This is a genomic window from Rhizobium sp. GR12 (genome assembly GCF_036596185.1).
Taxonomy (GTDB): domain Bacteria; phylum Pseudomonadota; class Alphaproteobacteria; order Rhizobiales; family Rhizobiaceae; genus Agrobacterium; species Agrobacterium nepotum.
In genome coordinates this window covers 452091-507526 of record NZ_JASXTH010000001.1, presented here as the reverse complement: position 1 = coordinate 507526, position 55436 = coordinate 452091, and the positions used below count along the sequence as shown (strand labels likewise).

At 59.4% G+C, this 55436-nt stretch carries 57 protein-coding genes (2 of these 57 cut by a window edge); 25 read left to right on the top strand and 32 right to left on the bottom strand.

Features of this window, described 5'->3' with window-relative positions:
- Together fabB and fabA are read right to left on the bottom strand one after the other, a co-directional pair.
- Positions 1-1143, bottom strand: the 5' portion of a protein-coding gene (gene fabB, locus QSK43_RS02505; protein ID WP_332302177.1) for a beta-ketoacyl-ACP synthase I. It extends 81 nt beyond the left edge of the window; only the first 1143 of its 1224 coding nucleotides appear in the window; it begins with the start codon at positions 1141-1143; its stop codon lies off the left edge, out of view.
- 75 nt (positions 1144-1218) lie between these two features.
- Positions 1219-1734: a 3-hydroxyacyl-[acyl-carrier-protein] dehydratase FabA gene (gene fabA / locus QSK43_RS02500; protein ID WP_003514441.1), complete on the bottom strand. Its 516-nt coding sequence runs from the start codon at positions 1732-1734 to the stop codon at positions 1219-1221.
- A gap of 316 nt (positions 1735-2050) precedes the next feature.
- On the opposite strand from fabA, the gene irrA reads away from it, so the two are divergent.
- Complete coding sequence (gene irrA / locus QSK43_RS02495; RefSeq protein ID WP_045018042.1) at positions 2051-2470, top strand: iron response transcriptional regulator IrrA; 420 nt, start codon at positions 2051-2053, stop codon at positions 2468-2470.
- Between the two features lie 72 nt (positions 2471-2542).
- On the opposite strand, the gene QSK43_RS02490 is transcribed toward irrA, so the two are convergent.
- Positions 2543-3181 carry a trimeric intracellular cation channel family protein gene (locus QSK43_RS02490; RefSeq protein WP_045018044.1) on the bottom strand — a complete coding sequence of 213 codons (639 nt, stop codon included), beginning with the start codon at positions 3179-3181 and terminating at the stop codon, positions 2543-2545.
- A 77-nt stretch (positions 3182-3258) separates the two neighbouring features.
- On the opposite strand from QSK43_RS02490, the gene QSK43_RS02485 reads away from it, so the two are divergent.
- Positions 3259-3777, top strand: a complete 519-nt coding sequence (locus tag QSK43_RS02485) for a hypothetical protein (RefSeq protein ID WP_332302176.1) — start codon at positions 3259-3261, stop codon at positions 3775-3777.
- A 27-nt stretch (positions 3778-3804) separates the two neighbouring features.
- Here QSK43_RS02485 and QSK43_RS02480 read toward each other — a convergent pair whose 3' ends face one another.
- Positions 3805-4512, bottom strand: a complete 708-nt coding sequence (locus tag QSK43_RS02480) for a YoaK family protein (RefSeq protein ID WP_045018048.1) — start codon at positions 4510-4512, stop codon at positions 3805-3807.
- Between the two features lie 207 nt (positions 4513-4719).
- Here QSK43_RS02480 and QSK43_RS02475 point away from each other — a divergent pair, with 207 nt between their 5' ends.
- The 8 genes from QSK43_RS02475 (at position 4720) to QSK43_RS02440 (ending at position 11985) form a co-directional block, all read left to right on the top strand.
- Positions 4720-5661 (top strand): ABC transporter substrate-binding protein, encoded by a 942-nt coding sequence (locus tag QSK43_RS02475; protein WP_045018051.1) that lies wholly within the window; start codon positions 4720-4722, stop codon positions 5659-5661.
- 141 nt (positions 5662-5802) lie between these two features.
- On the top strand, positions 5803-6576 hold the full coding sequence (locus tag QSK43_RS02470) for an ABC transporter permease (protein ID WP_332302241.1): 774 nt from the start codon (positions 5803-5805) through the stop codon (positions 6574-6576).
- The gene (locus QSK43_RS02465) at positions 6576-7361 is read left to right on the top strand and encodes an ABC transporter ATP-binding protein (RefSeq protein ID WP_045018053.1); all 786 of its coding nucleotides are present in this window, start codon (positions 6576-6578) and stop codon (positions 7359-7361) included. The genes QSK43_RS02470 and QSK43_RS02465 overlap by 1 nt, the downstream gene beginning before the upstream one ends.
- A gap of 32 nt (positions 7362-7393) precedes the next feature.
- Positions 7394-8131: a histidine utilization repressor gene (gene hutC / locus QSK43_RS02460; RefSeq protein ID WP_332302175.1), complete on the top strand. Its 738-nt coding sequence runs from the start codon at positions 7394-7396 to the stop codon at positions 8129-8131.
- A gap of 193 nt (positions 8132-8324) precedes the next feature.
- A complete protein-coding gene (gene exbB / locus QSK43_RS02455) occupies positions 8325-9413 on the top strand; it encodes a tonB-system energizer ExbB (protein WP_332302174.1) in 1089 nt (362 codons plus the stop codon).
- Between the two features lie 6 nt (positions 9414-9419).
- The gene (gene exbD, locus QSK43_RS02450) at positions 9420-9935 is read left to right on the top strand and encodes a TonB system transport protein ExbD (protein WP_332302173.1); all 516 of its coding nucleotides are present in this window, start codon (positions 9420-9422) and stop codon (positions 9933-9935) included.
- Complete coding sequence (locus QSK43_RS02445; protein WP_332302172.1) at positions 9932-10858, top strand: TonB family protein; 927 nt, start codon at positions 9932-9934, stop codon at positions 10856-10858. The genes exbD and QSK43_RS02445 overlap by 4 nt, the downstream gene beginning before the upstream one ends.
- 137 nt (positions 10859-10995) lie before the next feature.
- Entirely contained in the window at positions 10996-11985 is a 990-nt protein-coding gene (locus QSK43_RS02440; protein WP_332302171.1) for an Ldh family oxidoreductase, read from the top strand.
- 224 nt (positions 11986-12209) lie between these two features.
- Here the strand turns inward: QSK43_RS02440 and QSK43_RS02435 are convergent, their stop codons facing one another.
- From QSK43_RS02435 to phnG, 16 genes are all read right to left on the bottom strand, one after another.
- Positions 12210-12455, bottom strand: a complete 246-nt coding sequence (locus QSK43_RS02435; RefSeq protein WP_332302170.1) for a LuxR C-terminal-related transcriptional regulator — start codon at positions 12453-12455, stop codon at positions 12210-12212.
- Between the two features lie 277 nt (positions 12456-12732).
- Positions 12733-13773 carry a helix-turn-helix domain-containing protein gene (locus QSK43_RS02430; RefSeq protein WP_332302169.1) on the bottom strand — a complete coding sequence of 347 codons (1041 nt, stop codon included), beginning with the start codon at positions 13771-13773 and terminating at the stop codon, positions 12733-12735.
- Positions 13774-13860: 87 nt separating this feature from the next.
- Positions 13861-14475, bottom strand: coding sequence for a phosphonate metabolism protein/1,5-bisphosphokinase (PRPP-forming) PhnN (gene phnN / locus QSK43_RS02425; RefSeq protein ID WP_332302168.1), 615 nt, complete (start codon positions 14473-14475; stop codon positions 13861-13863).
- Positions 14472-15608, bottom strand: coding sequence for an alpha-D-ribose 1-methylphosphonate 5-triphosphate diphosphatase (locus QSK43_RS02420; protein ID WP_332302167.1), 1137 nt, complete (start codon positions 15606-15608; stop codon positions 14472-14474). Before QSK43_RS02420 ends, phnN begins: the two co-directional genes overlap by 4 nt.
- Positions 15605-16303 (bottom strand): DUF1045 domain-containing protein, encoded by a 699-nt coding sequence (locus QSK43_RS02415; protein WP_332302166.1) that lies wholly within the window; start codon positions 16301-16303, stop codon positions 15605-15607. Before QSK43_RS02415 ends, QSK43_RS02420 begins: the two co-directional genes overlap by 4 nt.
- Positions 16304-16590: 287 nt before the next feature.
- A complete protein-coding gene (gene phnE, locus QSK43_RS02410) occupies positions 16591-17940 on the bottom strand; it encodes a phosphonate ABC transporter, permease protein PhnE (RefSeq protein ID WP_332302165.1) in 1350 nt (449 codons plus the stop codon).
- A complete protein-coding gene (phnE, locus tag QSK43_RS02405) occupies positions 17940-18926 on the bottom strand; it encodes a phosphonate ABC transporter, permease protein PhnE (RefSeq protein WP_045018076.1) in 987 nt (328 codons plus the stop codon). Before phnE (QSK43_RS02405) ends, phnE (QSK43_RS02410) begins: the two co-directional genes overlap by 1 nt.
- Positions 18927-18997: 71 nt before the next feature.
- Complete coding sequence (phnD, locus tag QSK43_RS02400; RefSeq protein WP_332302164.1) at positions 18998-19903, bottom strand: phosphonate ABC transporter substrate-binding protein; 906 nt, start codon at positions 19901-19903, stop codon at positions 18998-19000.
- Between the two features lie 85 nt (positions 19904-19988).
- Positions 19989-20849 (bottom strand): phosphonate ABC transporter ATP-binding protein, encoded by an 861-nt coding sequence (phnC, locus tag QSK43_RS02395; RefSeq protein ID WP_332302163.1) that lies wholly within the window; start codon positions 20847-20849, stop codon positions 19989-19991.
- A gap of 238 nt (positions 20850-21087) precedes the next feature.
- The gene (locus QSK43_RS02390) at positions 21088-21705 is read right to left on the bottom strand and encodes a transferase hexapeptide repeat family protein (protein ID WP_332302162.1); all 618 of its coding nucleotides are present in this window, start codon (positions 21703-21705) and stop codon (positions 21088-21090) included.
- On the bottom strand, positions 21702-22409 hold the full coding sequence (phnL, locus tag QSK43_RS02385) for a phosphonate C-P lyase system protein PhnL (RefSeq protein ID WP_332302161.1): 708 nt from the start codon (positions 22407-22409) through the stop codon (positions 21702-21704). Before phnL ends, QSK43_RS02390 begins: the two co-directional genes overlap by 4 nt.
- 4 nt (positions 22410-22413) lie before the next feature.
- Positions 22414-23190 (bottom strand): phosphonate C-P lyase system protein PhnK, encoded by a 777-nt coding sequence (phnK, locus tag QSK43_RS02380; protein WP_045018085.1) that lies wholly within the window; start codon positions 23188-23190, stop codon positions 22414-22416.
- Complete coding sequence (locus QSK43_RS02375) at positions 23187-24089, bottom strand: alpha-D-ribose 1-methylphosphonate 5-phosphate C-P-lyase PhnJ (protein WP_045018087.1); 903 nt, start codon at positions 24087-24089, stop codon at positions 23187-23189. The genes phnK and QSK43_RS02375 overlap by 4 nt, the downstream gene beginning before the upstream one ends.
- A gap of 133 nt (positions 24090-24222) precedes the next feature.
- On the bottom strand, positions 24223-25332 hold the full coding sequence (locus QSK43_RS02370) for a carbon-phosphorus lyase complex subunit PhnI (protein ID WP_332302160.1): 1110 nt from the start codon (positions 25330-25332) through the stop codon (positions 24223-24225).
- Between the two features lies 1 nt (position 25333).
- Entirely contained in the window at positions 25334-25942 is a 609-nt protein-coding gene (phnH, locus tag QSK43_RS02365; RefSeq protein ID WP_332302159.1) for a phosphonate C-P lyase system protein PhnH, read from the bottom strand.
- Positions 25942-26403 carry a phosphonate C-P lyase system protein PhnG gene (gene phnG, locus QSK43_RS02360; protein ID WP_332302158.1) on the bottom strand — a complete coding sequence of 154 codons (462 nt, stop codon included), beginning with the start codon at positions 26401-26403 and terminating at the stop codon, positions 25942-25944. Before phnG ends, phnH begins: the two co-directional genes overlap by 1 nt.
- An 82-nt stretch (positions 26404-26485) precedes the next feature.
- On the opposite strand from phnG, the gene phnF reads away from it, so the two are divergent.
- Positions 26486-27223 carry a phosphonate metabolism transcriptional regulator PhnF gene (phnF, locus tag QSK43_RS02355; RefSeq protein WP_332302157.1) on the top strand — a complete coding sequence of 246 codons (738 nt, stop codon included), beginning with the start codon at positions 26486-26488 and terminating at the stop codon, positions 27221-27223.
- A gap of 16 nt (positions 27224-27239) precedes the next feature.
- On the opposite strand, the gene dapB is transcribed toward phnF, so the two are convergent.
- The 4 genes from dapB to mepA form a co-directional block, all read right to left on the bottom strand.
- A complete protein-coding gene (gene dapB, locus QSK43_RS02350) occupies positions 27240-28067 on the bottom strand; it encodes a 4-hydroxy-tetrahydrodipicolinate reductase (RefSeq protein ID WP_332302156.1) in 828 nt (275 codons plus the stop codon).
- A gap of 121 nt (positions 28068-28188) precedes the next feature.
- Positions 28189-29211: a glucokinase gene (locus QSK43_RS02345; protein ID WP_332302155.1), complete on the bottom strand. Its 1023-nt coding sequence runs from the start codon at positions 29209-29211 to the stop codon at positions 28189-28191.
- Positions 29212-29299: 88 nt separating this feature from the next.
- A complete protein-coding gene (locus tag QSK43_RS02340; protein WP_045018100.1) occupies positions 29300-29683 on the bottom strand; it encodes a methylglyoxal synthase in 384 nt (127 codons plus the stop codon).
- Positions 29684-29784: 101 nt separating this feature from the next.
- Positions 29785-30837 (bottom strand): penicillin-insensitive murein endopeptidase, encoded by a 1053-nt coding sequence (gene mepA, locus QSK43_RS02335; protein ID WP_332302154.1) that lies wholly within the window; start codon positions 30835-30837, stop codon positions 29785-29787.
- A gap of 206 nt (positions 30838-31043) precedes the next feature.
- On the opposite strand from mepA, the gene QSK43_RS02330 reads away from it, so the two are divergent.
- From QSK43_RS02330 to QSK43_RS02300, 7 genes are all read left to right on the top strand, one after another.
- Complete coding sequence (locus QSK43_RS02330) at positions 31044-32888, top strand: extracellular solute-binding protein (protein WP_332302153.1); 1845 nt, start codon at positions 31044-31046, stop codon at positions 32886-32888.
- Between the two features lie 141 nt (positions 32889-33029).
- Positions 33030-34124 carry a microcin C ABC transporter permease YejB gene (locus QSK43_RS02325; protein ID WP_332302152.1) on the top strand — a complete coding sequence of 365 codons (1095 nt, stop codon included), beginning with the start codon at positions 33030-33032 and terminating at the stop codon, positions 34122-34124.
- Complete coding sequence (locus tag QSK43_RS02320; RefSeq protein ID WP_003514514.1) at positions 34124-35269, top strand: ABC transporter permease; 1146 nt, start codon at positions 34124-34126, stop codon at positions 35267-35269. Before QSK43_RS02325 ends, QSK43_RS02320 begins: the two co-directional genes overlap by 1 nt.
- A gap of 5 nt (positions 35270-35274) precedes the next feature.
- Positions 35275-36915, top strand: a complete 1641-nt coding sequence (locus tag QSK43_RS02315) for an ABC transporter ATP-binding protein (protein WP_332302151.1) — start codon at positions 35275-35277, stop codon at positions 36913-36915.
- A gap of 103 nt (positions 36916-37018) precedes the next feature.
- Complete coding sequence (locus tag QSK43_RS02310; protein ID WP_332302150.1) at positions 37019-38266, top strand: NAD(P)/FAD-dependent oxidoreductase; 1248 nt, start codon at positions 37019-37021, stop codon at positions 38264-38266.
- A gap of 266 nt (positions 38267-38532) precedes the next feature.
- Positions 38533-39894 carry a glutamine synthetase family protein gene (locus QSK43_RS02305; protein WP_045018113.1) on the top strand — a complete coding sequence of 454 codons (1362 nt, stop codon included), beginning with the start codon at positions 38533-38535 and terminating at the stop codon, positions 39892-39894.
- Position 39895: 1 nt separating this feature from the next.
- Complete coding sequence (locus tag QSK43_RS02300; protein WP_332302149.1) at positions 39896-41197, top strand: NAD(P)/FAD-dependent oxidoreductase; 1302 nt, start codon at positions 39896-39898, stop codon at positions 41195-41197.
- Here the strand turns inward: QSK43_RS02300 and QSK43_RS02295 are convergent.
- The 7 genes from QSK43_RS02295 to rirA all read right to left on the bottom strand — a co-directional run bounded on the left by QSK43_RS02295 (position 41194) and on the right by rirA (position 47454).
- On the bottom strand, positions 41194-41682 hold the full coding sequence (locus QSK43_RS02295; protein ID WP_332302240.1) for a gluconokinase: 489 nt from the start codon (positions 41680-41682) through the stop codon (positions 41194-41196). The two genes, QSK43_RS02300 and QSK43_RS02295, sit on opposite strands and share 4 nt — an antisense overlap.
- 108 nt (positions 41683-41790) lie before the next feature.
- The gene (locus tag QSK43_RS02290) at positions 41791-42531 is read right to left on the bottom strand and encodes an ABC transporter permease (RefSeq protein WP_332302148.1); all 741 of its coding nucleotides are present in this window, start codon (positions 42529-42531) and stop codon (positions 41791-41793) included.
- The gene (locus QSK43_RS02285; protein ID WP_332302147.1) at positions 42528-43466 is read right to left on the bottom strand and encodes an ABC transporter ATP-binding protein; all 939 of its coding nucleotides are present in this window, start codon (positions 43464-43466) and stop codon (positions 42528-42530) included. Before QSK43_RS02285 ends, QSK43_RS02290 begins: the two co-directional genes overlap by 4 nt.
- Positions 43463-44629 (bottom strand): ABC transporter permease, encoded by a 1167-nt coding sequence (locus QSK43_RS02280; protein WP_332302146.1) that lies wholly within the window; start codon positions 44627-44629, stop codon positions 43463-43465. The genes QSK43_RS02285 and QSK43_RS02280 overlap by 4 nt, the downstream gene beginning before the upstream one ends.
- Positions 44630-44709: 80 nt before the next feature.
- Positions 44710-45621 carry a glycine betaine ABC transporter substrate-binding protein OsmF gene (osmF, locus tag QSK43_RS02275; protein ID WP_332302145.1) on the bottom strand — a complete coding sequence of 304 codons (912 nt, stop codon included), beginning with the start codon at positions 45619-45621 and terminating at the stop codon, positions 44710-44712.
- Between the two features lie 145 nt (positions 45622-45766).
- Complete coding sequence (locus tag QSK43_RS02270) at positions 45767-46813, bottom strand: AbrB family transcriptional regulator (RefSeq protein ID WP_332302144.1); 1047 nt, start codon at positions 46811-46813, stop codon at positions 45767-45769.
- 170 nt (positions 46814-46983) lie between these two features.
- On the bottom strand, positions 46984-47454 hold the full coding sequence (rirA, locus tag QSK43_RS02265) for an iron-responsive transcriptional regulator RirA (protein WP_332302143.1): 471 nt from the start codon (positions 47452-47454) through the stop codon (positions 46984-46986).
- A gap of 173 nt (positions 47455-47627) precedes the next feature.
- Here rirA and QSK43_RS02260 point away from each other — a divergent pair, with 173 nt between their 5' ends.
- The gene (locus tag QSK43_RS02260) at positions 47628-48677 is read left to right on the top strand and encodes a Fe(3+) ABC transporter substrate-binding protein (protein ID WP_332302142.1); all 1050 of its coding nucleotides are present in this window, start codon (positions 47628-47630) and stop codon (positions 48675-48677) included.
- Positions 48678-48748: 71 nt separating this feature from the next.
- Here the strand turns inward: QSK43_RS02260 and QSK43_RS02255 are convergent, their stop codons facing one another.
- Positions 48749-50245, bottom strand: a complete 1497-nt coding sequence (locus QSK43_RS02255) for a CoA-acylating methylmalonate-semialdehyde dehydrogenase (RefSeq protein ID WP_332302141.1) — start codon at positions 50243-50245, stop codon at positions 48749-48751.
- Between the two features lie 106 nt (positions 50246-50351).
- On the opposite strand from QSK43_RS02255, the gene QSK43_RS02250 reads away from it, so the two are divergent.
- The 6 genes from QSK43_RS02250 to QSK43_RS02225 all read left to right on the top strand — a co-directional run.
- The gene (locus QSK43_RS02250) at positions 50352-51233 is read left to right on the top strand and encodes a LysR family transcriptional regulator (RefSeq protein WP_332302140.1); all 882 of its coding nucleotides are present in this window, start codon (positions 50352-50354) and stop codon (positions 51231-51233) included.
- 117 nt (positions 51234-51350) lie between these two features.
- A complete protein-coding gene (locus QSK43_RS02245) occupies positions 51351-52277 on the top strand; it encodes a DMT family transporter (RefSeq protein ID WP_332302139.1) in 927 nt (308 codons plus the stop codon).
- Between the two features lie 292 nt (positions 52278-52569).
- Positions 52570-53676: a DUF475 domain-containing protein gene (locus QSK43_RS02240; RefSeq protein WP_332302138.1), complete on the top strand. Its 1107-nt coding sequence runs from the start codon at positions 52570-52572 to the stop codon at positions 53674-53676.
- Between the two features lie 369 nt (positions 53677-54045).
- Positions 54046-54390, top strand: a complete 345-nt coding sequence (locus tag QSK43_RS02235) for a MarR family winged helix-turn-helix transcriptional regulator (protein ID WP_045018129.1) — start codon at positions 54046-54048, stop codon at positions 54388-54390.
- A gap of 17 nt (positions 54391-54407) precedes the next feature.
- A complete protein-coding gene (locus tag QSK43_RS02230; protein ID WP_332302137.1) occupies positions 54408-55259 on the top strand; it encodes a C40 family peptidase in 852 nt (283 codons plus the stop codon).
- A 95-nt stretch (positions 55260-55354) separates the two neighbouring features.
- Positions 55355-55436, top strand: partial view of a hypothetical protein gene (locus QSK43_RS02225; RefSeq protein ID WP_332302136.1) — the 5' portion only. The gene runs 278 nt beyond the window's last position; the window shows 82 of its 360 coding nt (coding positions 1-82); its start codon is at positions 55355-55357; its stop codon lies beyond the right edge, outside the window.

Below are 55436 nucleotides of genomic sequence, written 5' to 3'. Positions count from 1 at the left end.
GGCATTGTCGATGCGTTTGCGAACGATCGGAACGCCCGCAAATTCTGGATCGAGTTCCGAAATATGCGCGCTTTCGCCGATGAAACGTTCCTGCATCATCAGCAGGCCGTAGATCGATTCCTGAACGCCTGCGGCACCCAGCGAGTGACCGGTAAGGGACTTGGTCGACTGGATATGCGGGATTTTGTCGCCGAAGACTTCCCGGATCGCGCCGATTTCCTTGCTGTCGCCAACCGGCGTCGAGGTGCCGTGGGTATTGATGTAGTCGATATCGCCCTTGACGGTGGCAAGAGCCTGACGCATGCAGCGGATCGCGCCCTCGCCCGAAGGTGCCACCATGTCGTAACCGTCTGAGGTCGCGCCATAACCGACAATCTCGGCGTAAATCTTGGCGCCACGCGCCTTTGCGTGTTCCAGCTCTTCGAGAACCAGTACGCCCGCGCCGCCGGCGATCACGAAACCGTCGCGGTTGACGTCATAGGCGCGGGAAGCAAGGTTTGGCGTGTCGTTATATTTGGACGACATCGCGCCCATGGCGTCGAAGAGGTTCGACATCGACCAGTCGAGGTCTTCATGGCCACCTGCGAACATCACGTCCTGCTTGCCCCACTGGATCATCTCGGCGGCGTTGCCGATGCAATGCGCCGACGTGGAGCAGGCGGAGGAGATCGAATAGTTGACGCCGTGGATCTTGAACCAGGTCGCGAGTGTGGCCGAAGCGGTCGAGGACATGGCCTTCGGCACGGCGAAGGGGCCGATGCGCTTCGGGCTGTTGTTCTTCAGCGTGATATCGGCGGCTTCGACGATGGTGCGGGTGGAAGGACCGCCCGAACCCATGATGATGCCGGTGCGCTCATTGCCGCTGATATCGCTTTCCTCGAGACCGCTATCGGCGATCGCCTGCTTCATCGCGACATGGTTCCACGCGCCACCCTGCGACAGGAAGCGCATGGCGCGGCGATCGACCAGCTCCGTCGGGTCGAGAGACGGCTTGCCCCAAACCTGGCATTTGAAGCCGTGTTCGGCAAAATCCGGCGAAAATGAAATGCCGGATTTGGCATCGCGCAACGATGCGGTGACTTCGGCGGCATCACCGCCGATGGAAGAAACAATGCCGAGGCCGGTGACAACAACTCGTCTCATGAAAGGGACCTTTTCTTAAGATTTCGGCTGGACGACCGAAGCCGCCCGGCGTTTTCCAGGACTATTCCGTCTGCTTCAGGCGGTCTTTTCCTTCGACAGCCCTACACGAAGGTCCGTCGCTTGATAAATGGTTTCTCCGTCCGCCTTCAGCCATCCGTCGGCGGTTCCCAGAACGAGACGACCGCGCATCACGCGCTTGAAGTCTATGCCGTACTGAAGGAGCTTCGTCTCCGGGCGAACCATGCCCTTGAATTTGACTTCGCCGGTGGAGAGCGCCATGCCGCGGCCTTCTTCACCCAGCCAGCCAAGGAAGAAGCCGGTCAGCTGCCACATGCCGTCAAGGCCGAGGCAGCCCGGCATGATCGGGTTGCCCTGGAAATGGCAGGGGAAATACCAGTCATCGGGGCTGACATCGTATTCGGCGCGGATGAAACCCTTGTCGAACGCGCCGCCGGTTTCGGAGATTTCGGTGATGCGGTGGACCATGAGCATGGGGGGCAATGGAAGCTGGGCATTTCCCGGGCCGAACAATTCGCCGCGACCGCAGGAAAGGATCTCTTCGTAATTGTAACTTGATTGCCTCGTTGCCATACCGCTTTCACTTCCCCAAACACTGGTGTTGATTGACTTCACTAGAGCAAGTTAGGTTTAAAATGAAGCGCTGCAAGGGCAGAGGCCGCTCTGCCCCCATTCTTTGTCTTCGAACCTTCCTTACAGAAGTCATTACCTCAATATGCCGTCCGCATACAGGAACCATCCGGCAGGAACCAGAGGAAATTTGCAAGAATGGCCGGTTTGCCGCCATTTGCGACACTCGGTGACGCTGAAACTATTGAAAGCATTCCCCGCAAAAGATATATGCTATTGCAATTGGTGGGTTTCTCCCCTGTGTTTGGAATGGGATTGCATGGCATTTGACGCCACATTGGATATTGGAACGAGGCTGCGGCGCTCCGGCTTGCGCCCCACGCGCCAGCGCGTGGCTTTGGGCGATCTTCTTTTCGCAAAGGGCGACCGCCACCTGACGGTTGAGGAACTGCATGACGAGGCGGTCACCGCCGGCGTGCCGGTTTCTCTCGCCACGGTCTACAATACCCTGCATCAGTTCACCGAAGCCGGCCTGATCCGCGTTCTCGCCGTAGAAGGTGCCCGCACCTATTTCGACACCAACGTGTCCGATCACCATCACTTCTTCGTAGAGGGCGAGAACGAGGTTCTCGACATTCCCGTCAACAATCTCCAGATCGGCAATTTGCCCGCAGCGCCCGAAGGCATGGAAATCGCCCATGTGGACGTGGTCATCCGTCTTCGCCGCAAGCGCAGCTGAGGCTCTGGCGGGGTAACCTAGACAAATATGGCGCCTGTGGGCGCCATTTCTGTTTCAGGCCGTCTTTGTGTCCTATTTCAATATATCTTCCGGCCGTCTGCCGGGTTTGGTTTTGTAGGGCGGGAAAGTCCATCCGAAAATCAGCGCCCCTGACCGGACGCCGAAAGCTGTGAGGGCGCCGACGCCTGACGCGACATAAAGCGGTGCGCCGAGGAAATAAGCGCCGGTGAAGATGGAGGCCCCCAATAGCGCGCAGGTGATGTAGATTTCCGGGCGCAGGAGCACGGAGGGTTCTCCTGCGACAACGTCGCGCAGCACGCCACCGAACGTTGCCGTGAGAACACCCGTGACGATGGCCACGGTTGCGGAGCCGCTGGCGGCCAGGCCCTTGGCCGCTCCCATGACGCAATAGGCGGAGAGGCCGACGGCATCGAGCCAGATCAGCACCCGGTAACGGGATTCGAACAGATGCGCGGTGAAGAAGAGTAGAACCGCAACCGATACGCAGACGAGAATATAGGTCGGGTTCACCACCCAGAACACCGGCGTCCTGCCCAGCACGAGATCGCGCACCGTGCCGCCGCCGATCCCGGTCGCGGCTGCGAAAAACAGGAAGCCGATGAGGTCGAGCTGCTTGCGCGAAGCCGCCAATGCGCCGGTTGCGGCAAACACGGCGACGCCCGCATAATCGAGAAAACCCAGCAGTGTCATGAAAAAGGTCCCCCCGGAAGTTTGGATGAGCGCGCGTCAGTGTCGCGCAAGCACGGAACTCTAGGCTGGCCGCCCGGATGATCGCAACATCCATAAACGAAACGGATGCAAAGGAAAATGCCGTGCGAATCGCTATCGTTGCCGCTCTTCAGGCGCTGGTCCTCTTGATGTTTCCGGTCGCTCTGGCGGCGCAGCAGCAGCTGGTGAACGATCCCGAGATCTATGAAAAGGATCATTTTCGTAACGAGTGCAAAGTAGCTGCCTTCGGCGATGATTTCGTCACCAGGCTGGATATCAACAATGACGGCCTGATGGACGCCGTCGTCAATCACGGCGCGCTAGACTGCGATGGCGAAAAAGGCCGCAGCTGCGACGAGGAAGGTTGCCCCTACAATTTCTACGTCCAGGTAAAAGAGGGCGGATATCTGATGATCGCGACGGCCCGGATTTACGGCTACGATTTCATCAAGCGTTTCGGCAACATGGTCTTCGTGCTGAAGATGCACCCGCGTTATTGCGAACGCACCGACAAGGAAACCTGCCTGATGACCGTGCGGGTTCGCGGCACGAAATTCGTCACCATATCGCGCAAGTGACAGTGCGGTTTGTGACGGCGCGCTCCGTCAGGGCGCGATGCGCCTGATCCTGACCCTCTGATTATAGCGGTGGCGAAGCGAACGCGGAATGACGAGCGTGGCGATGGCGACGGCAAAAACCGTTGCTGCGACTACCCAAAGGGCATCGGATTGCAGCGTGGCGCCCAAGACAGCACCGGAGATTGCCCCTGAGATCATTCCGAGCCATGGCACGATCTGTATGCTCCAGTCGAGACTTCGGTCCCCCAGAAGAAAGCGGCCGATGCCGCGGCCGAAACGGGAGAGAGCACCGGTCACATAGGTGAGGCCGATCGGCAGGCCCTCTATATGCTCGACGGCGGCGTTGACCATGCCCATGGCGAAAACGACGAGATAAAACTGCGCGAGAACGGCCTCGTTGCGCAGCAGCGCGGCAATCGCCACCAGCGACCCCACGGCGGCAAGAACGGCAAAGATGCTCCGGTCGAATTTATGAGCGACCACGATGCCCCCGGCATTGCCCAGCACGAAGGCGACGATTGCGAAAAGCAATTTTACGGCGTGGGAGTAGATGCCCGCTTGCATCGAGACAGCTGCCCGCGTGGTGTTGCCGGTCATGAAGGAGACGAAATCTCCGGAGACATAAAGACCCACCGCATCCGTCATGCCGGCGATGAATGAAATGGCGGCGACAAGCGCAATACCGGTACCGGTGCGCCTTGCCCTGATGATGTTGCGACGTCTTTGTCTGGTCATGGAAAAGCTCGATATGGAAAACAGCGGGCCGATGCGCCGCGCCGTGTTATCCTATGTCTAGAATGCCCGACGGCCCATTTGCAAACTTTCCCGGAGCGCTCGAAGCGTTTCTATTTTGTCTAGACAAATGTAAAATCCCTGCCTACCATGCCCGAAATAAAGCGATAAAAAATATCGCACAAAAATAAATCAAAAGGGGTTCTGATCATGAAGAAAACATGGGTTATTGCCGCAATCGCGACGCTTGTTTCATCCGCTTCCGCCTATGCCGAGACGTCGGTAACGATCGGCATGTCCGGCTGGACCGGCTTTGCGCCGCTGACGCTTGCCAAACAGGCAGGCATTTTTGAAAAGAATGGCCTGAAGGTCGATATCAAGAAAATACCGCAGGCGAGCCGGCATCTGGCGCTTGCTTCCGGTGACATCCAGTGCGCCGCCACCACGGTGGAGACATGGATCGCGTGGAATGCCAATGGCGTGAAGTCCACACAGATTTTCCAGATGGACAAGTCGCACGGTGCCGATGGTATCGCGGTGCGCAGTGACGTTGCGAAGGTATCGGACCTCAAGGGCAAGACGGTCGCCGCTTCCACGCCGGGCACCTCGCCCTATTTCTTTCTGGCTTGGATACTCAAGGAAAACGGCCTGACCCTCAAGGACGTGAAGGTCGTCAACCTTGAACCGGGACCGGCAGCACAGGCCTTCGTCGCCGGCCAGAATGATGCGGCGATGACCTATGAACCCTATCTGTCCACCGTGCGCGCGGCACCCGACAAGGGCAAGATCCTCGCCACGACGCTGGATTATCCCGCCGTCATGGATACGTTCGGCTGCACGCCGGATTTCCTGAAGGACAATCCGCAGGCGGCGAAAGCACTGGCGGACAGCTATTTCCAGGCTCTCGACCTTATCAAGGCCGAGCCTGAGAAGTCCTATGCGACGATGGGCGCGGATGTGAAGCAGGCGGGCGAAGCATTCGCAGCCTCGGCAAAATTCCTGGAATGGCAGGACAAGGCCGCCAACCTGAAGTTCTTCGAGGGGGAATTCAAGACATTCTCCGAAAAATCGGCTGATCTGCTTCTGGAAATCGGCGTGATAAAGTCGAAACCCGATCTTTCGACACTCGCGGATACTTCTTTCATCAAGTAACAGAAGAAAGCTGCTGTTTTCCTTTCAGGGAATATTGCAGCCAGTGAGAAGTCTTACAGCGTCTGTGCGTCATGGACGATGCACGGCGCTTTGATGGCGCGGCGATAGAGTGCCGCGCCCGTTTTCCGGACAGGCGAGATGATGCAACCTCTTCAACCCATAAAGAACAGCACCAGGATTTTTCTCGGCATTCTGTTCTTCGTGCTTTTTTTCTCCGCCTGGGGTTTTGCCACGCTGGGCGGCTTCGTATCGCCCACCTTCCTGGCCGATCCAATCACCATGCTGAAGGACGGCATCTATCTGTTGACCGATCAGGGTTTTGCCGGCGATATCGGCATGACGATCTGGCGCGTGGTGGGCGGATTCGTGCTGGCATCGGCCGTCGCCGTGCCTGTCGGCATCGCCATGGGGGCTTACAAGCCTATCGAGGCGCTGCTTGAGCCCTTCGTCTCCTTCGCGCGCTATCTGCCGGCTTCTGCCTTCGTGCCGCTGCTCATTCTGTGGGCCGGTATCGGCGAAATGCAGAAACTGCTGGTGATTTTCATCGGCGCCGTCTTCCAGATTATCCTGATGGTGGCCGTGGCGGTTGCCGGCACAAGACGCGATCTGGTGGAGGCCGCCTATACGCTCGGCGCAAAAGACCGGGGCGTGGTGCGCCGCGTTCTCATTCCCGCCAATGCGCCCGATATTGCTGAAATCCTCCGTCTCGTCCTCGGCTGGGCCTGGACCTATGTCATCGTTGCGGAACTGATCGGCGCCTCCTCCGGCATCGGTTATATGATCATCAACAGCCAGGCGCTGATGGCGACCGGGCAGATCATCTTCGGCATCATCGTCATCGGCGTCATCGGCCTTATTTCGGACTTCGCGTTCAAATCGCTGAACCGGAAACTTTTCGCCTGGAGGCTTGCCTGATGAACGAACTCGTTATCAAAGGCGTCAGCCGAACTTTCCCGGGTGTTCAGGGCGGGCAGCCGACACTGGCCTTGCAACCAACTGATCTGGAAATTCCCCGCAATGATTTCGTCACCATTCTCGGCCCATCGGGATGCGGAAAATCGACACTGCTGCGCATCATCGCCGGGCTTGATCGCCCGACAACGGGTGAGGTCCTGCTATCGGGCCGGGCGGTGACGGGACCGGGGGCGGATCGTGGCATGGTGTTCCAGTCCTACACGCTGTTTCCCTGGCTGACGATCCGTGAAAACGTCGCCTTCGGTCTGCGCGAACGCGGCGTTGTCGAGAAGGAAAAATCGGAGATCGTCGACAGCTATATCGACAAGGTCGGCCTGCGCGGCTTCGAAAACCATTGGCCAAAACAGCTTTCCGGCGGCATGCAGCAGAGAACGGCCATTGCCCGCGCTTTGGCGAACGGCCCCAAAATCCTGCTGCTCGACGAGCCTTTTGGCGCTCTCGACAACCAGACGCGCGGACTGATGCAGGAATTGCTGCTCGGCATCTGGGAGCGCGAGCAGAAGACCGTCATTTTCGTGACGCACGACATCGAGGAGGCGGTGTTCATGGCGTCGCGTGTCGTGACCATGTCCGCAAGGCCGGGGCGCATCAAGTCGATCACGCCGGTCGACCTGCCGCATCCACGTCACTACACCGTCAAGGCCAGCCCGGAGTTTTCGCAGCTGCGCGCCAGACTGACGGAGGAAATTCGCAGCGAGGCGATTGCCGCCGCTGCCCATGGATAATTGATCCAAACTGGGAGGATGGAAGCATCGGGATGGGGAGCACGGGCGTCGATCTTCAGGAAAAATCACTGCACGAGCGCATCCGCAACGATGTCGAGCGCCACATCATGTCGGGCGAGTGGCCGCCGGGGCACCGTATTCCCTTCGAACACGAAATGACCCGGCTATATGGCTGTTCGCGCATGACTGTGAACAAGGCTCTTGGCGAGTTGGTGCAGCGTGGCCTGATTGAAAGACGCCGGCGTCTCGGCACCTTCGTTCGCCAGCCGCATGCGCAATCGGCCGTGCTGGAAATCCATGATATCGAACGCGAGGTGCAGGCGCTCGGTCTCGTTTACGGCTACCGTCTCGACAAGCGACGCCTGCGCCCTGCGGGTGAAAAAGATGGCGCGGCGATGGCGCTTGCCACCGATGCCCAGGTTCTGGAGCTCACCAGTACGCATTTTGCCGGCGGCGTTCCCTTTTGCCTCGAAGAACGCATTATCAATGTCACCGCCGTTCCGGAGGCGGAATCCGCAGATTTTTCACAGGTCGGGCCGGGCACATGGCTGCTGAAAATGGTTCCCTGGAGCGCCGCCGAACATCGCATCAGCGCCGTTGCCGCGGACCGTAAAAATGCGGTGGCGCTGGGCATAACGTCCGGTGCGGCATGTCTCGTCATCCATCGCCGCACCTGGCATGGGGCGGATTACATCACCAGTGTCCGGGTCACCTATCCCGGTGATCGCCACGCCCTCGTGGCGCAGTTCTCGCCTTCGCAAAACGCTTAAAAGCACTCCGGCGGTCAATTTTTTGTAAAGAAGAGTTTACGGGTGGTCTTTTGGCAATATAATAGTTGTCAAAAGAACTCAGGTTTATTATCGGAACGTCAAGCTTTCACGACGGTATCCGTTCATGGCCCCGGTTTTCAGGAACCGGTCAATCTGCGGATGAGTTCATCGACGGAAATCCGGGATAAAAATTATGTCAGCTGAGACCTCAACTTCTTCCGCGTCCTTCAACAAGGCAAACAAAACACGGCATATCTCACTTGCCATGACGGTCACCTTGCTGGCGGGCTTAAGTGCCGGTGCGGTTTTTGCTCAGTCGGCACCCGAGAACCAGATCCAATCAGCGCCCGCAACGGAAACGGCTCAGCCCGCACCGCAGCCGGCGACGCCGAACATTCCGGCCGCCCAGCAGCCTGCGCCACCTTCCGCAATAGCGCCGGAACAACCCGCCACTGCCGCGCCCCCACAGGCCACCCCGGTGCAGACCGCACCTTCCGCAACTACCCCCACCCCTATTGAGCCGGTAAGCGCCGAGCCTGCAAGCGCCGGGCATCGCGCCGACATTCCGCACAATCTGTCGCCCTGGGGCATGTTCATGGCGGCGGACTGGGTGGTGAAGGGCGTTATGATCGGCCTCGCCTTTGCATCGCTCGTCACCTGGACTGTCTGGGTTGCGAAGTCGATAGAGCTTGCCGGTGCGCGGGTGCGTGCCGGTGCGACGCTCAAGGTCATTCGCAAGGCAAAATCCTTGAACGAGGCGACCGAGGCAGTTGAAAAGAAGGGCGGACCGGCGGCGCTGATGTTGCGCATGGCGACCCACGAAATGCAGCTTTCCGATGCGGTGGTGGAGCACACGGACGGCGGCGGCATCAAGGAACGGGTATCCTCGGCGCTGTCGCGCATTGAAACCCATGCCGGTCGCCGCATGTCGCGCGGAACGGGCGCTCTGGCGACGATCGGTTCCACCGCTCCGTTCGTCGGCCTGTTCGGCACGGTCTGGGGCATCATGAACTCCTTCATCAGCATTTCGGAATCGCAGACCACCAATCTCGCCGTCGTGGCACCCGGCATTGCCGAGGCGCTGCTCGCCACCGCCATCGGCCTCGTCGCCGCTATTCCGGCCGTGGTGATCTACAACGTCTTCGCCCGCTCGATTACGGGATACCGGCATCTGCTGGCGGACGCAGCTGCGGGTGTGGAGCGGCTCGTCAGCCGTGACCTCGATTTCCGGCGCATCCCGCCGGGCAGCAGCAAGCCCGCAGTATCGCTGGTTGGACGGTGATCGGTCATGGCTGGCGGCATTCGCGAAAATAGCGGAGACGAGCTCTCCGAAAACCACGAAATCAACGTCACACCCTTCATCGACGTGATGCTGGTTCTGCTCATCATTTTCATGGTCGCCGCACCTCTGGCGACCGTGGATGTGAATGTCGATCTTCCGGCATCTACTGCCAAGCCGGCGGAGCGGCCGGAGGAGCCACTTTATCTGACGGTCAAGGACGATCTCTCGCTCAATCTCGGCAATGACATGGTTGCCCGCGAAGCGCTGGCGGCCGCAATCGACATGCAGACGGGTGGCAAGAAGGATACGCGTATTTTCCTGCGTGCCGACAAGGCTGTCGACTATGGTCACTTCATGGAAATCATGAACCTGCTCAGGGATGCCGGATATCTGAAGATCGCCCTGGTGGGACTGGAAAATGCGGCGGCGGCGGCATCGCAGCCAGCGGGTTCGGTACAACCCTCTGGCCAGCCCGCAGCCCAACCTCTTGGCCAGCCCGCAGCGCCGGGAACGGCGCCATGAGCGAAAACGGCTACCCACAGTCCCGACATTCCCGTCTCGGGGAAGTAACGCTGTGGTCCATCGCAGCACTGCTTATGCTGGGCGTTCACGCCGGTTTTGCCTATTATCTGATGCAGGAACCCGAAGAACTGGAAGCCGGCGGGCCGCCGCCGGCCGCGATCATGATCGAGATGGCGGCGATACCGGAAGCTGTCAACACCGAGGAAACGACGCAGGCGCAGGACGTCGAAGATACGCCGGACGTACAGAGCGACAATAACAAGCCGGTGGAAGAAGCTACGCCGGAGGAGCCGCCACCGCCTGAACCCGTTGCGGAAACACCGCCGCCTGAACCCGTGCAGCCGCCGGAGCCCCCGGTTGAAGAGATCGTCGAGCCGCAGGAAATTCCCGAACCTGTAGAGCAGATCGACCCCGTTCAGGAACAGATGATGGCTGAACTCGAAAATGTCGAGGTTCCCCTGCCGGTCATGCGGCCACCGCCGCCGCCGGTCGAAAAGAAGGTGGAAAAGAAAGAGCCCGAGGACAAAAAGAAGGTCGAGCGCCAGCGCCCCAAACCGGAGCAGGCTTCACAACTGCGCGAAACGGCGAAGGCCGAAGCCCAGCAGTCGGACCGGACGGCGGCAACGCGCAGCAATGCCGGTTTCTTCTCTTCGTCGTCCGCTTCGCCGGCAAAATGGGGATCTCAGGTCCGCTCGCATATCCAGCGGCGCAAGCCTCGTTCGCTTCGCAGCGATGCGATGACGGCGACGGTGCGGTTCCGGGTCAATGATGCAGGTGCCATCAGCGGGGTCAGCGTGGTGCAGTCCACGGGCGATTCCTCTATCGACCAGCAGATCGCGGCCTGGATCCAGAGCGCCTCACCTGTGCCTGCGCCGCCGCCGGAGGCAAGCAAGACGATCACGCTGCCGATCAGCATCCGCTAGGTTGGCCGCTAGCAAGGTGGCGTCGCGAAGTCTGCCCGATATTCCCTATGCAGTACCGGTTTGCGCCTTAAATAACATTTCGCGAATGTTTTCGATGGTGTAGGTCTTGTCGACTTTACAAGCAGAGGCATCCCGGAATGAAATTCTCAATCGCAGAGGCGGAGGATCTCGTATCCTCTATCTTTGAGCGCAACGGCGTTCTGCCGCAAAATGCCCGTTCGGTGGCGAAGGCGCTCGTCGCATCCGAGGCCGCAGGCCAGGGCGGTCACGGTTTTCGCCGTATCCCCGTTTATGTCCGCCAGGCGCGGGTCGGAAAGGTCGATGGTATGGCCCGGCCGGTGGCGACGCGCGTCAAGCCGGGCGTCCTGTCGATCGACGCCAATCACGGTTATGCCTATCCGGCGATCGATTGCGCCTTGGAAGAATTGCCCGATATGGCCCGGCAGCAGGGCATTGCGCTTGCGGCGATCCATCGCTCCCATCATGCGGGCGTCATGGCGCTTACCGTCGAACGTTTTGCGGAAATGGGCCTCGTAGCGCTCATGTTCGCCAATGCACCGGCATCCATGGCGCCCTGGGGCGGCACCAAACCGCTCTATGGCACCAATCCGATTGCATTCGCCACCCCTGTTGGCGAGGCCGATCCGCTGGTGATCGATCTGGCTTTGTCCAAGGTCGCGCGCGGAAAGATCATGGCGGCGCGCCAGAAGGGCGAAACCATTCCGGGCGACTGGGCGCTTGACAGAAATGGCCGGCCGACGACCGATCCTGAAGAAGCCATAGCCGGAACGATGGTGCCCGCAGGCGAGGCCAAGGGTGCCGCTCTGGCGCTGATGGTGGAGATCATGGCCGCCGCGCTCACCGGCGGAAACTTCGCGTTCGAGGCCTCTTCCCTTCTGGACGACAAGGGCGCGCCGCCCTCTCTTGGCCATACGATCATCGCGATAGACCCCGTATCGTCGGGCGGTGCGGCCTTTACCGAGCGACTGGCGCTTATTGCCGGAGAGATAGAAAAGCAGGAGAATGTGCGTTTGCCCGGGCGGCGCAGCCAGGGCATTCGCCGGCAGGCGCTGGAAAACGGCATTGTCATCGAAAGCGATATTCTCGCCGAGATTCAGTCGCTTTGACGAGTCGAAAAATAAAAACCCGGCGGATCGGATCCGCCGGGTAAACCGTATATGGCCGCTTTGCATTCGCGCCGATAGGTCGGAAATCATTTCCGATCCATCTTTTGGTCCGCCGTCCCACCATCGAAATGGTGGGTTTTTTTGACGCGGAAAACGGCACATCCGGTTTTCGGCTTACGGGAAGGGGACGATTTCGCGTAAGCTTTTGATGCGGGAAAGAAGCGCTAAATATCCTGTTCGATCAGTCCACGCAGCAGGGCGGTGCTGACGGCATTCAGCAGATTGGCTGCGCCCAGCCTTTGGCGTACCCGTTCCAGAGTCTCCTTCACGTCCGCTTCGTCCGCGCCGGTTATCAAGGCGATGTGAGAAGGATGTCGGCCCCGCGCCACCAGCCCCAGATATTGCCGCTCACGATCCGAAAGGACGATTTCACGCGTCTGACGATGTGCATGCGGTGTTTTTGACGACATATTGATGTTCTTTCAGCCTCAAAGCTGCATTGTTATTTACAAAAACCGGGATAGGTTTTGTCCAGAACAATGTAAAAAATTCAAAGCTTTGGAGTGCTTTCCGTCATACCGGAAGCGATACGAGGCGCTCTATTAGGCGATATCCCGTATCAGGAGAATAACATCTCGCGCCAATTTCCGCGTCTTTATTGTTATGTTCGAGAGATAAGCCGCTCAGTGCCGACATATTCTACAATATTATCTTGGAGTTTCGAAATATTGATGCTGGATATATACCCTATACGGCGGAATGATGCGCATGTTTCCTGCGAATATCCGTGGGCGTCGCCCCGAACCAGCGGGAAACCGAGCGGGAAAACGCACCCGGTGTCGAATAGCCGAGCCTGTAACTTATGTCGGAAACCGGAAGATCGCTTTCCACGAGGAGCTTGAAGCCGGCATTTTTGCGAATGACGTCCTTTATCTCGTTGAGATTGGTGCCAAGCTCGGCAAGCCGCCGTTGAAAACTGCGTTCTGAAAGGTTGAAATAAGGAGCGATCTCGCCCAGCGAAAGCTCCGCATCCGACAGTCGCATCTGCATGTAGCGTTTCACCTGATCGATGAAATGCGTGGCGTCCGCCGATGTTTCCGGCCGCAGCATCCGGCACTGCAAATTCATCAGTTCGAACAGGCGCTCATCCGCGTTCGGATTGACCACATCGAGAAGCGATACCGGAAGCCGCATCGTATGGATGGGTTGGGAAAAACTGACGCGTTTGGTCATTCTTTCCTTAAATAGCTGAATATTATTCGGTTTCTGCCGCTCCAGGCCGATTTCAACCTGATTGATGCGCTCCCCGAGAATATCGCGAAGGCGCTGGATCAGAACGCCAAGCGATAAATCCACATATTGATCGCGCTTGGCGATGACAGGCGCAAAGGACCATGACAGGGTAACCTGTGCGGCATCCGTGACCGTGGTGAAATTGCTGTTGTTGGTCGCGTAATAAACGTGGTCCTGAAGAAATCGCAGGAAAGCCCGCACCGTCGGCGCACTGATCAGGCCATAACCGAAGGCGCCGGATGCGCCGGCGGGAAAGGTGGAAGCGCATTGCAGGCCGAAGGTATCGTCACCGGAGATCAGCGCGCAGGTCTCGAGCAGGCGGCACAATCTGTCGAGGCTGACGCGCTCCGTCAGGCTGTCGAATGTGGCGTGATCGATGTCGAGAGCCTTGCAGATGGGGACAATATCGATGCCGCGCGACCGTGCATAATTGGCGACGCCGGCGGCCAGGCCGGCCACCACAGTTATCTCGTCGCTGACCCTCTTTTCGGGCATCCCTCGCCTTGGCGTACCATGTTTGGAAATTGTCGCCTGATGCTAAGCTTTGCGAGGCCGTTTGTCGAGCAGCCCGGCCTGTGGATTTTAAACGCGGCCAAGGCAGGCGCTTTGTTCCAGCACCTGCATGATGGTTTTGCCCGCATCCTCCATGGCGCCGCTATTGTCCACGGTCGTCACGTCGAAATCCCCGGCGACCGTCAGCGAGCTGCGTTCCAGCCTCTGGAGGATATCCTCACGGCTCTCCCGCCCGCGCTGTTCCAGCCGCTTCGCCAGCACGTCCGGCCGTGCGACAATGTTCACGACCTTGAGGTGGGAAAAGGCGGTGCCGAACTGGGGCAGAGCCGAGCGGGAGCCATTGGCGATAACCACGTCTCCCGCATTGAGATGGCGATAGACGGCGGCCGGAATGCCGTATTTCAGCCCGTGTGCCTGCCAGGAGACGGCAAAGGCGCCCTCATCCTGCAGCCGATTGAACTCTTGCATGGAAACCGCATCGTGATTTTCGCCGCCTGCATCACCGCTGCGGGTAATGACCCGGCGGGTAAAATGGAAGCCCGGCCGGCCGGATAATTGCGTCGCCGCATAGTCCATCAGCGTGTCCTTGCCGGCCCCGCTCGGGCCGACAATCACGATCATGGTTCCGGGCGTCCTACCCAGCGTCGCACCGTCATGGCGACTATCCTGTTCGTTGCCGGTCATGCGACACGTTTGCCCTGACGCCAGACGGAACGGGCAACGGGGACGCCATCTTCGCGGTGAACCCGGACCAGATCGGCCCGCAATCCCGTTGCGATGCGACCACGATCATGGAGACCCACCGTTCGTGCCGGCGTGGCGGTGACCATGCGGAGCGCTTCCGGCAGGGTGATGGCTTCCACCTGGTCGGCAAGCAGGAACGGTGCGTAAAGCAGGCTGAACGGCACGTAGTCGGATGAGAGAACATCCAGCACGCCCAGTTCCGCAAGATCGCGGGCGGCGATGTTGCCGGAGTGGGACATGCCGCGAACGATGTTCGGCGCACCCATCAGTACGCTCATGCCGGCGCTGTGCGAGGCTTTTGCGGCCTCGACGCTGGTGGGGAACTCCGCCAGTTTCACACCATGCCCGATCGCTTCGCCCACATGCGCTTCGGTTGCGTCGTCATGGCTGGCAACGGTTATGCCGCGCTCGGCGCAGCGGGCGGCAAGATAGTCCCGGTGCTTTGCGGAAAATTCCGCAGATGCCGTCTGCCGGCGTCTGACGAACTCGGCGAATGCCTCGTCGCTCAGTCCGCGCTTCTTCTGATAATAGAAGACATATTGATCCATCGACTGGAACTGGCGCTGCCCCGGGGAGTGATCCATCATCGAAATCAGCCGTACGCGCGGATCGGTTTCGAAGTCCTCGAAATGCTCCAGCACATCTGATGAGGCGACTTCACAGCGCAGATGCAGCATGTGATCCGCCCGCAGGCGGTTTTGATCGGCTGCGGCTTCGATGGCATCCGCCATTTCCCGCATCTCGCCTTTCTTGAACCCGCCATCTTCGTCTGAGCCGAGCCGCAGGCAATCGAAGACGGTGGTGATGCCTGATGACGCAACCTGTGCATCGTGGGCCTGAATGGCTGCGATCTTGTCCCAGAGCACGCCGGGGCGCGGCGAATAGTGCTGTTCGAGATGGTCGGTGTGCAGTTCCACCAAGCCGGGAATCAGGAAATCGCCTTCGATATCCTCTCCGGTTTTTGATGCGCCTTCGCTGATATCGGCGATCTTGCCGTCACGGATCAGAACGGATCCCAGAATAATATCGTCTTCCAGAACGATACGGGCATTGGAAAGGGCGTGCTCGGTCATGGGGTCGCATCTTTCTTTGGCTGCTGGCCAAGCGGGTGCCAGCGATGAACGGTAAAGGGTTCGCCGCGCGTTTTCTCAATGAACAAAGCGAGGCCGGAAATGGTGAGAGGCCGGTCGACGAATTCGGAAAACCGGGCCGAAAGCACATCGCGGATAGCGGGCGCGTCGTTTTCGTCGATACGGCCGGTCAGCGTCATATGAAAGCGAAAGTCGTCCATGACATGCGGATAACCCCAGAGCGACAGATTTTGCCGCTGGCTTTCCGTCAGGTTTTGCGGCCGCCGCCGGGCAATATCGGTCTCGGACAGCGGCGCGCGGAACCGATCGAAATAATCGACGATCTCTGCTGCGAAATCCTGTAGCGGCTGGTAGGTGCGGTCCGGTACGAGCGCGAAAAACGGGCCGAGCGCACCGACGACGATACGCGGAATATCGAAGGCGGACTGGCCGGCAGCAAACTGTTCGACGGCCGCGACGAGATCCGCTTCACTGTATTTTTCGGCAAGCTCGAAGGGGGCTTTGAGGGTAGCGTGGAAGCCGTAACGGCGTGGCTCTTCCGTCATTTCAGCATAGGCGTCATGGTCGTCATGCTGCGCACCGGAAAACGCATTGCGCCCGAGCCAGCGCGATGCTGCTTCGGTCAGTGGATGATCTTTAGCCGGAGAAAAATAGATGGCGTAGCGCACGACGAGCACTCTTCAGTATCATGGGAAACCAGGATGAAAAGCTATTTGGCGTGACTCGCCCGCTTCTCGCAAGGTCAGGAGTGCGAGGTAATGGTTTTCCGTGACAGAATGATGATGCCCGCGCAAAAAAGTGCGCATGAAACACGGCGCATGTCTCGAATGTGCCGAAGACGCATCCTGACATATCGAATAGATGCATCCGGTTTTGCAAAAAGTTCCGGTTTTACGACGTGCCGGGAAGCGGCACGGCAAAATGGGGCGGCTTTCTCGTGAGAAAGCCGCCCCGGCATTGTGATCTAGTGCTGTGTTTTTCCGATCAGACGTGACCGCAGGGCGTTCGAGATATGATCGAACAGGAATACGATGAAGAGGATGAGCAGGACCATGTAGGCGACCTTGTCCCAGTCGGCGTTCGTGCCCATCGCTTCCAGCAGTTTCAGGCCGATGCCGCCCGCACCCACCGCGCCGATGATTGTGGCGGATCGGATGTTGCTTTCCCAGAAATAAAGCGACTGGGAAATGAAGACCGGCAGAACCTGCGGCAGCACGCCGAAACGATTTACGGCTATCGGGGGCGCGCCAACGGATTTAACGCCCTCGCGCTGCTTGTCGTCCACATTCTCCAGCGCTTCGGCATAGACCTTGCCGAGCGCTCCGGTATCGGTGAAGAAGATCGCGGCAATGCCGGGTATCGGGCCGGGGCCGAAGCTGCGGGTGAAGAACAGCGCCCAGATCAGCATGTCGATCGAGCGCAGAAAGTCGAACAGGCGCTTCATGCCCCAGTTGGCGGCCCTGTTGGCGGTGATATTGCGTGCGGCGATAAAGGCGAGCGGCAAGGCGACGAGCGTGCCGAGCAGTGTGCCCACGAAGGCCATCACCAGCGTCTGTATCAGCTTGGAAAAAATATCGGCGTGCTGCCAGACACCGTTATCGAGGAAATCATCGACCATGTGGCTGATATTGGAGCGTTCGGGATCGAGCCTCTCCCCCCACAGCGCCAGCGCGGCAAGGTCGCCGTAGCCCTTACCCCAGAATTCCGATTTGGTATCGAACAGGAAATTCGCCCATCCGAGGAAGCGACGCTGCACATAGACCTGGCTGGTACGGATTTCCGCCTGGCCAGCGAAACCATAATGCACGAGAACCTTGTTGCCGTCCTGCTGGATCTGTTGCGGCAGGACCACGGGCGCCAGAGCTGCCTCGCCGTCGATGATGACGGGATAGTTCTTGCCGTCAACATAGACATCCACCCGCGCCGGCGTCACGTCGAGACGATTTTCGGTTCCTGCGTAAACTACGCTGTAACCGCCGTCCGGCAAGGGTTGCAGCCAGTCGATCGGCGCATCGGCGGGATATTGCATGCGGCTTGACCACTGCGGGTTCACCTTGCCGTCTTCGAAACGAAGGCGTGGCTGGGCGCGCCAGGAATACCAGTCCTGAATATAGCTCGAAGCCCGATCCCACCGGCCCTGCATGAAAGCGGGACCAACATTGAAGAAGAAAAAGCAGGCGGTGAGATAGACGAGGACAGCGACAATACCGGTCAGAAAGCCGTATCGCTGCATGAACCCGCGATTGAAAATTGCGGGATGTGCAGCAGTCAGCCTTTCACGGTCAGCGGTGTTGAGAATGAAGCTGGAGGACATCAGGCCGCTCCCCGTCCGAATTCGAAGGATTGATGACCGATCAGCCTGCGGCGCAGCCAGCCGGAAAATTGGTCAACGGCGATGATGGTGATCAGCAGCAGGATGATGATGGCATAGGTCTTGGATGCGTGGTCGTTACCGATCGAGAGCCGGAAGACCTCGCCGATGCCGCCGCCGCCGACCGCACCGATGATGGTCGAGGCACGCACGTTGATTTCGCCGCGCAATAATGCGTAGGAAACGAAATTGGGCAGAACCTGAGGCACGATGGCGAAACGCACCCGCTCCAGCCAGTTGGCGCCGGCGGCGCGAAGGCCTTCATCCGCCTTCATATCGGCATTTTCCACGACTTCGAAGAACAGCTTGCCCAGTGCCCCGATCGTGTGAACGGAAATCGCGATGATCGCAGCGATCGGTCCGATCGATAAAATGGCGGTCAGCAATCCGGCGACGACGATCTCCGGAAAGGCGCGCAGGACTTCCATCACCCGACGCACGACCCAGCGGACGATCCCCGAACCGACAAGATTGGTGGAAGCGAAGAAGCAGAGCACGAAAGCAAAGCTCGTGCCGATGATCGTCGAGACCAGCGCGATGTTGAGGGTGATGATCAGCTGGTAAATGAAATGCGGGATGTAAAAGCTGTCGGTGACGTAAACGCGATCCGCGACATAGTTGTATTTCATCGAACCGTTGTCATACGGCGAGGGCAGGTCGAACATCGCGCGGAAGATTTCAAGCGGGCTGTCCGGCACGAAGGTTTTCAGGAAGTCGAAGAAATACGGCAGGCGCTCGAAGAATTTTCCCGAATTCGCCTCATTGGCGAAATTCAGCGACGCTGCGAGAATGATCAGAAAGACCACGAGCGAAATGACGGTATAAATCCGCCGTGTCGCAAGCTGCTGTTGATAATGACGCATGACCGTTCGGGACGATGCGCTCAACCCCTCGGGCTTGAGGTTACCGGGTTGCAGTGTGGTCGCCATGCCGCTCTTCCTTTATTGGCAAAAGCGGCGATGCCGCAAGGCACCGCCGCTTTCGGAACATGATGTCAGGATCAGCCGCCGATAACGGACTTACGGGCGTCGATGATCGTCTGGTAGAAGGACGGATCGACCTTGACGTAGCCGGTGTTCTTGCCCTGGCTGAAGCCCTGGAAGCATGCGAGGTCCTTCTTCGGCAGTTCCATGAAGAAGCTCTCGACCTTCTGCTTCATGCTGTCGCCGATCTTGTTTGCGACCATGAGCGGACCGTTCGGGATCAGCGGGGACTTCCAGACTTCGACGAGATCGTCCATGTCGAGGTTGCCCTTCTTGACCATCTGGTAAAGGTTGCCGGCGGTGTAGCCTTCTTCCCATTTGCCTACGCCCGAACCGAACGTCGTGCCGACGTCGAACTTCTTGTCGAGAACCGCGAGAACGAGGTTCTCATGACCGCCGCCAAAGCCGGTTTCAGCGAAATATTCCTTGACCGGAACGCCGGTTTCCTTCGGGATCGCCACGTTCGGGACGAGGAAGCCCGAGGTGGAGTCAGGATCGGCAAAGCCGATCTTCTTGCCCTTGGCGTCCGCCAGCTTCTTGATGCCGCTGTCCTTGCGGGCAACCATGATCGTGTAATAGCCGGTCGAACCGTCGGCGCCGGCAGTGGTGAGGATCGGATCGACAGCCTTCGGATCGGCAAGGGCGATCTTGGCGTAAGAGGAAGCGCCCATGGAAGCGATGTCGATGGTGCCGCCGAGCAGGCCCTGGATCACGCCGTTATAGTCCGGCGACGGGAAAACCTGAACTTCGGAAACGCCGGTCGCGGCTTTCAGGCCATCGGCAACGCATTTCGTGTTGCGGATCTGGTCGGCTTCGTTTTCGGAACCGTCGAGACCGATACGCAGGACCTTGACGTCCTGAGCCATGGCGGAACCGGCCAGAACGCCAAGGGCGACTGCCGAAAGAAGGATTTTCTTCAACATGGACTTTCTCCTGTTTCCCGGCGAGCCGGAGTTTGTTGTGAAGTATCGGCCCTTGACGCGGGCGCAAACGATGCTGAGCGGTTCCTCAGAGCCCGGCCAGAGCCAGCGGTTCGGGACCGGCAGATTGCTGTACCGGACGCGTGGCAAGCTGCGCGCCGGGAATATTGATGCTGGTCGAGGTCATGGTCTCGTCGATGCCGGCCCCGTGCGAATCCGTGCCGTAGATTTCCGTGACGGCCGCAGCCGTCAGCTCGGCAGGCGTTCCGTCGAAGACGACGCGGCCATGCGACATGCCGATGATGCGTTCGCAATAATTGCGCGCGGTATCCAGCGTATGCAGATTGGTCATCACGGTGATGCCTTCACGCTCGTTGATGTCGCGCAGTGCATCCATAACGATCTTGGCGTTCAGAGGATCGAGGGAGGCGATCGGCTCGTCGGCCAGAACCATCTTCGGAGACTGCATCAGCGCCCGGGCGATGGCGACGCGCTGCTGCTGGCCGCCGGAAAGCGTGCCTGCCGCCTGCATCGCCACATGTTCGATGCCGAGCCGTTCGAGGGCGGCGATCGCCATCAGACGCTCGTCATTCGTGAAGATGTTGAAGAGGCTGAGCGCCGTCGAACGGTGGTTTAGGCGGCCGAGCATGACATTGGTGAGCACGTCGAGGCGCGGTACCAGATTGAACTGCTGGAAGATCATGGCGCAATCGCGCTGCCAGTTGCGCAGGGCGGCGCCCTTCAGCGACGAGACTTCAATGTCGTTGAAATGGATGGAACCCGAGGAAGGGTCAACGAGGCGATTGATCATACGCAGCAGCGTCGATTTTCCCGCGCCCGAACGTCCGATCACGCCTACCATCTGGCCTTGCGGAATTTCCACATTCACGGCATCGACCGCAGTGTGGTTGCCGAAACGGCGCGTGACCTGCTTCAGGTGAAAGCTCATTTCCCCGTCCAATCTTCTTGTTACGGGGTTCGACCTAACAGCGGTGCATGAAGCGTGAATGTCAGTTTGATGAAGAAAATATTACAGAATCCGCAGACACGGGATCCGCGTGTTCGCCGACAAACCTTTTTGCAGCCGTGCCAATGGGTTGAAACCCACCCGACGCCTCGCAGACGTGGCTGTGCAGACCCCGGAGCATGGCCCCGGAATCTGCTATTTCTTCCGCGCGGGTCGGTTTTTACCCGGCGTATTTCGCCACGAAATCCTCGGCGGCGAGGGTGCGGAAATCATCCAGCGCACCGCGCAGCCTTGTGTGGTCCCAGTCCCACCATTTGAGATCGTCCATGCGTTGGCCAAGGTCCGCCGGGAAGCGTTCGCGGATCAGCCGGGCGGGCACGCCACCAACGATGATATAGGGTGCGACATTTTTCGAAACGACCGCGCCCGCGCCGATCACCGCGCCGTTTCCAACGGTCACGCCGGGCAGGATTGTCGCGCCATGGCCGATCCATACATCGTGGCCGATCACCACGCGCTTGGCGCGGCGGGCGGCGAAGAAGTCCGTTTCATCCTCGGCGTCGTCCCAATAGCTGCGGGCACGGTAGGTGAAATGGTGGAGCGTGGCGCGCGACATCGGATGATTGGTCGCGTTGATGCGGACAGCGGCGGCGATGTTGACGAATTTGCCGATGCTGGCGCACCAGATGGCGCCATCCTGCATGACATAGGAATAGTCGCCCATCTCCACTTCCTCGATGCGGCAACGTTCCGAAACTTCGGTATAACGGCCGATCGATGAATTGGTGACGCGGGCGGTTTCGTGGATGACGGGTTCCAGCCCGACCTTGACACTCACGCCGCTGCCTTCCGGGGCGAAAATTTCGAAACGTCCAAAATGCGGTCGGCCACGGCTTCCCGCACTTCCTCGTCATGGAAAATGCCGAGCAGCGCGGTGCCCTTCTCTTTTTTCTCGACGATCATGTCGACAACCACGCGCCGGTTGACGGCGTCCAGCGAGGCGGTCGGCTCATCGAGAAGCAGGATTGCATGGTCGGTAATGAAGCCGCGCGCGATGTTCACGCGCTGCTGTTCACCGCCGGAAAAGGTGGCTGGTGGAAGCGACCACAATTCCCGTGGCAGGTTGAGTTTCGAAAGCAGAACGGCGGCCTGCTCGCGCGCCTCTTCTGCGGCGACCTTGCGTGCGAAAAGCGGTTCCGCGACGACGTCGATAGCCGGAACGCGCGGCACCGTGCGAAGAAACTGGCTGACATAACCGATGGTGCGGTGGCGAATATCGAGGATGGTGCGCGGCGAAGCGCTGCCCATGTCGATGACCTGACCCTGGTGGCGGATGAGGATCTGCCCGCTGTCGATGGCGTAATTGCCATAGAGCATTTTCAGGATCGAGCTTTTGCCGATGCCGGACGGGCCGCCGAGCACGACACATTCGCCGCCGGAAACGGAAAAACTGACATCGCGCACGACCGGCAGTTCGATGCCGTCGCGAAGATGCATGGTGAAGCTTTTGAAGACTTCCGAAACGATAAGAGGCGTCGACATGGCATCAAACCTGCAAAATGGAGGAAACAAGCAATTGCGTGTAGGGCTCGCGCGGATCGTCCAGCACCCGGTCGGTCAGGCCGTGCTCGATGACGTCGCCACCCTTCATCACCATCATGCGGTGAGAAAGAAGCCGCGCGACTGCCAGATCATGGGTGACGACGACGACGGCGAGGCCGAGGTCGTTGACGAGGCCGCGCACGAGATCGAGCAGGCGTGCCTGCACGGAGACATCGAGGCCGCCGGTCGGTTCATCCATGAAAACGAGACGCGGCGAGGTCACCAGATTGCGGGCGATCTGCAGACGCTGGCGCATGCCGCCGGAAAAGGCGCGCGGCTGGTCGTCGATACGGTCGGTGCCGATTTCCACCCGCTCCAGCCACTCGCTGGCCGATTGCCGGATGTTGCCGTAGTGCCGGTTGCCGACAGCCATCAGGCGCTCGCCGACATTTGCGCCGGCCGAAACCGCCATGCGCAGCCCGTCCGCCGGATTCTGGTGCACGAAACCCCAGTCCGTCCGCATCAGGAAACGCCGTTCAGCCTCGCCCATATGATAGAGGTCGCGCACCGAGCCGTCGCGCATACGATATTCCACGCTGCCCGCCGTCGGCATCAGCCGGGTGGAAATGCAGTTGAGAAGCGTGGTCTTGCCGGAGCCGGATTCACCGACGATTGCCAGAACCTCGCCGGGAAAAAGCTCGAAGGAGACGTTGCGGCAACCGGCCCGGTCGCCGTAATATTTGGAAACGTCCCTGACTTTCAGAAGCGGTGTGTCGCTCATTCTGCGGCCTCCTTCACATCCGCCAGCAGGTGGCCCTTGTGGCCATGGGCGCGGCGGTCCTCACAATGGTCGGTATCGGAGCAGACGAACATCCGCCCGCCCTTGTCGTCCAGCACCACCTCGTCCAGATAGACGTTCTCCCCACCGCACAATGCACAGGGCTTGTCGAAGCGTTGGATTTCAAACGGATGGTCTTCGAAATCCAGGCTGACGACATCCGTATAGGGCGGAACGGCGTAAATGCGCTTTTCGCGCCCGGCGCCGAACAATTGCAGGGCGTCCGACAGGTGCATTTTCGGATTGTCGAATTTCGGGGTCGGCGAGGGGTCCATCACGTAACGTCCGGCAACTTTCACCGGATAGGCATAGGTGGTGGAGATGCGGCCGTTGCGGGCGATGTCCTCATAGAGCTTGACGTGCATCAGGCCGTATTCCTCCAGCGCGTGCATGACGCGGGTCTCGGTCTCGCGCGGCTCGAGGAAACGTAAGGGTTCGGGGATGGGAACCTGATAGACGAGCACCTGTCCCGAATGCAGTTCTTCCTCGGGAATGCGGTGCCGCGTCTGGATGATGGTCGCGTCCCTGGTGCGGGTGGTAACGGCCACATTCGCCACCTTCTGGAAAAAGGCGCGAATGGAAACGGCGTTGGTGGTGTCGTCGGCCCCCTGGTCGATCACCTTCAGCACATCGTCGGGACCGAGGATGGAGGCCGTCACCTGCACGCCGCCGGTGCCCCAGCCATAGGGCATGGGCATTTCACGGGAGGCGAAGGGAACCTGATAACCGGGAATGGCAATCGCCTTCAGGATCGCCCGGCGGATCATCCGCTTGGTCTGTTCGTCCAGATAGGCGAAGTTGTAGGCAGCCAGCCCGTCGTCGAATGAAACTTCTTCAAGCATTGCGCGTTAACCTTGCGAAAAAAGGAGTACAAGCTCATGGAGATTGGAATTCTTGCAGCCGTGTTCTTTGCTGTATTTGCAGCATCGACCGTGTTTTGCGCCTATTGGTTTGGCGAGCAGGGCAACCGCTGAGCTATTCGGCCGCATCGCCCATCCATTCCGCACCATTGGAGTTGATCGCGTCGAAATCGGCGCGCATCTTCCTCACCAGACCGAGTTCAGCCTGAAAATCCACGTAGTGCGGCAATTTCAGATGCTCGACGAAGCCCGTCGCCTGAACGTTGTCGGCGTGTGAGATGACGAATTCCTCGTCTTGCGCCGGGGCAATCACATCCTCGCCGAACTCGCCGGCGCGCAGCGCGCGGTCCACCAGCGACATGGCCATCGCCTTACGTTCGCTCTGGCCAAACACCAGGCCGTAACCGCGGGTGAATTGCGGTGGCGCCTTGGCCGAACCCTTGAACTGGTTGACCATCTGGCATTCGGTGACCTGAATATCGCCGAGGGAAACGGAAAAACCGAGTTCCGGCACATCCAGCTCCACCTCTACTTCGCCGATGCGGATTTCGCCGACAAACGGATGCGTGCGGCCGTAACCGCGTTGCGTTGAATAGGCGAGGGCGAGAAGAAAGCCCTCGTCACCGCGCGCGAGCGATTGCAGGCGCAGGTCGCGCGGCATTGGAAACTCCATCGGTTCCCGTGTCAGATCACCGGCAATATGGTCGTCCGCCATGTCGCCGTCGTTTTCGATCAACCCTTCTTCCGCCAGAATATCGGAAACGCGCATGACATATTCGGGCTCCCCTTCACGTCGGGCGGCAGTCTCTACGCTCTCGTCTTCGAGAAGCGAGGGATCGAGCAGGCGGTGGGTGTAGTCGAAGGTCGGTCCCAGCAATTGCCCGCCCGGCAGATCCTTGTAGGTCGCGGAAACGCGGCGGTGAACCGTCATTTTGGCGGTATCCACCGGGACCGAATAGCCGAAACGGGGCAGGGTCGTGCGGTAGGCGCGCAGCAGGAATATGGCTTCGATCATGTCGCCGCGAGACTGCTTGACGGCAAGGGCGGCAAGCGACTGGTCGTAAAGCGAAGCCTCCGCCATGACGCGGTCGACCGCGAGCGAAAGCTGTGAAACGATCTGCGCCACCGTCATGGCGGGCAGGTCGCGGTCTCCGCGCCGCTTGTCGGCCAGAAGCCGGTGTGCGTTGGCGATGGCGGTTTCGCCGCCTTTGACAGCAACATACATCTTATGCCTCCACGGGTTGAATGCGCGTCGTGCGCGGCAGGCAAACGAACTTGTCGCCGGCCGTCAGGATGATGTCGATGCCGCGCGGGAAGATGGCGTTGTTCTCCGCCCACAGCCTCGGGAACATATCCGGCAGGCAGGAAGGGCTGATGACGTTGATGTGACGGATGCCGGGACCGGACAGAAGCAGTTCCCGTCCGCCGTCGAGATCGGGCAATTCGATGATGACCGTCGTGGAACGGTCAGGATATTCCTGAGTTCCCTGGGCAAAGAGACCGAAGGAGGCAATTGCGCTTCCCGCCTCGATGACGGCGAAATGCGCCGCACCCTTCTCTTCCGTTGGAATAGCTCCGGTATGAAATCCGATCCATCCCGGTACTGCGGTTTTCCGCAGCGCGCCGCTCAGCCAGACCGGCGTATCATGGTCGCAAAGTGCCAGAAGAACGGCGCCGGTCGCGTTGCCAAGCGGCAGCGGTGGGGCAACCGCCGTTTCGATCGTTTGCGGCGTGCCCGGCCGGGCCATGCCATCCATGAGTTTCTTGAAAATCCGTTGTGAATCGAAGACGGCGTCGGAAAAACCGCCCGTCAATGCTTCGGCCTTGACGCTCATCAATCCTCTCCTCGAACCATGGTGAAGAAATCGACCCGGGTTGCGGCGGTTTCTTTGGCTTTTCGGTTCGTCTCTTCGGTCAGCCTTTTTTCGACCGGTGAAAGAAGCTCGGTCTCGATGAAATCGCGGGTCGGGCTTTCCTGCCAGAGCGCGTCGAAAACCGCTGCATACCAGGCCTTCTTGCGGCCGGTGCCGAGAACATGCGCATGACCGACGGTGCCGGATGCAAGCTTCACGGTTGCCCTTGTCACGGTTGTTTCGCCCAGATTGAAAGGCGCGCCGCCGCCGCCGATACGGCCCTTGACCATGACGAGACCCGTTTCAGGTCCGCGCACGTTTTCCGTCTGCGGGCTGGCATCCTGCCGGGTCCAGACCGTCTCAAGTTCCTGAACGGTGGCGCGGGCAAGAAGTGCTGCCACCCGTTTCCTTTCCACATGTGAATTCGCCGCTTCGTGATTCATCGCTTGACCTCTAATGTCTATTGATATAGACAACCATACAATATAAGCTACAATTAACGTCGATGAATGACAAGCGTGTGACATGAGCCCTTCGGCAGCGATGAAAAGAAAGAACGGCGTGGCGCTCTGGCGGCAGATCGCCGACAGGATCAGGGGCGAGATCGCGGCGGGCGATCACGACGAAACCGGCATGTTGCCGCCGGAAATCACGCTGGCCGAAAAATTCGGCGTCAACCGTCACACGGTCAGAAGCGCCATTGCCACGCTGGCAAGCGAAGGTATCCTCGAGCCGAGGCAGGGGCGCGGCACGATGATTGCGCGCAAGGAACGCCTGAGCTTTCCGATTTCACTGCGCACGCGGTTCACGGCGGGTATCAGCGATCAGGTGAAGGAAATGCAGGCGCTGCTTCTTTCCCACACCACGGAGCCGGCAAATGCCGATCTGGCGGCACGGCTGCAATTGCAGCCGGGCGCACCGCTTGTGCGTCTGGAAACCCTGCGCAAGGCCGACAGCCGGCCGGTTTCCCGCTCGACCACATGGTTTCCGGCGGACCGTTTTTCAGGGATAGGGGAAGCCTATCAAAAAAGTGGATCGATCACCGCCGCCTTCGAAATGCTGGGCGTGGCGGACTATGTGCGCATCTCCACCGTCATTTCCGCCAGCCACGCGGATATGCAGGATCTGGCCGATCTCGAATTGTCGCCGGGCGCAATCCTGCTCGTCACTCAGGCGCTGAACGCGGATATGGACGGCATCCCGGTGCAATATGCCATCAGCCGGTTTTCAGCCGATACGGTCGAGTTCACGGTGGAAAATTAAGGAGCAGCCGGAGGTCCTATTCCGTCTGCGAAAGGCCGAGCACATCCAGCATCGAATAGAAGCCCGGCTTTTTGTCGAGCGCCCAGACGGCCGCCGCGATCGCGCCGCGTGCGAAGATGGAGCGGTCGCCGGCATAGTGGGAAAGTTCGACGCGTTCTCCCTCGCCTGCGAAGATCACCGAATGTTCGCCGATCACCGAACCGCCGCGCAGCGTGGCGAAACCGATGGTTCCCGTCTCACGCGCACCCGTATGCCCATCGCGCACGCGAACGGAAGAGGTTGTCAGATCGACCTTGCGGCCCGCCGCCGCCGCTTCACCGAGCAGCAATGCCGTCCCGGAAGGTGCATCCACCTTGTGTTTATGATGCATTTCAAGGATTTCGATATCCCAGTTCTGTGCATCGAGCGCTTGCGCCGCCTGCTGCGTCAGAACGCTAAGAAGATTGACGCCTAGGCTCATATTGCCCGACTTGACGATGCGGGCATGGCGTGAAGCCGCCTTGAATTTTTCCTCGTCTTCCGGTGTGCAGCCTGTGGTGCCGATGACGTGCACGATGCGGGCCTGCGCGGCCAGCCCCGCGAAAGTTACGCTGGTTGCGGGCGAGGTAAAATCGACCACCCCTTCTGCATGAAGGAAGGCCTGCAAGGGATCGCTGGTGATTTCGACGCCGATAGGTCCAAGGCCTGAGATCTCGCCGGCATCGCGGCCGACAAAGGCGGACCCTTCGCGTGCGACGGCGGCATGCAGCGTCACACCCGGCGTCTGGTGAATGAGGCGGATCAATGCCTGTCCCATGCGGCCCGCCGCACCAACCACGACCAGTTTCATCTCGCTGCTGCTCATGCCTTCACTCACTTTTTCACGTCCTGCCGTTCAAGGCAGCCATCCATCACACCGACCTATACGTCATCGACGTTAAAGACCGTCCGCCCGCTTCGCAACCCTATCCTGTCCCGGGAACCGGTCAGGCTCTCCACCGCCGCCCATCGAGCGAAAGGCCGAAATCCGAAGGCGTGCGGGCGTAAGTGGCGAGACCCGAAAGGGCCGCCTGCGGATGGGTGACGACGAAGGTCGGAATGCTGCGCATCAGGGCGCTGTGCGGCGCCTTGTCCTCGAACGCCGCCCGGAATTCCGGGCTTTTCAGCGCCGGAATGATTTTCTGAGAAATGCCGCCGGCCAGATAGACGCCGCCCTTGGCCATGAAGATCAAGGCAAGGTCGCCTGCCACGCGGCCGAGATAGGTGCTGAAAAGTGAAAGCGTTTCCTTCGCCTGCGGGTTCTGGCCCGAAAGCCCATGCGAGGTGATGTCGGCCGGATCGGAAAAGATAGGTTCGATGCCATCGGCAGCGCAGATGCCCCGGTAAAGATTGACCAGCCCGCGCCCGCACAGGATCTGTTCGCCCGCAACGCGGCCCTCGATGGTTTCGATATGCGGGAAAACCGCATAGTCGCGCGCACTTCTGGGGCCGATGTCGATATGGCCGCCTTCGCCCGGCACCGGAAACCACATATGGCGGGCATAGACCAGCCCGGCGACGCCAAGGCCCGTGCCCGGTCCGAGAACCACGCGCGACGCCAGCATGTCCTTCTTGCCGGAGCCGATGGACTCCCGGTTGTCGTCGTCAAGGGCGGCGATTGCCAAAGCCTGCGCCTCGAAGTCGTTGATGACGATGACGTCCTTCAGGCCAAGTTTGGCCAGCATATCCTTCGGTTTGACGACCCAGTCGCAATTGGTCAGCGGAATCTCGTCGCCTTCGATGGGCCCCGCAATTGCAAGGATGGTCGAGACCGGCTGAAGCGATGTCTTGTCCAGAACCGCCTGCTGGATAGCGTCGTCGATCGTCTCGTATTCCGCCGTCTTGACACTGGTCAGATGCATGGGCTCGGCGAAGGAATCGAGCAGGATGGAAAAGCGGGCATTGGTGCCGCCGATGTCGCCAAGAAGGATCGGGAAGGAAAGATATTCGGTATCGGACGTCTTCGGCATTGCCTGTTCCATATTGGTGGGGGCTGGAGCGGGATGGCGAAAAATATGTGCGGTTTTCGCCTGAAATCCCGCGTCTTATATTTATGAATTATCCGGCGACGTTGAAGTCCACCAGTTTTTCTGCGGTGGCGCGGTTGAGCGCCATGGGAATGTCGTAGACCGTGGCAAGCCGGGTCAGCGCCTTCACGTCCACATCATGCGGCATCGCCGTCAGCGGGTCTGTGAAGAAGATCAGCATGTCAACTTCGCCGGTGGCGATCATCGCGCCGATCTGCTGGTCGCCGCCAAGCGGGCCACTCTTGAGACGAATGACGCTCAGTTCGGGACAGGCTTCCTGAACGCGACCGCCGGTCGTTCCGGTGGCGACGATTTTAAAGTTCGAAAGCACTTTTTGATGATGACGTGCGAAATCCGCCATATCGTCTTTTTTCTCGTCGTGAGCGATGAGCGCGATACAGCGTTGTCCTGCCATGTCCCTGCCTGTCCCCGGTAAAGAATTAAATCGATTTGAAGCCTTCTATAACAGCTTGCCGCCATTTGAAAAGGGAAGCTGTTTAATGCCCCATTTCTGTTTCAGTTCAATGTCGGGCGCTGGGTCGGGAGCGGAATATCCGAAGGCGGCTGAATGGCCGCCGGAGCACTTTGAATGATCTGTTCCACGCCTTGCTGCCGCACGGCCTGCGCCGGGGAATATGCCTGAGCAGCAAAACCTTCCGGATTGGCGGATGGGGCGGCAGCCACGACGGCGCAGGCTGCGGGCAGATCGGAGACCATGACCTGACGGGGTTTCACCGGCTTGGCATTGGGGTCTTTCTTCGGCGGTGCCCATGGTTCCTTGGTGAACCACCAGGCAAGCGACTTGTCGCAACCGTCGCCTTTGCCGACCTCCGCCTGCGGTTTGCAGTTTGGAGCACCGGGCGGGCATTCCAGCCGGATGTGGAAATGTTCGTCGTGACCGTAGATCGGCCTGATCTTGCCCATGAAGGTGCGGTCGCCGGTCCATGTCTGGCAAAGTTTCTGCTTGATCGCCGGGTTGACGAAGACCCGCTCCACCTGCGGATAGCTTGCCGCCATCATCACCAGACGGGCATTGAGCGGCGACCATTTGCGGTCATCCACCGTCAGGAACTTGGCCTTGTCCAGCATGGAGACGAAAGGCAGCGTCTCGCGCTGCTGCACGCTCAGCCTGGGGTTCGGCATGGGCCGCCACCAGACGTCGACATCGAGGCCGATCTGGTGCGAGGCATGGCCGGTCAGCATCGGTCCGCCGCGCGGCTGGGAAATGTCGCCGAGCAACAGCCCCGGCCAGCCGATTTTCTGCGCATCCTGCGAAAACCGTTCAAGGAAGGAAATCAGCTGCGGCTGGCCCCAGTTGCGATTACGGGAAAGACGCATGGCTTGCCATGTAGGGCCATCCGGCGGCATGGCGATGGCGCCGGACTGGCATCCCTTGGCATAGGAGCCGATGGGCTGCGAAGCGTTGGCGGACGGCAGGTCGAGATGGCCGAACACTTCTTTCGCGGGCCTGTCCTCGGCAAATGCGGTTTGCGTCTGCAACTGAAGCGCGGAAACGACCGAAATCGCCAGCATGGCCGCCTTGAAAACTCTCGATGATCCCGCCGTCATATATTCGTGCCCGCTCCGACCAAATGATTCTCTCGCCCCTCAGGATAAACTGGAATGGGATTTTGTTGAAACCATGTTTCGCCGCGCTTGCGCCAAAGCATGCGGATAAAGGCGTCAATAAAGAGCTTGTGAGCCGGGGCATCTGTTTTTTGCCAATCTTTGTTTTATGCTCTCTTCAACAAACACGAAAACAGGGAACTTCCCGAATGATATTGGCACCGTTGAAATCCCGCCTCCTCATCGCTCTTGCGGCGTCCGCCATGCTGATGCCGGCGGTCGCCTCCGCCCAGTCGGCAGATGTGTGGCGAAAGGGAATTTCGACGGTCGGGGAGCTGAAGCATCCTGATGGTTTCGATCATTTCGATTATGTGAACACCAAGGCGCCGAAGGGCGGTACGTTGCGCATGTCGACGTCGGGAACTTTCGACACGCTCAATCCGCTGCTCGCCAAGGGCGAGGTGGCTACGGGCCTTTCGCTGGTTTTCGATACCTTGATGAAATCGACGGAAGAGGAACTCTCGGCCTCCTACGGTCTTCTGGCCGAGGGCGTGAGCTATCCCGACGACATTTCCAAAGCAACCTTCCGGCTGCGCGCTGAGGCCAAATGGGCGGACGGCAAGCCGGTGACGCCTGAGGATGTCGTCTTCAGCTTCGAAAAGGCCAAGGATCTGAGCCCGCAGCTTGCGACCTATTACACCCACGTCACCAAGGCCGAGATCAGCGGTGAAAGGGATATTACCTTCACCTTCGATGAAAAGAACAATCGCGAATTGCCGCAGATCGTCGGGCAATTGCTGATCGTTCCGAAGCACTGGTGGGAGGCCGCCGGACCGGATGGCAAGCCGCGCGACATATCGCGCGGCACGCTGGAGCCGGTCATGGGGTCCGGTCCGTACAGGATCGCGGCCGCGTCGCCCGGCTCGACGATGACCTATGAGCGCCGCGACGACTATTGGGGCAAGGACGTCAATGTGAATGTCGGCCAGCACAATTTCAAAACAATCGCCTATACCTTCTTTGCCGATCAGGACGTCGAGTTCCAGGCTTTCAAATCCGGCACGGTCGATTTCCGGCAGGAAGCCTCTTCCAGCCGCTGGGTCACCGGTTATGATTTTCCGGCCGTCAAGGAAGGCCGCGTCAGACAAGAGGAATTGCCGAATATCTACCGCTCCGTCGGCATCATGCAGGCTTTCGTGCCGAACATGCGGCGGGAAAAGTTCCAGAACCCGAAACTGCGCAAGGCGCTCAACTACGCTTTCGATTTCGAGGAGCTGAACCGGACGCTGGCTTATGGCCAGTTCCAGCGCATCAACAGCTTTTTCATGGGCAGCGAGCTGGCTTCTTCCGGCCTGCCGACCGGCCGCGAGCTGGAGATTTTGCAGGAGCTGAAGGATCAGGTTCCGCCGGAGGTCTTCACGACCGAATATCGCAACCCGGTCGCGGGTGAACCGACCAAGCAACGTGACAATCTGCGCGAAGCGGTCAAGCTGATGAAGGAAGCGGGCTACGAGCTGCGCGGCAACCGCATGGTCAATGCGAAAAGCGGGCAGCCGCTGGATATGGAGTTTCTGATCGATTCCGCCGGCATGGAGCGAACCATCCTGCCCTATGTCCAGAATTTGAAGAAGATCGGCATCAATGCGACAATCCGCACGGTCGATGCCTCGCAATATACCAACCGCACCCGCAGCTTCGATTTCGACGTCACGATCAAGCTCTGGGCGACATCGGCAAACCCTGGCAACGAGCAGGCTGATTTCTGGGGTTCGGCGGCAGCCGACCGGCAGGGTTCAAACAACCTCGCCGGCATCAAGAACCCCGCCGTCGATGCTCTTGTCAGAAAGGTCATATTTGCGCCTAATCGGGATGAGCAGGTGGCCGCCGCGCGCGCTCTCGACCGGGTGCTTCTGGCAAACAGCTATGTCGTACCGCAATTCTACCGCGGCGAGATGTTCGTTGCCTACTGGAACACACTCGTCCGGCCGGAAAACCTGCCCGAATATGGCATTGGTTTTCCGGAGGCATGGTGGTCCAGCCAGGCCGCAAACTGACGCCGGCCTTGCTTTCGCGCCGAAGGCTTGATTCACATAGGGCGAAACGAATCGCTTAAAGCGCGCGGGCAGCGCTTTCAGGAAAGGACCGGGTTTGACAGAAACGAAAACCGCTGACGTATCGGCCGGGAGCAAGGGCTGATGGGCGCCTATATCCTCAGACGTCTGGCGCTGATGATCCCGACCATCGTCGGCATTATGGGCATTTCGTTTCTCGTCATCCAGTTCGCGCCAGGCGGGCCGGTGGAACAGGTCGTCGCTCAATTGACGGGGCAGGGCGACAGCGCCTCCGACCGCCTCTCGGGCGGCGGCGATCTTCTCGGCCAGTCCGGCGGTTTCGATGAAAGCGGCTCGAAATATCGCGGCGCACAGGGCCTCGATCCGGAACTCATCGCCAAGCTTGAGAAACAGTTCGGTTTCGATAAGCCGCCGCTGACCCGTTTTCTCGAAATGATGTGGAATTACATCCGCTTCGATTTCGGCGACAGCTTCTTCCGTAACTCGTCGGTAATCGATCTCATCATCGACAAGCTGCCGGTATCGATGTCGCTCGGCTTCTGGATATTGATCATCTCCTACATGATCTCCATTCCGCTCGGCATCAAGAAAGCCGTTTCCGACGGCTCGACCTTCGATATCTGGACATCAGGCATCATCATCATCGGTTATGCCGTGCCGAGCTTCCTGTTCGGCATTCTTCTCATCGTGCTCTTCGCCGGCGGATCGTTCTTCGACTGGTTCCCGCTGCGCGGTCTGGTGTCGGATAATTTCGCCGATCTGAACTGGTGGCAGAAGATCATCGACTATTTCTGGCACCTGACCTTGCCGCTGATCGCGCTGTCGCTTTCGGCCTTCGCAACGACGACGCTTCTGACGAAGAATTCCTTCATCGACGAGATCAAGAAGCAATATGTCATCACCGCCCGTGCCAAGGGCCTCAGCGAGCGCAAGGTTCTTTATGGCCACGTCTTCCGCAACGCGATGCTGATTGTGATCGCCGGTTTTCCGGGCGCCTTCATCTCGGCATTCTTCACCGGTTCGCTGCTGATCGAGAATATCTTCTCGCTGGATGGCCTAGGACGCCTCGGTTATCTCTCGGTCGTCAACCGTGACTATCCGATCGTGTTCGGCACGCTCTTCATCTTCTCGCTGATGGGCCTCGTGGTCAGCCTCATTTCCGACCTCATCTACACGTGGATCGATCCGCGCATCGATTTCGAGCGGAGGGACGTGTGATGACGCTTGCCCATACCGCCGCAACGGAAACGTTGGTAAAGCCGAAGCGCCCATGGTTTTCGCCGACCACCAAGCGCCGCTGGCAGAATTTCAAGGCAAACCGGCGCGGTTACTGGTCCTTCTGGCTGTTCCTGATCCTGTTTTTCCTGAGCCTGATCGCGGAATTCATCGCCAATGACAAACCCATTTTCGCCTCCTACAAGGGCGAGTTTCTGGTGCCGGTCATGGTCGATTATCCGGAGGAAAAGTTCGGCGGTTTTCTTGCCCAGACCGATTACAAATCCTCCTTCATTCAGGACGAGATCAACGCCAATGGCTGGATGATCTGGCCGCCGATCCGCTATTCTTATCAAACGGTCAATTCCAATATTCCGCATTCTGCCCCCACCGCCCCCTTCTGGCTGATGGACGAAAAGGACCGTTGCTCCGCCTATCCGCAGGGCAATGCCGATCCCGGCTGCACGCTCGGCAACCTCAATTGGCTCGGAACCGACAATCAGGCTCGCGACGTCACGGCGCGAATGATCTACGGATTTCGCATTTCGGTACTGTTCGGCCTGACGCTGACGATTGCGTCGGCTCTCGTCGGGGTGACCGCGGGCGCGATCCAGGGCTATTTCGGCGGCTGGACGGACCTGCTGTTGCAGCGTTTCATCGAAATCTGGTCATCGATGCCGGTGCTTTATATTCTGCTGATCATCGCAGCCATTTTGCCGCCGGGCTTCTTCGTGCTGCTTGGCATCATGCTGCTGTTCTCATGGGTCGGGTTCGTCGGCATCGTGCGTGCGGAATTCCTGCGCGCCAGAAACTTCGAATATGTCCGCGCTGCCCGTGCCTTGGGCGTCGGCAACTGGACTATCATGTTCCGGCATCTTCTGCCCAACGCCATGGTGGCAACGCTGACCTTCCTTCCGTTCATCCTTTCCGGTTCGATCACCACGTTGACCTCGCTCGATTTCCTCGGCTTCGGCATGCCGCCGGGGTCGCCGTCGCTGGGCGAGATGATCGCGCAGGGCAAGAACAACCTTCAGGCGCCCTGGCTTGGCCTCACCGCCTTCTTCACCATGTCCATCATGCTGTCGCTCTTGATCTTCGTCGGCGAGGCGGTGCGAGACGCCTTCGACCCACGCAAGACGTTCCGGTGATCGCCATGATGGAAACAAAGACCCAGCCGCTTCTCTCCGTTCGTGACCTCTCCGTCGCCTTTCATCAGGGCGGCGCGACCAGTATCGCCGTTGATCAGGTCTCCTTCGACCTGATGCCGGGCGAGGTTGTCGCCCTTGTCGGGGAATCCGGCTCCGGCAAATCCGTGACGGCGAACTCCATACTGAAATTGCTGCCCTATCCGGCGGCGAGCCATCCCTCGGGTAAAATCCTGTTCGACGGCAAGGATATGCTGACGCTGCCGGAACGGGCGCTGCGTGCGGTCCGCGGCAACGACGTCACCATGATTTTTCAGGAGCCGATGACCTCGCTCAACCCGCTCCACAGCATCGAGCGGCAGATCGGCGAGATTCTGGAGTTGCATCAGGCGATCACCGGAGCGGAGGCGCGGGCGCGCACGCTGGAACTGCTGCTACAGGTGGGTATCCGCGAGCCGGAAAAGCGTCTGAAAGCCTACCCGCATGAACTGTCCGGTGGCCAGCGGCAGCGCGTGATGATTGCCATGGCGCTTGCCAACCGGCCGAAACTGCTGATCGCCGACGAACCGACAACGGCGCTCGACGTGACCGTTCAGGCGCAGATCCTCGAATTGCTGAGCGATCTCAAGACCCGGCACGGCATGTCCATGCTGTTCATCACCCATGATCTCGGTATCGTGCGCAAGTTTGCCGATCGTGTCTGCGTCATGACCAAGGGCAAGATCGTCGAGACCGGCACGGTGGAACAGGTGTTTACCGATCCGCAACACGCCTATACCCGCCATCTTCTGGCAGCCGAACCTAAGGGCGAGCCACCGCTTTCCGATACCAGCAAGCCCGTGGTCATGCAGGGCGACGACATAAAGGTCTGGTTCCCGATCAAGGCTGGGCTGATGCGCAGGGTGGTCGATCACGTCAAGGCGGTTGACGGCATCGATATCACCCTTCGCGCCGGGCAGACGGTTGGCGTCGTGGGCGAATCCGGCTCCGGCAAGACCACGCTTGGTCTGGCGCTTTCCCGGTTGATTTCCTCGCAGGGGCGGATCAGCTTCATCGGCCAGTCGATCGACAGCTATTCCTATGAAATGATGAAGCCGCTCAGAAACCGGCTTCAGGTGGTGTTTCAGGACCCCTACGGTTCGCTCAGCCCACGCATGTCAGTGGGCGAAATCGTCGCCGAGGGCCTGAAGGTGCATGAACGGTCGCTTTCGGCCGATGAGCGTGACATCCGTGTTGCCAAGGCACTCGAAGAAGTCGGTCTCGACCCGGCGACGCGCTGGCGGTATCCGCATGAATTTTCCGGCGGCCAACGCCAGCGTATCGCCATTGCCCGCGCCATGGTGCTGAAACCCCGCTTCGTCATGCTGGACGAGCCGACATCGGCGCTCGACATGAGCGTGCAGGCGCAGGTGGTCGATCTGTTGCGCGATCTCCAGGCCAAGCACGAACTCGCCTATCTCTTCATCAGCCACGACCTGAAGGTGGTCAAGGCGCTTGCCAATGACGTGATCGTCATGCGCAACGGCAAGGTGGTGGAGAGCGGCCCGGCGGCGGATATATTCGCCGATCCGCAGCAGGAATACACCAAGGCCCTGCTGGCCGCCGCCTTCAATATCGAGGCGGTTGAAACCAAAGCGGTGAGCCAGTAGCGGGCGCATTGCAGTTTCTATTAAGGCGATGATTTTTCTGTTGCTTTGCTGAAAATGCCGACCCATGTTGCGGAAGACGTGATGCGGAAACGGATTGAATGCCATGGCAGCGGATGTGATCGTTTTGGGGGCGGGGATCATCGGGGTCTCCGTCGCTTTGCAACTGGCCCGCAGGGGCAAATCGGTCGTCCTGGTGGACCGGCGGGGACCGGGTGAGGAAACTTCCTTCGGCAATGCCGGGCTGATCCAGAGAGAGGGCGTTGTGCCTTACGCCTTCCCGCAGGAGGTCAGCCGGCTGCTCCGATATTCCCTGAACAACAGCATCGATGCCCGTTATCATCTGTCGGCCCTGCCCAAGATCGCGCCCTTTCTCAGTCGTTACTGGTACAACTCTTCGGCCACACGCCACGCCACGATTGCCCGCGCCTATGCGCCGCTGATCGAACATTCGGTTTCCGAGCATAGCGTCCTGATCGACGAGGCCAAGGCCGGTGATCTGATCGTGAAAAATGGCTGGATGGAGGCCTATAGGACCGCCGAAAAGCGGGATGCCGATTATGCTTTCGCCGAGCGGCTGGCGCGCGACCACGGCATTTCCCATACCAAACTCGACGCTGAAGAACTGGCCGCAGCGGAACCGCATCTCAGCCGCGATTTCGTCGGTGGCCTGAAATGGAACGATCCCTGGTCGGTGCTCGATCCGCATGCGCTGACGCTTGCCTATCTACGACTGTTCGAAAGCCTCGGCGGAACCTTTGTCCGGGGCGATGCATCCACGCTCAGCCAGACGGTAAACGGCTGGACGGTGCGCACCGAAACGGGCGCAGTCGAGGCGGAACAGGCCGTCGTGGCACTTGGCCCGTGGGCGGATACCGTGACGGAGCGCCTCGGTTATCGCTTTCCGCTCGGTGTGAAGCGCGGCTATCACATGCACTATGCGGCGCAGGAGGGCACGAAGCTCAACAATTGGCTGATTGACGGGGAGCGCGGTTATTTTTTGGCGCCGATGCGAAAAGGCATCCGCCTGACGACCGGTGCGGAATTCGCCGAACGCGATGCGCCGAAATCCCCCGTGCAGATCGAGCGGGCGGAACGGGTCGCCCGCACCGCCTTTCCTCTCGGCGGCAGGCTGGATGCGGAACCGTGGATGGGAGCACGCCCCTGTACACCGGATATGATGCCGATCATCGGCAAGGCGCCGCGTCATAAAACGCTATGGTTCGCTTTCGGCCATGCCCATCACGGGCTGACACTTGGGCCTATCACCGGCCGCGTGCTGGCGGAAACCATGCTGGGAGAAACGCCGGTCATCGCCATCGATGCCTATCGCCCCGAAAGGTTCAATCCCTAGATCCTGATGACCTAAAGTCATCAGGATCTAGATTATGCGTTTGGAGCGGGATCTCAGGCGAAAACCGCGCACACTTTTCGCCATCCCGCTCTGATGGCTGAATCCGCTGGCCTTCCTGCGGCGGGCCACGTAACATGGGCATATCCAAGGGGAAAAAGGGCGAGCGTCATCATGACGGCGAGGTTTCTCATCTATCAGCAGCAGGACGATTTTCGTTAGCGAAGCGCTTCTGCGCGCGAAACAGAAGAGAAACGGCCTGCTGGTGCATGATGTATGATATTGAAGACGCAAAGAAATTTTTCGCCGATAACCCCGATATCGAAATTCTCGAAGCCTTCGTCATAGACGCAAACGGCGTGCCGCGCGGCAAATGGATTCCGCGCGAACGGGCCATCGATGTTCTTGAAAAGGGGATGGCGATCCCGCGCTCGGTCTATGCGCTGGATATCTGGGGCCGCGATGTGCACGCCGCAGGCCTTGCCGAAGGTACGGGCGATCCGGACGGGTTCTGCTTTCCTGTTCCCGGCACGCTGTCGCGGGTGACATGGCTTGGCCGACCGACCGCGCAGGTCCTGCTCGCGATGAAAAATCCGGATGGAACAGGGTTTTACGGTGATCCGCGCAATGTTCTGGCGCGGGTTCTGGAAGCATACAAAAAGGCCGGTCTCACACCGGTCGTGGCCACCGAACTCGAATTCTATCTGATCGACCCGGTTCGCTCCGCGCTCGATCCCGTTCGTCCGCCACACAGCCGCGAAGGCCGTTGGCACACGGGCCAGACACAGGTTCTGTCGATTTCCGAATTGCAGGATTTCGAGGATGTCTTCCACGATATCGCCACCGCTTGCCGGGCGCAGGGCGTTCTTGCCGATACGACGCTGCGGGAAAACGGCCCCGGACAATATGAGATCAACCTCAATCACGTGCCGGACGCATTGCGGGCCGCCGACTTTGCGGTCTTCCTGAAACGCATCGTCAAGGGTGTGGCGCGGCGGCATGAACTTGACGCCACCTTCATGGCCAAGCCCTACGGCTTGCAGGCCGGCAACGGCATGCATGTGCATTTCTCGGTTCTCGATGGTGACGGCACCAACATCTACGGTGGGGAAAATGGCCCGTCCGACGCGCTGATGCATTCGGTCGGCGGTCTCTTGGAAAATATGGGGGAAAGCATGGCGATCTTCGCTCCCCATGCCAATTCCTATCGCCGCCTGACGCCCAGCGAGCATGCGCCCACCTATGCCTCCTGGGGCATCGACAACCGCTCGGCGGCGGTGCGCGTCATCACCGCCAGCAAGGCCGCGACCCGTATCGAACATCGTGTCGCCGGCGCCGATACCAATCCCTATCTCGTCGTGGCGATGATCCTGAGTGCGGCGCTCGCCGGCATGAAGGAAAAACGCCAGCCCGGTGGCGCGATTTCCGGCGACAGCCACGCCATCAATCACGAGCCCCTGCCCACCAACTGGGATTATGCTCTTCAGCGCTTCACGCGTTCGAGCTTCGCTTATGCAACGCTCGGCCAGCGCTATCGCACCTTGTTTTCTGCCTGCAAGCAGCAGGAACTTTCCGAATTTTCCCTGCGTGTAACCGACGTCGAATATGACGCCTATATCAGGACGGTGTGAGATGGCTGAGGTGACGAATATTCCCAACCCCGGCCACACATCCTCCTGGTATGCGGCCTCCGCCAATGTCAAATCCGTGCGGCCCTCGCTGGAAGGCGCACTGGAAGCGGATATCTGCATCATCGGCGGCGGGTTTACCGGCATTTCCGCCGCCCTCGAACTTTCCGAACGCGGTTATTCCGTCATCGTGCTGGAGGGGGTGCGGGTCGGCTTCGGCGCTTCGGGCCGCAATGGTGGCCAGATCGTCAATGGCTACAGCCGCGACCTCGAAACAATCGCCAGTCGTTACGGTCATGAAAAGGCGGTGAAACTCGGGGAGATGTCGCTGGAAGGCGGCGCGATCATCCGTGAGCGCATCACGAAATACGCCATCGATTGCGATCTCGTTGATGGCGGCTTTTTCGCCGCCTTTACGCCCAAGCAAATCCGCGAGATGGAGGCCCACAAGGCCCATTGGGAAAAACACGGCCATGGCGGACTTGAGATGGTCGCCAAAGCCGATGTCGGAAAATACGTGCAGACCGACCGTTATGCCGGCGGCATGATTGACCGCTTCGGGGGGCACATCCATCCGCTCAATCTGGTGCAGGGGGAAGCGGCGGCGGCCGAAAGCCTCGGTGCGCGTATTTTTGAAAACTCGCGGGTCATTTCGCTGGAGCAGGGTGCGAACCCCGTAGTCCGCACGGCAATGGGCAGCGTGAAGGCGAAATATGTTCTCGTCTGCGGTAATGCCTATCTCGGTAAGCTGCTGCCGGAAATCGGCGACCGGATGATGCCGGTCTCAAGCCAGGTCATGGCGACGGAGCCGCTCGATGCCGACCTGATCGAGAAACTCCTGCCCGCCAACTATTGCGTCGAGGATGCGAATTACATTCTCGATTATTATCGCCGCACCTCCGACAACCGCCTGCTTTATGGCGGTGGCATCGGTTATGGCGGCAGCGACCCGACGGACCTGACCGGTGTCATCCGACCGAACATGCTGAAGACCTTCCCGCAACTGGAAAAGACCAGGATAGATTTCGCCTGGAGCGGCAATTTCGCGCTGACACTCACGCGCATCCCGCATATGGGCAAGCTGTCGGACAATGTCTATTTCTCGCATGGCGATAGCGGCCACGGTGTCACCACCACGCATCTGCTCGGCAAGATACTGGGCGAGGTCGTTGCGGGCCACGCCGAGCGTTTCGATGTCTGGAGTTCGCTGCCGAACTATCCGTTCCCCGGCGGCAAGACATTCCGCGTGCCGCTGACCGTGCTTGGCGCATGGTGGTACGGCATGCGCGACAGGCTCGGATTTTAAAACGTCACCGCTTGCAAACCGGAAAGTGCGTTTTTCGCAATATCCTCCGGTGTGGCGTCGATGCTGACGGTCACGACACCAGGTTCACCGGTCGGCACTTCCAGCGTCGCAAGCTGGGTCTGGAGCAGCGAGAGCGGCATGAAGTGGCCCTTGCGCTCGCCCATGCGCCGGCTGAGAAGTTCCAGGCTACCGTCCAGATAGACGAAAGCGAGCGAGCCACCGGCGGCTTTGCGAAGTCGGTCGCGATAGATTTTCTTGAGCGCCGAGCAGGAAACGACGACGCCGTTATTTTCACGGCCCTTGTGCAGTTCCGCGCCGATGAGATCGAGCCACGGCCAGCGGTCTTCATCGGTCAGCGGAATGCCCTCCGACATTTTATCGACATTGGATTTCGGGTGAAGCTTGTCACCCTCAATGAAGGCAATGCCCAGTTTTTCCGCCAGTTCCTCTGCGACTGTGGACTTGCCAGAGCCGCTCACTCCCATCACGACGATTGCCTGTGTCACCCGAACCTCGAATGTTTCTGTTTCGACGGTCTGCCCCTAACATGTGCAGCGGGTGCCGGGAACATAAAAATGAGGCGCTTCCTGCCGCTAATGTCCCGTTTTCCGAGCCGCCGCCCTTTCCAGCGCTGAAAAAGCAGCATGGATCAGGATCGCGAGAGCGGCGACGATCAAGCCGCCTTGGAGGATGAAGGCGAGATTGTTGGATTGCAAACCGGCGATGATGACTTCCCCGAGCGTTCGGGCGGCAACCGTGGAGCCGATGGTCGCGGTCGAAAGGCTGATGACCGCCGAAAGCCTGACGCCTGCGAGAATTGCCGGAAGGGCAAGCGGCAGCTCCACTTTGACAAGCCGCTGCCAGCCAGTCATGCCGCTGCCTCTGGCGGCATCCATCACGGCGGCGGGCAGGGTCGTCAGTCCGGTCAGCGTATTTTCGAAAACCGGCAGCAGCGCATAGAGAAACAGTGCGATGAGCGTGGGTTTTTCGCCAAAACCGATCATCGGTACCGCCAGCGCCAGCACTGCCACCGGCGGAAAGGTCTGGCCGATATTGACGATGCTGCGCGACAACGGCAGAAAATCCGTGCCGAAGGGACGGGTGACGAGAACCGCAAGAGCGCCCGCCACCAGAGTGGCCAGCCCCGTGGCGATCCCGACAATGGTCAGATGCGAAAGTGTCAGGGAAAACAGATTGGCCTGCGTGTAGATCGCCGGCGCATTGGCCTGCACGAGAGGGCGGAATACCGGCGTGAAGATTTGCGGCGCCGCGAGAAAGACGATCAGCGCCAGCACCAGAAGTCCGGGGGCGAAAAACGAAGCGGCGTTTTTCATGGGGTTCCGGCAGCACGCTGGAGGAGAACATCGCGCCGTACCCGGCCCGCCGGCTGACCATCGTCTTTGAGCACCGGCAAGGCATCGCAGCCCGCCCATAACATCGCCGACAGGGCGTCGCGCTGGCTGGTGTGCTCGTTCAACGGTTCGCCTTCCGCATGTCCCGGCTCCACGATATCAGCGACGGACAGGACGGAAAGCAGCTTAAGGGCGCGCTCGTTTTCGCCGATCATGGTGCGGACGAAATCCGTCGCCGGCTTCAGCACCAGTTCGGCCGGCGGGCAGTCCTGAACGATACGGCCCTTGTCCATGACGGCGATGCGGTCCGCCAGATGGAAGGCCTCGTCCATATCATGCGTGACGAGAACGATCGTGACGCCGAGCTTCTTCTGGATATCGAGAAGATCGTTCTGGGCCTTGGCACGGATAACCGGGTCCAGAGCGCCGAAAGGTTCGTCCATCAACAGGATGTTCGGTTCGGCCGCCAGCGCACGGGCCACGCCGACGCGCTGCTGCTGGCCGCCCGAAAGCTCATGCGGAAAGCGATCCGCATAAAGCGCGGGATCAAGCTGGAAGAGATGCATCAGCGCATCGATTTTCGCATCAATGCGTTTGCGGTCCCAGCCGATCAGCTGCGGCACGGTCGCAATATTCTCCGCCACGGTGCGATGCGGAAACAGCCCATGGCCCTGAATGGCGTAGCCGATTTGGCGGCGCAGCTTGAAGCCGGGCATAGTGCTCACATCGTTCCCGTCGATGCGGATCGTGCCGGAGGTCGGCTCCACCAGCCGGTTTATCATGCGCAGAAGAGTGGTTTTTCCCGAGCCGGAAGTGCCGACGATGACGGTGACGGTGCGGGGCGGGACGGTCAGCGAGACCTGATCGACCACGGCCGTATCGACATATCGTTTCGTGATGGTGTCGATCTCGATCATGCCTTTTGCCTTCCGCCTGCGCTGAAGAGATTGCTGTCGATGAGGGCGTCGAGCGCTATAGCGGCGGCAAAGCCGAGCAGCACGGTCGGCACGGTGCCGAGCAGGACGAGGTCCATCGCCGTCTGCCCGATGCCCTGAAACACGAAAACGCCAAATCCGCCGCCGCCGATCAGCGCCGCGATGGTCGCCAGCCCGATATTCTGCACCAAGACGATGCGAATACCGGTGAGAATGACCGGCATGGCCAGCGGAAACTCCACTCGCAGTAACCTTTGCACCGCCGTCATCCCAAGCCCACGCGCTGCTTCCCGCACCGCTTGCGAGACGCCGGAAAGGCCGACCACCGTATTGGAGACGACAGGCAGCAGCGAATAGAGAAACAGCGCCACGAAAGCGGGCGCCATACCGATGCCGGCGATGCCGATCTTCGCCGCGCCCGGTACATTGGCCGCCATCCATCCGAGCGGCGCGATCAGAAGACCGAAAAGGGCGATGGAGGGAATGGTCTGGACGATGTTGAGAGCGTTCAGCACGCCGGAGCGCAATCGCTCGACCTTGTGACAAAGGATGCCGAGCGGGATACCCGCGACGGTCGCAGCCACAAGTGAGCCAATGGCAAGCTCCACATGCCGGCGTGCCTCGGTCCAGAAGGTATCGGCCCGGCCGGTATATTCCTTGATGATGGAAAGATCGCCCCAGAGGCCGCTTGTCAGAACCGCTGCAAGCGCTGCCATGGCCATCAACAGCAGCAAAATCCGCAAGCCCGGCTTCGGCTGGAGGCGGGCGATACAATCCGTGGCAAGTAAGGCCAGCCCCGCAAACATCAGCCAGAAACCGCTCGCCGGCGAAACGCGCGCAAAGCCGTTACCCTCGGGTGTCAGGGCAGACGCCGCCTGCCCGACGAAGATTGCCAGCGCCGCAAGGCCCACCAGCGCGGCTGCGAGTTTCAGGCGCGCCGGAAAGCGGAAAAAGGCGACGAAGGCAGCGAGGAGGATGATCGCGACGAGGATGGTTGCGGCAGAAACCGGAAGGGCTTCGAAGATCGTCCGGGTTTCGCCCTGAACGATCCGGTTGGCGCGCAATGTCATGAAGGGAGACGCGAAAAGCGCGTAGAGAAGCAGGCACGAAATCAGCACGCCCACCTTGTCAGGCCATTTCGTCAAATTTCGCTCCCTCTGGACCATGGATACGGCGGGATAACGAAACCGCGCGTGGTTTCCGCTATCCCGCTCGTTAGAGGCAATTACTTAAGGAAACCGTTCTTCGTCAGGAAGTCGGTCGCGACGGTCTTGGCCTGTTCGCCGCCCACTTGTACGCGGGCGTTCAAGTCCTGCAAGGTCGCCAGATCCAGCTTTTCAAACACGGGTTTCAGCAATTCTTCGATATTGGGGTGCTTTTTCAGAACCTCTTCGCGAATGATCGGCGCTGGCTGGTAGACGGGCTGCACATGCTTGTCGTCCTCAAGCACCACAAGACCGGAGGGGGCGATGCCGCCATCGGTGCCATAGACCATGGCGGCATTGGCATTGTTCGTCTGATTGGCGGCGGCGGCGATCGTGGCGGCGGTATCGCCGCCGGAAAGCGTGATCAGCTGGTCCGGTTTCATGGTGAAGCCGTAAGTGGTCTGAAATGCCGGCAAGGCGGCGGCGGAGTTGACGAATTCCGAGGATGCGGCAAGAACCACCTCACCGCCACCGGCGATATATTTGCCGAAGTCCGAAAGCGTCTTCAGATTGTTTTTGTCGGCAACATCTTTGCGCAGCGCAATCGCCCAGGTGTTGTTTGCCGGTGATGGTGCCAGCCAGACGATCTTGTTGGCGTCGTAATCGAGCGTTTTGGCTTCCTCATATCCCTTGACGGCATCCTTCCAGAGCGGGTCGTCCGCCTTGGAGAAAAAGAAGGCGGCATTGCCGGTATATTCCGGATAGATGTCGATCTCGCCCGCCATGATCGCCTTTCTGACGACCGGCGTTGCGCCGAGCTGGATGCGATCCGTTGTCTCGATATTGTTCTGTTTCAGAACGGCGAGGATGATGTTGCCGAGAACGCCGCCTTCCGTGTCGATTTTCGACGACACGACCACCTGCGCCTGGGCAATGGAGCCAAAAAGTGCAAGCGCAAGTCCGGCGCCCGTCAACGTCATCAAGCGGTTCATGAAAGTTCCTCCGGTGGGTCAGCCTGCCAAACAGGTGAAAAGTCGCCGCCGCAATTGCGGCCAAGCCGTAACGGCCCCGAGGAAAAATGGTTGCAAGGAAGGCCGCATTTTTATGTGCCTGCCTCAGGCTGCTGACCCCCCCCCGCTATGTTTCGCCGTCTTGCTTGCGCGCGCCCTTGCCCATGACGAGCGGCATGAGAACCGACAGAAACAGGAGCCTGAGGACGTGATGCGAGCCGACATAGGCGGTATCGGCATGCATCATCACGGCCATGGCTGCCATGGTTTCAAGACCGCCCGGCGAATAGGCGATCATGACGGCATTGAGCGGTACGCCGGTGATGCTGGAAATCATCCAGGCGATGCTTCCGGCAATCAGCATGACGGCGATGGTGACGACGAAACCCGCCAGAAAGCCTTTCCGCACATCCATCAGCGACACATTCGAAAAGCGTGTGCCGATGAGACAGCCGATCAGCACATAGACCGGCAGGCTGAGCCAAGTCGGAACGCCACCCTCGGTGAGGCCGGTAATGTGGGTGCCGATGGATATGGCAACGCCGCCGAGCAGCAGGGCAGCCGGAAATTTCCATCGCAGGAAGAGCCATCCCATCGCAAGCGACGCGCCGATGGTCAGCGCCAGTGTGAACAGGCCCATGGGTGGGTTGACGATGAGCGGTTCCGTGCTGACCAGATCGAAATATTCGACGATCAGCGGCACGGAAAGCGTGAGCGCCAATACCCGCACGCTTTGCACGATACTGACGGTCGCAAGGTCGCTTTTCGTCTCGGCGCCGAGGCTGATGATATAGCTGAGGTGGCCGGGAGAAGCGCCCAGCATCGCCGTCGTCCGGTCGTATCCGAAGCCGTAATGCAGAATCCAGTAGGCGACATAAAGCATGATGACGACGGCGGCGAGCACGACGACGAAGCTCAGGGGCCACGTCTTTGCGGCATCGATCACCGAGGGCGTCACGCTCGTTCCCATCGAAATGCCGACGACGACGAAACAGGCATTGCGGATAAAGGCTGGAATTCCAAGTTTTGCGCCGGCCAGTCCCGTAATCGTTACGGCGAGCGCCGGACCGGAAAGAAAGGGTGCGGGAATATCGAGCAGGCTGGCAAGCAGCGCACCCATGCTGCCGACGAGTGCGGTAAGCGCAAATGTGTGGAATTCAGGCTTGATGATCATTGCGACGCTGGCTGCTTGCTTCAAAAAAGCTCGCGACCAAATGCGCCGCTTCGTCTCGCGACGTCAACACGCAAGGCCAAAAATATTGCATTTCAGGCGTATTCCATAAAAGAAAAGCCCGTGACCTGCGGACACGGGCTATCGCATTTGCCGGTCGGGCAATGGGATGATCAGGCGGCCGGAAGGGCGGCGATCTTCGGCATTTCCGTGTCGATACCGAGCAGGAAGTTGATCTGGGGCCGCGCCTTGACGAGATCGTCGATCGAATAGTCCGCCAGCACATCGAAGAAGGCGTTAAGCGCCTTGCGAAGCGCCGTGTTCAGGCCGCAGCTGTCCACTAGCGGACATTCGACAGCGCCGTCCTCGAAACATTCGGCCATGGCAAAGCTGTCTTCGGTGACCTTCACCACGTCGAACAGGCTGATCTTCTCGGCAGGCTTGCCAAGTCGCACGCCGCCATTGCGGCCGCGCACGGTTTCCACCAGGCCGGCCTTGTTGAGCGGCTGCAGAATTTTGAAAAGGAACAGCTCAGAGACGCCGTAAGCCCTGGCAATCTCCGGAATGCGGCTCAACTTGCCTTGGTTTGCGGCGCAATACATCAACATGCGAACCGCATAGTTGGTCTGTTTGGTCAAACGCATGCTGGTCTCCTAACTCTCAATGTGGAGTTATATAGTCTCTTTTTCAGTTTAGAACAATTCCAGAAACTGAAAAAACTGGTATCCATCAGATATTTCTCAAACAGCCTTGTTGACCGCTCTGATGATTCATGAACAAACAAGTCAAGAATTTGAATGTAATGGAGACATTCGTAATGGCAAGCTTGAAATCCTGTTTTTCCGCTGCCGTTGTTTCGGGCCTGACGATCCTCTCGGCCGCGCCCGCCGCTTTTGCGGATGGTGAGGTGAACGTCTATTCCTACCGGCAGCCGGAATTGATCCAGCCGCTGCTTGACGCCTTCACCAAAGAAACGGGCATAGAGGCCAACGTTCTTTTCCTCGACAAGGGGTTGGTGGAGCGCATTCAGGCCGAGGACGTCAATTCGCCGGCCGACGTGTTGCTGACGGTCGATATCGCCCGCCTAGTCGAGGCGAAAGAAGGCGGCGTCACGCAGCCGGTGCTGAACGATCCCGTCATTGAAAAGGATATCCCGGCCAATCTGCGCGATCCGCAGGGCGAGTGGTTCGGCCTGACGACGCGCGGCCGGGTGGTCTATGCCTCGAAGGAACGGGTAACCCAGAAGGACATCACCTATGAGGAGCTTGCCGACCCGAAATGGAAGGGCAAGATCTGCATTCGCGACGGCCAGCATTCCTACAATATCGCGCTGATCGCCTCGATGATCGCCCATCATGGCGTCGATTATACCCGGACATGGCTGACCGGCCTCAAGAACAATCTGGCCCGCAAGCCTGATGGAACGGATCGCAGCCAGGCGAAATCGATCTTTTCAGGCGAATGTGACATCGCGCTCGGCAATACCTATTATGTCGGCCTGATGCTGACCAATGACCGCGAGCCGGAAGAACAGGAATGGGCTGGGTCGGTGCGGGTGATCTTCCCCAATGCGGGCGATCGCGGCACGCATGTGAATATTTCCGGCATGGCGCTGACAAAATACGCACCCAACAAGGACAATGCGCTGAAGCTGATGGAATTCCTGGCATCGCGCGAGGCGCAGGAAATCTACGCCAAGCAGGTCTTTGAATATCCGGTGCTGTCCGGCGCGGAGCCTTCCGATGTCGTCAAGGGTTTCGGGCCCATCAATCCCGACAAGCTGCCGCTGACGGATATCGCCGCCCATCGCAAGCAGGCATCCGAACTGGTGGATGAAGTGGGCTTCAACGACGGTCCGACCAACTGATACCGTTCTCTACGGGGGCAGGGTACCGGCGGGTCAGTTGCCCGCCGGCTTGTTGTTCAAAGACGCACCGCTTATTTCATCGTCGGCATGACGAATTCGGCACCTGACTTGATGCCGGACGGCCAGCGCGAGGTGATCGTCTTGGTCTTCGTCCAGAACTTGATCGAATCCGTGCCGTGCTGGTTGAGGTCGCCGAAGCTCGAGGCCTTCCAGCCGCCGAAGGAATGGTAGGCGAGCGGAACCGGGATCGGAACGTTGATGCCGATCATGCCGATGTTGATGCGACTTGCGAAATCGCGGGCGGCATCGCCGTCACGGGTGTAGATCGCAACGCCGTTGCCATATTCATGCTTCATCGGCAGTTCGAGCGCGTCTTCGTAATTCTTGGCACGAACGACGGAGAGAACCGGTCCGAAGATTTCCGTCTTGTAGATGTCCATATCAGGGGTGACGTGGTCAAACAGGCAGCCGCCGACGAAATAGCCGTCTTCATAGCCCTGCAGCTTGAAGTCGCGGCCGTCAACCAGAAGCTTTGCACCCTGCTCGATACCGCTGTCGATCAGTCCCTTGACGCGCGTCTGCGCCTCCTTGGTGACCAGCGGGCCCATATCGGCCTTGTCGTCGGTGTAGGGGCCGATCTTCAGCGCTTCGATCTGCGGAATAAGCTTTTCAACGAGACGGTTGGCCGTCTCTTCGCCAACCGGAACCGCAACGGAAACGGCCATGCAACGCTCGCCGGCCGAACCGTAGCCTGCGCCCATCAATGCGTTTACCGCCTGATCGAGATCGGCATCCGGCATGATGATCATGTGGTTCTTCGCGCCGCCGAAGCACTGCGCGCGCTTGCCGTTCATGGCGGCTGTGCCGTAGACGTAGCGGGCAATCGGCGTCGAGCCGACGAAGGAGACCGCGCCAATATCCGGGTCGGTCAGGATGGCGTCGACAGCGCCCTTGTCGCCGTTGACGACGTTGAGGATACCGGCGGGAAGACCGGCTTCGATCATCAGTTCAGCAAGGCGGATCGGCAGCGACGGATCGCGCTCGGAGGGCTTCAGGATGAAGGCGTTGCCGCAGGCGATTGCCGGCGCAAACATCCACATCGGGATCATGCCGGGGAAGTTGAACGGCGTGATGCCCGCACCGATGCCGACCGGCTGGCGGATCGAATACATGTCGATGGCCGGACCTGCGCCTTCGGTGAATTCACCCTTCTGCAGATGCGGAATGCCGCAGACGAATTCGCAGACTTCGAGGCCGCGCACGATGTCGCCCTTGGAATCCTCGACGGTCTTGCCGTGCTCGGTGGAGAGTAGCACCGCCAGCTCATTGAGGTCGCGGTTCAGAAGTTCGACGAACTTGAAGAACACGCGGGCGCGGCGCTGCGGGTTGGTGGCGGCCCACTTCGGCTGCGCTGCTTTCGCGCTTTCCACGGCAGCGCGCAGCTCGGCATCGCTTGCAAGTGCGACGGTCGCCTGCACTTCGCCTGTGGCCGGGTTGTAGACATTGGATGTGCGGCCGCTGGTGCCGGGCACATGCTTGCCGTTAATGAAATGACCGATTTCCTTCATGGGTGTTCCTCCAGAATGTGATGGCACAGCATTACCTTTCGATTTGCACAAATCAATCGCCTGAAATAAGCATCCATTGTGCACAAATAGACACAACGAGGCTGCCATGAACTGGGATGATGTGCGTTTGTTCTTAAGCGTGGCACGAAGCGGGCAATTTTTGTCGGCGGCTCGAAAGCTCGGCGTCAACCATGCCACCCTCAGCCGGCGGGTTTCCGCGTTGGAAGCCGCCATCGGCACACAGCTGTTTTTGCGAAGCACCAATGGCTGCGAGCTGACGGAGGAAGGCCAGCGTCTTCTCGAGGGAGCCGAGCGCATGGAAACCGAAATGCTGAATGCGCAGGCAAATCTTGGTCGCGTCGATACGGCGGTTGCCGGAACGGTGCGCATCGGCGCGCCGGATGGTCTCGGCGTTTCCTTTCTTGCGCCACGGCTGGGCCGGCTGACCGCGCGCTATCCCGACCTGAAGATCCAGCTCGTGCCGGTACCGCGCTCCTTTTCCCTGTCACAGCGCGAGGCCGATATCGCCATCACCATCGAGCGGCCGGAACAGGGCAGGCTGATGTTTTCAAAGCTCACCGATTATTCGCTCGGGCTTTATGCCTCGGCGGAGTATCTGGCCGGATACGGAACGCCGACGGATGTCGAAGCGCTGAAGCGCCATCGCAGGATCGGTTACGTGGAGGATCTGATCTTCTCCCCCTCGCTTAATTACACCGGCGAGATAATGCGCGACTGGGATGCCGCCTTTGAAATATCCAGCGCCACCGGCCAAACCGAGGCGGTGCGCTCCGGTGCCGGCATCGGTATCCTGCATAATTACATCGCCGGGCAATATCCCGAACTTCTGCGGATCATGCCGCATCTCGGCATAAGCCGGTCCTATTGGACGGCCTATCATGAATCCGCACGCCAATTGGTTCGTGTCCGCACGGTGGTCGATTTTCTTCAGGAACTGGTTGCCGAAGAAAGGCGAATGTTCACATGACATCCTCATTGGTCGATTTATTAGTACTATTAATGCTCAAGTCCTCCTGCTCCGGGCTTGACAAGGCATGGTTGGCTGAACGACCAATGCAGCCATTGGGAGAAATCGGAATCTGACATGTCGAATATGATAAGAAAGCTTTCGCCGACCGGCCTTGGCGTGGCCGTCATGCTGCTTGGAATGCTGCTTTTCGCGTTGAACGACGCCATGGGAAAATGGCTCGTATCGACCTATAGCCAGGGTCAGGTGATCCTCATCCGAAGCGCTGCGGCTCTTGTCATCCTCGTTCCCATCGTCTGGAGAGCCGGTCTCTCCGGCCTCGTGAAAATCGAGCGGCCATCTCTTCAGGTGGCGCGCGTATTCTTCTCCACAGCCGAGCTTTTCTGCTTTTATTTCGCGGTTGCGAGCCTGCCCTTGGCCGACGTCATGACCTACTGGCTGGCTGCGCCGATCTATGTGGCGGCGCTCTCGCCGTTTCTGCTCGGCGAAAAGGTCGGCTGGCGTCGCTGGACGGCCATCGCCATCGGTTTTGTCGGCGTTCTCATCGCGCTGAAGCCAAGTTCGGCAAGCCTCACCTCCGCCGCACTGTTCTCCATTGTCGGCAGCGCCGCATTCGCCTTCATGATGTTGTCCGGACGCCAGCTGCGCAACACGCCCGATACGGTGCTCGCCTTCTGGCAGATCATCGGCGCCGCACTTGCGGGCATTGTTGCGGTGTTCCTGACGCCATCCGGCTGGTTGCCGGTCCAGTCCGGCTTCGATCTGGCGTTCCTCGGCCTGCTCGGCGTGGTCGCCATGGCGGCGCATGTGCTGGTCAACCGGGCCCTGAAGCTCGCAGATGCCGCCACCGTCGCGCCGCTGCAATATACATTGCTGCTCTGGGCGGTGATCTTCGGCTGGCTGTTCTTCGGCGATGTGCCGCAGAGTAGTATCGTCATCGGTGCGGGCCTGATCGTTCTTTCCGGGCTTTATATTTTCTTCCGCGAAAATACCCTCAAACGACGCCAGGGAACTGCCGAAAACCTGGCTGCGGAACAGGTCTGATCCGGTTTACCAGACGCAGACACTATCACGGGACTTGACGAAGAGGTGATCTTCGGGGAGTAAGAGGGGGTCCTGCGATCATATGTCTCGCAAGGACAGAGGAAACAAAGGTGCCGGGCCCCTCTGGCGAGAGTTTTACGGCGCTCTCGCGATGTCGGTACCGCCTGCAAAAATTGGCCGGCGGATTAAAAACTATGAAAAACCTGAATGTGCTTCGCGCGCGTGCTTTCTGCGTGCGGCCCGACGCCCTGCGTCGTTCCGCTATCGTCTTCGTGACCGGAGGTGACCGGACATGAGCACCGCCCAGAAAACCACGCTTTCCTACTTCAAGTGGGCTTTTATCGTCACCATCATCGGTCTGATCCTCGGCGGTTATCTTGGCTGGGAAATGACCGGAACGGTCAGTGGCACAGCCACGATCTTCTTCATCTGCGCGGTGCTTGCCGTGCTGGAAATCTCGCTTTCCTTCGACAACGCCATCGTCAATGCCAACAAGCTGAAAGAGATGACGCCGGTCTGGCAACATCGCTTCCTGACCTGGGGCATCCTGATTGCCGTTTTCGGCATGCGTATCGTTTTCCCGCTGCTGATCGTGGTCGTTGCCGCCAATGTCGGTCCTTGGACGGCGCTCGTCATGGCCGCCACGCAGCCTGAACGTTATGCCGAAATCATGCGTGACGCCCATCTGCCGATCGCTGCTTTCGGCGGCACCTTCCTGATGATGGTTGGCCTGAACTTCTTCTTCGACCATGAGAAGGACGTGCATTGGGTGCGCTGGATCGAGGAAAAGGCTGCGATCTATTCCTCCGTCAAGGGCATCGAGATTGCCTTCGTGCTGGTCGTGATGCTCGTCTTCTCCCGCATCATCGGTGCGAGCGACGATCCGGCACTTGGTCCGGTCGCGGCCAACACCTTCTTCCATTCGGCAATCTGGGGTCTTTTGACCTTCCTGCTGGTGGAAGTCGTCGGCGGCATTCTCGATCGTAGCCAGGAAGTGCTGGAAGGTGCTGCAAAGGGCGGCTTCGGCGCGTTTCTCTATCTCGAAGTGCTGGATGCCAGCTTCTCCTTCGATGGTGTGATCGGCGCTTTTGCACTCACCCAGAACCTGTTCATCATCGCCATCGGCCTCGGCATCGGCGCCATGTATGTGCGCTCGATGACGATCATGCTGGTCGAAAAGGGGACGCTTGCCGAATATCGCTATCTGGAGCACGGCGCTTTCTACGCGATCCTCATCCTGTCTGTCATCATGTACGTGCAGACGATGTTCCACATACCGGAGGTCATCACCGGCCTTGGCGGTGCGGCGCTGATCGGCATCTCGCTCTGGTCGTCGATCCGTTATAACCGCCAGCAAAATGCCGATGCGGTCGATGCCACACGCGGCGCGGAAATCTGATCTGCAACGATCCTCGCCTTCCGCTGTTGTGGCGGAAGGCAGTTTTTAAGCACTGAATTGCTGATTGCCTGTTTTTGTTGCTGTTTCCGTCTTGCGGAAAATTTGGCCACAAAGCCGGAATCATGCCCCAAACATCTGTTTTTGCTCATATTTGTGCGCCGCAATAAAACTGGCACACTTCCTGCATGTTATGTTGCAAGTCCAGAGGGGACGTTGAAAGCCCGGAAAACGGGTCGAGAAACACCGCCGCGCCGCGCGATCTTTTATGGTCTGCGATAGCGCGGCGGTTTTCGTTTGTGCGGTATGGTTCTTGAGTTTTCCATTCTGTTGAATGAAAACGGTAGGATAACAACTGGAAGGTTTACCGGTTTGCCTGCAGAACTTTCGCCTACGGAGGCCTTGGGGCTTTGGCATCGCGTGTCCACGGTACAGGTAATTGCCGATGCGCCGGATTTGACCTTGCGTCAGACCGCGATCCTGCTGCAGATTTATCTCGTGCCGCCACCGCATACCGTCAGGGGCCTCGCCGCAATGCTGGGCGTGACCAAACCGGTCATCACCCGCGCACTCGACAGTCTCGGCGCGCTCGGGCTGGTTGACAGGATGCGGGACGAGCGGGACAAGCGTAATGTCGTGATAAAACGCACGGTCGCAGGTGCGCTCTATCTGGAAAAATTCGGCGATCTGATTATTGATCAGGCGCGCAAGATCTAACCTCTGGATGTGAAACCATGATGCTCGACCGCCGCCTGAATGTCTTCCGCTCCGATCTGGCCGATGAGAAACTGCAGGGCGTGGTTCAGGCCGAGCGTTTCGTCAGCGGCACGCCCGCGCAAATCGCAACACCCGTTATTGGCCTTCGCCCCACGCCCGATCTTGCCACCGGCATCGATACGGAGCTTCTGTTTGGTGAAACCGTGCGTGTCTTCGATAGGGCGGATGGCTGGGCATGGGTGCAGGCGGATGCGGATGGCTATGCCGGCTATGTGCCGGAGACGGCGATCGGCGATGTGGTTGCCGCCACCCATCGGGTGACTGTGCCGCGCACCTTCCTCTATCCTTCCGCCGAACTGCGCAAACCGCCGGTCACTACCCTTTCCATGGGTAGCCTGATCCGGATTGTCGGTGAGGCGGAGACGCGCGGCACCCGTTATCTGCTGACCGAAAAAGGCGAAGGCATCATTGCCTCCCATTGCCGTGCGGTCGAGGATGCTCTTGAAGAGGACTATGTTGCGGTGGCGTTGCGCTTTATTGAAACGCCCTATCTCTGGGGCGGGCGCTCCGGCTTCGGCATCGATTGTTCCGGCCTCGTGCAATTGTCCATGGCGATGACGGGCCGGCGGGTTCTGCGCGATACCGACATGCAGGTGAAATCGCTCGGTGTGGAAATAGAGCGTGACGAATTGAAGCGTGGCGATCTGGTGTTCTGGAAGGGCCATGTCGGCCTCATGGAAAACGAAGAAACGCTGCTGCACGCCAATGGCCACACGATGAATGTCGCGCGCGAAAATCTCGATGCGGCCATCGAGCGTATCGGCTGGCTTTATGAAAAGCCGACGTCTTTCCGGCGTCTCGAAGGCTGACAGGGCGGCTTTCACGAAATTGTGCCTGCCCCGCCCTTTGTACGACCGCCGCCGACAGCCTACATCGGGTAAATGATGGTACGGGACCGGCATCGATGAAGACAAAGACTGCGACACGATTGGCAGCTGTCCTGGCAGCGGTTCTATTAAGCGCTTCTGCGGAGGCGCAGACTGTTT

What these genes read in the sequence shown, in the direction of transcription:
- QSK43_RS02315 (WP_332302151.1), top strand. Translation starts at nt 35,275, where the DNA reads ATGATGGAAACAAAGACCCAGCCGCTTCTCTCCGTTCGTGACCTCTCC.
- QSK43_RS02325 (WP_332302152.1), top strand. Translation starts at nt 33,030, where the DNA reads ATGGGCGCCTATATCCTCAGACGTCTGGCGCTGATGATCCCGACCATC.
- phnE (WP_045018076.1), bottom strand. Translation starts at nt 18,926, where the DNA reads ATGGCGACCACACTGCAACCCGGTAACCTCAAGCCCGAGGGGTTGAGC.
- QSK43_RS02490 (WP_045018044.1), bottom strand. Translation starts at nt 3,181, where the DNA reads ATGACACTGCTGGGTTTTCTCGATTATGCGGGCGTCGCCGTGTTTGCC.
- phnK (WP_045018085.1), bottom strand. Translation starts at nt 23,190, where the DNA reads ATGAGCGACACACCGCTTCTGAAAGTCAGGGACGTTTCCAAATATTAC.
- QSK43_RS02475 (WP_045018051.1), top strand. Translation starts at nt 4,720, where the DNA reads ATGAAGAAAACATGGGTTATTGCCGCAATCGCGACGCTTGTTTCATCC.
- exbD (WP_332302173.1), top strand. Translation starts at nt 9,420, where the DNA reads ATGGCTGGCGGCATTCGCGAAAATAGCGGAGACGAGCTCTCCGAAAAC.
- QSK43_RS02245 (WP_332302139.1), top strand. Translation starts at nt 51,351, where the DNA reads ATGTCGAATATGATAAGAAAGCTTTCGCCGACCGGCCTTGGCGTGGCC.
- QSK43_RS02320 (WP_003514514.1), top strand. Translation starts at nt 34,124, where the DNA reads ATGACGCTTGCCCATACCGCCGCAACGGAAACGTTGGTAAAGCCGAAG.
- QSK43_RS02295 (WP_332302240.1), bottom strand. Translation starts at nt 41,682, where the DNA reads ATGGGAGTGAGCGGCTCTGGCAAGTCCACAGTCGCAGAGGAACTGGCG.
- QSK43_RS02480 (WP_045018048.1), bottom strand. Translation starts at nt 4,512, where the DNA reads ATGACCAGACAAAGACGTCGCAACATCATCAGGGCAAGGCGCACCGGT.
- QSK43_RS02420 (WP_332302167.1), bottom strand. Translation starts at nt 15,608, where the DNA reads ATGACCGAGCACGCCCTTTCCAATGCCCGTATCGTTCTGGAAGACGAT.
- mepA (WP_332302154.1), bottom strand. Translation starts at nt 30,837, where the DNA reads ATGACGGCGGGATCATCGAGAGTTTTCAAGGCGGCCATGCTGGCGATT.
- phnL (WP_332302161.1), bottom strand. Translation starts at nt 22,409, where the DNA reads ATGTCGACGCCTCTTATCGTTTCGGAAGTCTTCAAAAGCTTCACCATG.
- exbB (WP_332302174.1), top strand. Translation starts at nt 8,325, where the DNA reads ATGTCAGCTGAGACCTCAACTTCTTCCGCGTCCTTCAACAAGGCAAAC.
- hutC (WP_332302175.1), top strand. Translation starts at nt 7,394, where the DNA reads ATGGGGAGCACGGGCGTCGATCTTCAGGAAAAATCACTGCACGAGCGC.
- QSK43_RS02270 (WP_332302144.1), bottom strand. Translation starts at nt 46,813, where the DNA reads ATGATCATCAAGCCTGAATTCCACACATTTGCGCTTACCGCACTCGTC.
- osmF (WP_332302145.1), bottom strand. Translation starts at nt 45,621, where the DNA reads ATGAACCGCTTGATGACGTTGACGGGCGCCGGACTTGCGCTTGCACTT.
- dapB (WP_332302156.1), bottom strand. Translation starts at nt 28,067, where the DNA reads ATGAGCAGCAGCGAGATGAAACTGGTCGTGGTTGGTGCGGCGGGCCGC.
- QSK43_RS02330 (WP_332302153.1), top strand. Translation starts at nt 31,044, where the DNA reads ATGATATTGGCACCGTTGAAATCCCGCCTCCTCATCGCTCTTGCGGCG.
- QSK43_RS02340 (WP_045018100.1), bottom strand. Translation starts at nt 29,683, where the DNA reads ATGGCAGGACAACGCTGTATCGCGCTCATCGCTCACGACGAGAAAAAA.
- QSK43_RS02445 (WP_332302172.1), top strand. Translation starts at nt 9,932, where the DNA reads ATGAGCGAAAACGGCTACCCACAGTCCCGACATTCCCGTCTCGGGGAA.
- QSK43_RS02465 (WP_045018053.1), top strand. Translation starts at nt 6,576, where the DNA reads ATGAACGAACTCGTTATCAAAGGCGTCAGCCGAACTTTCCCGGGTGTT.
- phnN (WP_332302168.1), bottom strand. Translation starts at nt 14,475, where the DNA reads ATGACCGGCAACGAACAGGATAGTCGCCATGACGGTGCGACGCTGGGT.
- QSK43_RS02310 (WP_332302150.1), top strand. Translation starts at nt 37,019, where the DNA reads ATGGCAGCGGATGTGATCGTTTTGGGGGCGGGGATCATCGGGGTCTCC.
- QSK43_RS02430 (WP_332302169.1), bottom strand. Translation starts at nt 13,773, where the DNA reads ATGCCCGAAAAGAGGGTCAGCGACGAGATAACTGTGGTGGCCGGCCTG.
- QSK43_RS02435 (WP_332302170.1), bottom strand. Translation starts at nt 12,455, where the DNA reads ATGTCGTCAAAAACACCGCATGCACATCGTCAGACGCGTGAAATCGTC.
- irrA (WP_045018042.1), top strand. Translation starts at nt 2,051, where the DNA reads ATGGCATTTGACGCCACATTGGATATTGGAACGAGGCTGCGGCGCTCC.
- phnE (WP_332302165.1), bottom strand. Translation starts at nt 17,940, where the DNA reads ATGTCCTCCAGCTTCATTCTCAACACCGCTGACCGTGAAAGGCTGACT.
- QSK43_RS02285 (WP_332302147.1), bottom strand. Translation starts at nt 43,466, where the DNA reads ATGATCGAGATCGACACCATCACGAAACGATATGTCGATACGGCCGTG.
- QSK43_RS02370 (WP_332302160.1), bottom strand. Translation starts at nt 25,332, where the DNA reads ATGTATGTTGCTGTCAAAGGCGGCGAAACCGCCATCGCCAACGCACAC.
- QSK43_RS02240 (WP_332302138.1), top strand. Translation starts at nt 52,570, where the DNA reads ATGAGCACCGCCCAGAAAACCACGCTTTCCTACTTCAAGTGGGCTTTT.
- QSK43_RS02230 (WP_332302137.1), top strand. Translation starts at nt 54,408, where the DNA reads ATGATGCTCGACCGCCGCCTGAATGTCTTCCGCTCCGATCTGGCCGAT.
- QSK43_RS02260 (WP_332302142.1), top strand. Translation starts at nt 47,628, where the DNA reads ATGGCAAGCTTGAAATCCTGTTTTTCCGCTGCCGTTGTTTCGGGCCTG.
- phnG (WP_332302158.1), bottom strand. Translation starts at nt 26,403, where the DNA reads ATGAATCACGAAGCGGCGAATTCACATGTGGAAAGGAAACGGGTGGCA.
- phnH (WP_332302159.1), bottom strand. Translation starts at nt 25,942, where the DNA reads ATGAGCGTCAAGGCCGAAGCATTGACGGGCGGTTTTTCCGACGCCGTC.
- phnD (WP_332302164.1), bottom strand. Translation starts at nt 19,903, where the DNA reads ATGTTGAAGAAAATCCTTCTTTCGGCAGTCGCCCTTGGCGTTCTGGCC.
- QSK43_RS02250 (WP_332302140.1), top strand. Translation starts at nt 50,352, where the DNA reads ATGAACTGGGATGATGTGCGTTTGTTCTTAAGCGTGGCACGAAGCGGG.
- phnF (WP_332302157.1), top strand. Translation starts at nt 26,486, where the DNA reads ATGAGCCCTTCGGCAGCGATGAAAAGAAAGAACGGCGTGGCGCTCTGG.
- QSK43_RS02255 (WP_332302141.1), bottom strand. Translation starts at nt 50,245, where the DNA reads ATGAAGGAAATCGGTCATTTCATTAACGGCAAGCATGTGCCCGGCACC.
- QSK43_RS02485 (WP_332302176.1), top strand. Translation starts at nt 3,259, where the DNA reads ATGATCGCAACATCCATAAACGAAACGGATGCAAAGGAAAATGCCGTG.
- QSK43_RS02290 (WP_332302148.1), bottom strand. Translation starts at nt 42,531, where the DNA reads ATGAAAAACGCCGCTTCGTTTTTCGCCCCCGGACTTCTGGTGCTGGCG.
- QSK43_RS02300 (WP_332302149.1), top strand. Translation starts at nt 39,896, where the DNA reads ATGGCTGAGGTGACGAATATTCCCAACCCCGGCCACACATCCTCCTGG.
- QSK43_RS02305 (WP_045018113.1), top strand. Translation starts at nt 38,533, where the DNA reads ATGATGTATGATATTGAAGACGCAAAGAAATTTTTCGCCGATAACCCC.
- QSK43_RS02470 (WP_332302241.1), top strand. Translation starts at nt 5,803, where the DNA reads ATGCAACCTCTTCAACCCATAAAGAACAGCACCAGGATTTTTCTCGGC.
- rirA (WP_332302143.1), bottom strand. Translation starts at nt 47,454, where the DNA reads ATGCGTTTGACCAAACAGACCAACTATGCGGTTCGCATGTTGATGTAT.
- fabA (WP_003514441.1), bottom strand. Translation starts at nt 1,734, where the DNA reads ATGGCAACGAGGCAATCAAGTTACAATTACGAAGAGATCCTTTCCTGC.
- QSK43_RS02375 (WP_045018087.1), bottom strand. Translation starts at nt 24,089, where the DNA reads ATGCTTGAAGAAGTTTCATTCGACGACGGGCTGGCTGCCTACAACTTC.
- phnC (WP_332302163.1), bottom strand. Translation starts at nt 20,849, where the DNA reads ATGAGCTTTCACCTGAAGCAGGTCACGCGCCGTTTCGGCAACCACACT.
- QSK43_RS02440 (WP_332302171.1), top strand. Translation starts at nt 10,996, where the DNA reads ATGAAATTCTCAATCGCAGAGGCGGAGGATCTCGTATCCTCTATCTTT.
- QSK43_RS02345 (WP_332302155.1), bottom strand. Translation starts at nt 29,211, where the DNA reads ATGCCGAAGACGTCCGATACCGAATATCTTTCCTTCCCGATCCTTCTT.